48 protein-coding genes and 2 pseudogenes (2 of these 50 cut by a window edge) are annotated in these 57671 nt (G+C 71.9%); 30 read left to right on the forward strand and 20 right to left on the reverse strand.

Annotated elements, in window-relative coordinates; all coding sequences use genetic code 11:
- Positions 1–535, reverse strand: partial view of a glucarate dehydratase family protein gene (locus ACWCXB_RS13320; protein WP_450722187.1) — the 5' portion only. The gene continues 755 nt to the left of window position 1, outside the view; only the first 535 of its 1290 coding nucleotides appear in the window; it begins with the start codon at positions 533–535; its stop codon lies beyond the left edge, outside the window.
- Between the two features lie 135 nt (positions 536–670).
- On the opposite strand from ACWCXB_RS13320, the gene ACWCXB_RS13325 reads away from it, so the two are divergent.
- Complete coding sequence (locus ACWCXB_RS13325; RefSeq protein WP_450722189.1) at positions 671–1693, forward strand: phosphotransferase family protein; 1023 nt, start codon at positions 671–673, stop codon at positions 1691–1693.
- Between the two features lie 8 nt (positions 1694–1701).
- Positions 1702–2916 (forward strand): acyl-CoA dehydrogenase family protein, encoded by a 1215-nt coding sequence (locus ACWCXB_RS13330; protein ID WP_450722191.1) that lies wholly within the window; start codon positions 1702–1704, stop codon positions 2914–2916.
- Between the two features lie 72 nt (positions 2917–2988).
- Here the strand turns inward: ACWCXB_RS13330 and ACWCXB_RS13335 are convergent, their stop codons facing one another.
- From ACWCXB_RS13335 to ACWCXB_RS13345, 3 genes and pseudogenes are all read right to left on the reverse strand, one after another.
- Positions 2989–3582, reverse strand: coding sequence for a TetR/AcrR family transcriptional regulator (locus tag ACWCXB_RS13335; RefSeq protein WP_450722193.1), 594 nt, complete (start codon positions 3580–3582; stop codon positions 2989–2991).
- 44 nt (positions 3583–3626) lie between these two features.
- Positions 3627–3794, reverse strand: a pseudogene (locus ACWCXB_RS13340) (AMP-binding enzyme); the annotation flags it as partial.
- A gap of 65 nt (positions 3795–3859) precedes the next feature.
- The gene (locus ACWCXB_RS13345) at positions 3860–4624 is read right to left on the reverse strand and encodes an SDR family oxidoreductase (RefSeq protein ID WP_450722195.1); all 765 of its coding nucleotides are present in this window, start codon (positions 4622–4624) and stop codon (positions 3860–3862) included.
- Between the two features lie 183 nt (positions 4625–4807).
- Here ACWCXB_RS13345 and ACWCXB_RS13350 point away from each other — a divergent pair, with 183 nt between their 5' ends.
- The 4 genes from ACWCXB_RS13350 to ACWCXB_RS13365 all read left to right on the forward strand — a co-directional run bounded on the left by ACWCXB_RS13350 (position 4808) and on the right by ACWCXB_RS13365 (position 11885).
- The gene (locus tag ACWCXB_RS13350) at positions 4808–6049 is read left to right on the forward strand and encodes an exo-beta-N-acetylmuramidase NamZ family protein (protein ID WP_450722197.1); all 1242 of its coding nucleotides are present in this window, start codon (positions 4808–4810) and stop codon (positions 6047–6049) included.
- A gap of 175 nt (positions 6050–6224) precedes the next feature.
- Positions 6225–8951 carry a SpoIIE family protein phosphatase gene (locus ACWCXB_RS13355; RefSeq protein WP_450722199.1) on the forward strand — a complete coding sequence of 909 codons (2727 nt, stop codon included), beginning with the start codon at positions 6225–6227 and terminating at the stop codon, positions 8949–8951.
- Positions 8952–9298: 347 nt separating this feature from the next.
- Positions 9299–10438, forward strand: coding sequence for an ABC transporter substrate-binding protein (locus ACWCXB_RS13360; RefSeq protein ID WP_450722201.1), 1140 nt, complete (start codon positions 9299–9301; stop codon positions 10436–10438).
- Between the two features lie 253 nt (positions 10439–10691).
- The gene (locus tag ACWCXB_RS13365) at positions 10692–11885 is read left to right on the forward strand and encodes a serine-threonine protein kinase (protein ID WP_450722404.1); all 1194 of its coding nucleotides are present in this window, start codon (positions 10692–10694) and stop codon (positions 11883–11885) included.
- A 115-nt stretch (positions 11886–12000) separates the two neighbouring features.
- Here the strand turns inward: ACWCXB_RS13365 and ACWCXB_RS13370 are convergent.
- Positions 12001–12751: pseudogene (locus ACWCXB_RS13370) on the reverse strand (penicillin acylase family protein); the annotation flags it as partial.
- Between the two features lie 196 nt (positions 12752–12947).
- Here ACWCXB_RS13370 and ACWCXB_RS13375 point away from each other — a divergent pair.
- The 4 genes from ACWCXB_RS13375 to ACWCXB_RS13390 all read left to right on the forward strand — a co-directional run bounded on the left by ACWCXB_RS13375 (position 12948) and on the right by ACWCXB_RS13390 (position 16406).
- The gene (locus ACWCXB_RS13375) at positions 12948–13559 is read left to right on the forward strand and encodes a hypothetical protein (RefSeq protein WP_450722203.1); all 612 of its coding nucleotides are present in this window, start codon (positions 12948–12950) and stop codon (positions 13557–13559) included.
- Between the two features lie 57 nt (positions 13560–13616).
- Positions 13617–14390: a 3-keto-5-aminohexanoate cleavage protein gene (locus ACWCXB_RS13380; protein ID WP_450722205.1), complete on the forward strand. Its 774-nt coding sequence runs from the start codon at positions 13617–13619 to the stop codon at positions 14388–14390.
- Between the two features lie 42 nt (positions 14391–14432).
- Entirely contained in the window at positions 14433–15500 is a 1068-nt protein-coding gene (locus ACWCXB_RS13385; RefSeq protein ID WP_450722207.1) for an RNA ligase (ATP), read from the forward strand.
- A gap of 192 nt (positions 15501–15692) precedes the next feature.
- A complete protein-coding gene (locus ACWCXB_RS13390) occupies positions 15693–16406 on the forward strand; it encodes a YoaK family protein (protein ID WP_450722209.1) in 714 nt (237 codons plus the stop codon).
- A 17-nt stretch (positions 16407–16423) separates the two neighbouring features.
- Here the strand turns inward: ACWCXB_RS13390 and soxR are convergent, their stop codons facing one another.
- Entirely contained in the window at positions 16424–16903 is a 480-nt protein-coding gene (gene soxR / locus ACWCXB_RS13395; RefSeq protein ID WP_450722211.1) for a redox-sensitive transcriptional activator SoxR, read from the reverse strand.
- A gap of 116 nt (positions 16904–17019) precedes the next feature.
- On the opposite strand from soxR, the gene ACWCXB_RS13400 reads away from it, so the two are divergent.
- Positions 17020–17481, forward strand: coding sequence for a MaoC family dehydratase (locus tag ACWCXB_RS13400; RefSeq protein ID WP_450722213.1), 462 nt, complete (start codon positions 17020–17022; stop codon positions 17479–17481).
- Here ACWCXB_RS13400 and ACWCXB_RS13405 read toward each other — a convergent pair.
- From ACWCXB_RS13405 to ACWCXB_RS13415, 3 genes are all read right to left on the reverse strand, one after another.
- Positions 17469–18101 carry a TetR/AcrR family transcriptional regulator gene (locus tag ACWCXB_RS13405; RefSeq protein WP_450722215.1) on the reverse strand — a complete coding sequence of 211 codons (633 nt, stop codon included), beginning with the start codon at positions 18099–18101 and terminating at the stop codon, positions 17469–17471. The two genes, ACWCXB_RS13400 and ACWCXB_RS13405, sit on opposite strands and share 13 nt — an antisense overlap.
- A gap of 65 nt (positions 18102–18166) precedes the next feature.
- Positions 18167–18454: a YiaA/YiaB family inner membrane protein gene (locus ACWCXB_RS13410; protein ID WP_385413410.1), complete on the reverse strand. Its 288-nt coding sequence runs from the start codon at positions 18452–18454 to the stop codon at positions 18167–18169.
- Positions 18455–18558: 104 nt separating this feature from the next.
- Complete coding sequence (locus tag ACWCXB_RS13415) at positions 18559–19710, reverse strand: acyl-CoA dehydrogenase family protein (RefSeq protein WP_450722406.1); 1152 nt, start codon at positions 19708–19710, stop codon at positions 18559–18561.
- A 66-nt stretch (positions 19711–19776) separates the two neighbouring features.
- Here ACWCXB_RS13415 and ACWCXB_RS13420 point away from each other — a divergent pair, with 66 nt between their 5' ends.
- The 4 genes from ACWCXB_RS13420 to ACWCXB_RS13435 are packed head-to-tail and all read left to right on the forward strand — an operon-like array spanning position 19777 to position 23539.
- A complete protein-coding gene (locus tag ACWCXB_RS13420) occupies positions 19777–20454 on the forward strand; it encodes a TetR/AcrR family transcriptional regulator (RefSeq protein ID WP_450722217.1) in 678 nt (225 codons plus the stop codon).
- Entirely contained in the window at positions 20421–21788 is a 1368-nt protein-coding gene (locus ACWCXB_RS13425) for a HEAT repeat domain-containing protein (protein WP_450722219.1), read from the forward strand. Before ACWCXB_RS13420 ends, ACWCXB_RS13425 begins: the two co-directional genes overlap by 34 nt.
- Positions 21789–21806: 18 nt before the next feature.
- Positions 21807–22499: an ArsR/SmtB family transcription factor gene (locus tag ACWCXB_RS13430; protein WP_450722220.1), complete on the forward strand. Its 693-nt coding sequence runs from the start codon at positions 21807–21809 to the stop codon at positions 22497–22499.
- A 56-nt stretch (positions 22500–22555) separates the two neighbouring features.
- Positions 22556–23539 (forward strand): DMT family transporter, encoded by a 984-nt coding sequence (locus ACWCXB_RS13435; protein ID WP_450722222.1) that lies wholly within the window; start codon positions 22556–22558, stop codon positions 23537–23539.
- On the opposite strand, the gene ACWCXB_RS13440 is transcribed toward ACWCXB_RS13435, so the two are convergent.
- The 8 genes from ACWCXB_RS13440 to ACWCXB_RS13475 form a co-directional block, all read right to left on the reverse strand.
- Positions 23502–24836: an MFS transporter gene (locus ACWCXB_RS13440; RefSeq protein ID WP_450722224.1), complete on the reverse strand. Its 1335-nt coding sequence runs from the start codon at positions 24834–24836 to the stop codon at positions 23502–23504. The two genes, ACWCXB_RS13435 and ACWCXB_RS13440, sit on opposite strands and share 38 nt — an antisense overlap.
- Positions 24837–25030: 194 nt before the next feature.
- Entirely contained in the window at positions 25031–26110 is a 1080-nt protein-coding gene (locus tag ACWCXB_RS13445) for a Zn-dependent alcohol dehydrogenase (protein ID WP_450722408.1), read from the reverse strand.
- A 21-nt stretch (positions 26111–26131) separates the two neighbouring features.
- Entirely contained in the window at positions 26132–27523 is a 1392-nt protein-coding gene (locus ACWCXB_RS13450; RefSeq protein WP_450722226.1) for an aldehyde dehydrogenase family protein, read from the reverse strand.
- Between the two features lie 391 nt (positions 27524–27914).
- Positions 27915–28256, reverse strand: coding sequence for a hypothetical protein (locus ACWCXB_RS13455; RefSeq protein ID WP_450722228.1), 342 nt, complete (start codon positions 28254–28256; stop codon positions 27915–27917).
- Positions 28253–29491, reverse strand: coding sequence for an MFS transporter (locus ACWCXB_RS13460; RefSeq protein ID WP_450722230.1), 1239 nt, complete (start codon positions 29489–29491; stop codon positions 28253–28255). The genes ACWCXB_RS13455 and ACWCXB_RS13460 overlap by 4 nt, the downstream gene beginning before the upstream one ends.
- A 17-nt stretch (positions 29492–29508) precedes the next feature.
- Positions 29509–30954 carry a CitMHS family transporter gene (locus tag ACWCXB_RS13465; protein ID WP_450722232.1) on the reverse strand — a complete coding sequence of 482 codons (1446 nt, stop codon included), beginning with the start codon at positions 30952–30954 and terminating at the stop codon, positions 29509–29511.
- A gap of 121 nt (positions 30955–31075) precedes the next feature.
- A complete protein-coding gene (locus ACWCXB_RS13470) occupies positions 31076–33295 on the reverse strand; it encodes a molybdopterin oxidoreductase family protein (RefSeq protein ID WP_450722234.1) in 2220 nt (739 codons plus the stop codon).
- 138 nt (positions 33296–33433) lie between these two features.
- Positions 33434–34042, reverse strand: a complete 609-nt coding sequence (locus tag ACWCXB_RS13475; protein ID WP_450722236.1) for a TetR/AcrR family transcriptional regulator — start codon at positions 34040–34042, stop codon at positions 33434–33436.
- A gap of 117 nt (positions 34043–34159) precedes the next feature.
- Between ACWCXB_RS13475 and hmgA the strand changes: the two genes are divergently transcribed.
- From hmgA to ACWCXB_RS13505, 6 genes are all read left to right on the forward strand, one after another.
- Positions 34160–35479 carry a homogentisate 1,2-dioxygenase gene (gene hmgA / locus ACWCXB_RS13480; RefSeq protein ID WP_450722238.1) on the forward strand — a complete coding sequence of 440 codons (1320 nt, stop codon included), beginning with the start codon at positions 34160–34162 and terminating at the stop codon, positions 35477–35479.
- 24 nt (positions 35480–35503) lie between these two features.
- Positions 35504–36253 carry a GntR family transcriptional regulator gene (locus ACWCXB_RS13485; protein WP_450722240.1) on the forward strand — a complete coding sequence of 250 codons (750 nt, stop codon included), beginning with the start codon at positions 35504–35506 and terminating at the stop codon, positions 36251–36253.
- 26 nt (positions 36254–36279) lie between these two features.
- Positions 36280–37428 carry a type ISP restriction/modification enzyme gene (locus tag ACWCXB_RS13490; RefSeq protein WP_450722410.1) on the forward strand — a complete coding sequence of 383 codons (1149 nt, stop codon included), beginning with the start codon at positions 36280–36282 and terminating at the stop codon, positions 37426–37428.
- A gap of 84 nt (positions 37429–37512) precedes the next feature.
- Positions 37513–38706, forward strand: a complete 1194-nt coding sequence (locus ACWCXB_RS13495) for a CaiB/BaiF CoA transferase family protein (protein WP_450722242.1) — start codon at positions 37513–37515, stop codon at positions 38704–38706.
- Positions 38707–39113: 407 nt separating this feature from the next.
- Complete coding sequence (locus tag ACWCXB_RS13500) at positions 39114–43481, forward strand: Pls/PosA family non-ribosomal peptide synthetase (protein ID WP_450722244.1); 4368 nt, start codon at positions 39114–39116, stop codon at positions 43479–43481.
- 49 nt (positions 43482–43530) lie between these two features.
- Positions 43531–44838 carry a M1 family metallopeptidase gene (locus ACWCXB_RS13505; RefSeq protein WP_450722246.1) on the forward strand — a complete coding sequence of 436 codons (1308 nt, stop codon included), beginning with the start codon at positions 43531–43533 and terminating at the stop codon, positions 44836–44838.
- Between the two features lie 218 nt (positions 44839–45056).
- On the opposite strand, the gene ACWCXB_RS13510 is transcribed toward ACWCXB_RS13505, so the two are convergent.
- Positions 45057–45323, reverse strand: a complete 267-nt coding sequence (locus tag ACWCXB_RS13510; RefSeq protein WP_450722247.1) for a hypothetical protein — start codon at positions 45321–45323, stop codon at positions 45057–45059.
- Between the two features lie 248 nt (positions 45324–45571).
- Here ACWCXB_RS13510 and ACWCXB_RS13515 point away from each other — a divergent pair, with 248 nt between their 5' ends.
- From ACWCXB_RS13515 to ACWCXB_RS13530, 4 genes are all read left to right on the forward strand, one after another.
- Entirely contained in the window at positions 45572–47107 is a 1536-nt protein-coding gene (locus ACWCXB_RS13515; protein ID WP_450722249.1) for a DUF4331 domain-containing protein, read from the forward strand.
- The gene (locus tag ACWCXB_RS13520; protein WP_450722251.1) at positions 47107–48447 is read left to right on the forward strand and encodes a tetratricopeptide repeat protein; all 1341 of its coding nucleotides are present in this window, start codon (positions 47107–47109) and stop codon (positions 48445–48447) included. Before ACWCXB_RS13515 ends, ACWCXB_RS13520 begins: the two co-directional genes overlap by 1 nt.
- A gap of 242 nt (positions 48448–48689) precedes the next feature.
- Positions 48690–50237 (forward strand): urease accessory protein UreH domain-containing protein, encoded by a 1548-nt coding sequence (locus tag ACWCXB_RS13525; protein WP_450722253.1) that lies wholly within the window; start codon positions 48690–48692, stop codon positions 50235–50237.
- Positions 50238–50295: 58 nt separating this feature from the next.
- Entirely contained in the window at positions 50296–51975 is a 1680-nt protein-coding gene (locus tag ACWCXB_RS13530) for a serine/threonine-protein kinase (protein WP_450722254.1), read from the forward strand.
- Here ACWCXB_RS13530 and ACWCXB_RS13535 read toward each other — a convergent pair.
- Positions 51959–52768 carry an SGNH/GDSL hydrolase family protein gene (locus ACWCXB_RS13535; protein WP_450722256.1) on the reverse strand — a complete coding sequence of 270 codons (810 nt, stop codon included), beginning with the start codon at positions 52766–52768 and terminating at the stop codon, positions 51959–51961. The genes ACWCXB_RS13530 and ACWCXB_RS13535 overlap by 17 nt on opposite strands.
- A 171-nt stretch (positions 52769–52939) precedes the next feature.
- Here ACWCXB_RS13535 and ACWCXB_RS13540 point away from each other — a divergent pair, with 171 nt between their 5' ends.
- The 5 genes from ACWCXB_RS13540 to ACWCXB_RS13560 all read left to right on the forward strand — a co-directional run bounded on the left by ACWCXB_RS13540 (position 52940) and on the right by ACWCXB_RS13560 (position 57615).
- Entirely contained in the window at positions 52940–53332 is a 393-nt protein-coding gene (locus ACWCXB_RS13540) for a hypothetical protein (RefSeq protein WP_450722258.1), read from the forward strand.
- 333 nt (positions 53333–53665) lie between these two features.
- The gene (locus ACWCXB_RS13545; RefSeq protein WP_450722259.1) at positions 53666–54550 is read left to right on the forward strand and encodes a glycosyltransferase family 2 protein; all 885 of its coding nucleotides are present in this window, start codon (positions 53666–53668) and stop codon (positions 54548–54550) included.
- Entirely contained in the window at positions 54547–55650 is a 1104-nt protein-coding gene (locus tag ACWCXB_RS13550) for a glycosyltransferase family 2 protein (RefSeq protein WP_450722261.1), read from the forward strand. The genes ACWCXB_RS13545 and ACWCXB_RS13550 overlap by 4 nt, the downstream gene beginning before the upstream one ends.
- 20 nt (positions 55651–55670) lie before the next feature.
- Complete coding sequence (locus ACWCXB_RS13555; protein WP_450722412.1) at positions 55671–56435, forward strand: polysaccharide deacetylase family protein; 765 nt, start codon at positions 55671–55673, stop codon at positions 56433–56435.
- A gap of 85 nt (positions 56436–56520) precedes the next feature.
- On the forward strand, positions 56521–57615 hold the full coding sequence (locus ACWCXB_RS13560; RefSeq protein WP_450722263.1) for a DUF5925 domain-containing protein: 1095 nt from the start codon (positions 56521–56523) through the stop codon (positions 57613–57615).
- A 17-nt stretch (positions 57616–57632) separates the two neighbouring features.
- Here ACWCXB_RS13560 and ACWCXB_RS13565 read toward each other — a convergent pair whose 3' ends face one another.
- Positions 57633–57671: the end of a sigma-70 family RNA polymerase sigma factor gene (locus ACWCXB_RS13565; protein WP_450722265.1), read on the reverse strand. 969 nt of this gene lie beyond the right edge of the window; 39 of the gene's 1008 nt are visible here — the last part of the coding sequence; its start codon lies off the right edge, out of view; it ends in the stop codon at positions 57633–57635.

Consider the following 57671-nt stretch of genomic DNA (forward strand, 5'->3'; position numbering starts at 1 on the left):
CACCCACCGGGTCGAGCGCGGCGCCCCAGTCGTCCGTCTCCCCGCCGTGCGGATGGGCGTCCCAGCGGTAGAAGAGATACGCGCTGTAGTCGACGGAGTCGCGCACCTTGCCGCCGAGGAGGGCGTGCACGGGCAGTCCGAGTGTCTTGCCGAGCGCGTCCAGGCAGGCGACCTCGAAGCCGGAGACGACCGAGAGCCGGAGCTTGTCGGCGGTCTGGACGCCCCGCAGTCCGCCCGCGTCGACGCGCTCGTCGGCGGCCCGTGAATCGCCGCACACGGTCTCCGCGAGGCCGAAGAGCCCGTTCAGATCGGTGACCGAGTGGCCGGGCAGCACATCGGCGAGCGGGCGGGCGAGGTCGAGGTACTTCCCGTCGCCGTAGGTCTCGCCCACGCCTGTCACTCCGCCTCGGGTGACGACCTCCACGATGAGACGCGGGGTGTACGGCTGGTGGACGCCCTGGGTGTTGAGGAGCGGTGGATCGGCCATGAGGATCGGGGTGAGCCGGACCGTGTCGATGAGCAAGGCTGTATCCATACGTGAACTGTATTCAGGAATGCGATCCAACGGCCAGAGAGTGGAGCCGGCTTTCCCGCAACACCCTGGACGACATACCGACTGGTCGGTCATCATGGGCGGGAACCGACAGCCGCCCCACCGGAGGTGCCCCCGATGAGCTCAGTCCACCCCCCAGGCCTCGACCCCGAGCAGCTGCGCGGCTTCCTCGACCGCGAGCGGCCGGGCCTGGTGAGCGGACCGCTCAGCGCCCGGCTCATCCAGGGCGGCCGGTCGAACCTCACCTACGTCGTCAGCGACGGCACGGGCCAGTGGGTGGTCCGCCGGCCCCCGCTCGGCCACGTTCTCGCCACCGCGCACGACATGAAGCGCGAGCACCGGGTCATCGACGCGCTCCACCCCACGGCGGTGCCGGTGCCGAAGCCCGTGCTGCTGTGCGAGGACGAGTCCGTGCTCGGCGCGCCCTTCTACGTCATGGAGTTCGTCGAGGGCACCCCGTACCGCACGGCCGAACAGCTCGCCCCGCTCGGCCCCGAGCGCACCCGGCACGCCGTCCTCGGTCTCGTCGACACGCTCGTCGAACTGCACGCCGTGGACCCGGAGTCCGTGGGCCTCGGCGACTTCGGCCGGCCCGAGGGCTTCCTCGACCGGCAGTTGCGCCGCTGGGGCAAGCAGCTCGACGCCTCCCGCAACCGCGAGCTCGCGGGCATCGACGAGCTGCACGCCGCCCTCGGCCGCGCACTCCCGGAGTCGCCGGCACCCACCGTCATCCACGGTGACTACCGGCTCGACAACGTCCTGATCGGTGACGACGACCGGATCAAGGCGGTCCTCGACTGGGAGATGTCCACGCTCGGCGACCCGCTCACCGACCTCGGGCTGCTGGTGATGTACAGCCGGAAGCTCGACGTGCCCGAGTCCCCCGTGAGCACGACGGCCGGCGCCCCCGGCCACCCGGATCCGCAGGAGCTGATCGAGCGTTATGCCGCCCGCTCCGGCCGCGACACCTCCGCCATCTCCTGGTACACGGCGTTCGCGTGGTTCAAGCTCGCCGTGATCCTCGAGGGCATCCACTACCGCTACACGCTCGGCCAGACCGTCGGCGCCGGCTTCGACCGCATCGGCGAGCTCGTCCCCGTCTTCATCGAGCACGGCCTCACCACCCTTCAGGAAGGCTGATCCCACCCATGGACTTCGCATTCGACGCGCGCACCGAGGAGCTGCGGGCAAGGCTCCTCGCCTTCATGGACGAGTACGTGTACCCGGCCGAGGCGGTCGCCCACGAGCAGCACGCTCGGCTCGCGTCCCCGTGGGACACCCCGGCGGTCATCGAGGACCTCAAGGCCGAGGCCCGCAAGCAGGGTCTGTGGAACCTCTTCCTCCCCGACGCGGAGTACGGGGCCGGGCTGACCAATCTCCAGTACGCGCCGCTCGCCGAGATCACCGGCCGCTCCCCGCATCTGGCACCCACCGCGCTGAACTGCGCGGCGCCGGACACGGGCAACATGGAGGTGCTCACCCTGTTCGGCTCCGACGAGCAGAAGAAGCAGTGGCTGGAGCCGCTGCTGGCGGGTGAGATCCGCTCGGCCTTCGCGATGACCGAGCCCGAGGTGGCCTCGTCGGACGCGACCAACATCGAGACGCGGATCCAGCGCGATGGCGACGATTACGTCATCAACGGCCGCAAGTGGTACATCTCCGGGGCGATGAACCCCAACTGCCGGATCTTCATCGTCATGGGCAAGACCGACCCGGACGGCTCCGACATCCGCCGCCAGCAGTCGATGATCCTCGTCCCGCGCGACACCCCCGGCCTCGAGGTCCGCCGCGCGATGCAGGTGTACGGATACGAGGACCATCTGCACGGCGGCCACGCCGAGGTCGTCTTCGACAACGTCCGCGTACCGGCGTCGAACCTGATCGGCGAGGAGGGCGGCGGCTTCGCGATCGCCCAGGCTCGCCTCGGCCCGGGCCGTATCCACCACTGCATGCGGCTGATCGGCATGGCCGAGCGGGCCATCGAGCTGATGTGCCGCAGGGCCGTGTCCCGTACCGCCTTCGGCAAGCCGATCGCCCAGCAGGGTGTGGTGCAGGCCTGGATCGCGGACGCCCGGGTCACGGTCGAGCAGTTGCGGCTGCTGGTGCTGAAGACCGCGTGGCTGATGGACACGGTCGGCAACCGCGGCGCCCACACCGAGATCCAGGCCATCAAGATCGCCACGCCGCGCGCGGTCGTGGACATCCTCGACAAGGCGGTCCAGGTGCACGGCGCCGGCGGCGTCAGCCAGGACTTCCCGCTGGCCGAACTGTGGGCGGCGGCGCGGACGCTGAAGCTGGCGGACGGCCCGGACGAGGTGCACCAGCGGTCGCTGGCCCGGCAGGAGCTGAAGCAGCACCTGTAGCCGGGCCAGGGGGGTGTCTTGTGGATCAGGCCGGATCAGGCACGCGAGCCCGGCAGGATCCCCGAGCACCCCCTACGGGCGCAGAGCACGCAGCAGCAGGTCGGCGAGGTGATCGGCGACCTGCTGCGGCGTGAGCGGCCCGTCCGGGCGGTACCAGGTGGACAGGTGGTGGACCGAGCCGAAGTGGTAGTCCACGACCAGGTCCGCGGGGGTCGCGTCGGAGAACACCCCGCTGCGCTGCCCCTCCTCGATGAGCGCCCGGAAGCGCTCGTGATAGCGCCTGCGCTCGGCGCGGACCTGCTTGTTCTTCTCCGGGCTGAGGTGGTGCATGGACCGGAAGAAGATCGAGGCGTCGTCGAGGTTCTCGATCGTGGTCACGACGACGTCGGCGGCCGCGTCCCGCAGCCGCTCCTCGACCGGGGCGTCCGCCTCCGCGAAGGCGTCGAGGCGCTCCTGCTGCAGCCGCAGCACACGGGAGTAGACCTCCTGGAGGAGGTCCTCCTTGGAGCCGAAGTAGTGGTACAAGGCGCCCTTGGTGACGCCCGCCGCCTCGACGATCTCCTGGACGGACGTGCGGTCGTACCCCTGCTCGGCGAAGAGCCGGGTGGCGGCGGCCAGCAGCCTCTGGGGGACGGGAGTGCCGTTCCCGTCCGTCGTCCTGGCCATTGCCGCCACCCGCCTTTCGCTCGGATCGTCTTCTCGGAGCCGTGTCATGCCCGGGAACGCAGTTCCCGCCTGAGGATCTTCCCACTTGTCGTCCTGGGGAGCTCCTCCAGGACCACGACCTGCCGTGGGTACTTGTACGCGGCCGGCCGCTCCTCGCAGTAATCGGCCGGCTCATCGGGGTCCACGGACGCGCCCGGGCGAAGGCTGACGTACTCCGTGAGTTGGCCGAGCCAGGGCTTTGCGGCGTAGACCGACCCGGTCTGTGACCTCGGTCCGGTCACGCGCCCGCTCCTTCCCACTTCTGCTGGATGTGGTTCATCCCGGACAGCCAGCGGTCGGTGTCGGTGGCGCGGGCCTGGTAGTAGCCGGCGACCTCGCGGTGCGGGAGGATCAGGAAGCGGTCGGCCTCCATGCCCTCGAAGAGGGCGTCGGCGACGTCCTCGGGCTCGATGGCGGTGGGGCCGAGGACGAGTTCGCCGGCCGATCCGGCGGCGGTGAGCATGTCCGTACGGACGCCCTGCGGGCAGATGGCGTGGACCTTGAGGCCGCGGTGACGGTACGTCAGCGAGAGCCACTCGGCGAAGGCGACGGCCCCGTGTTTGGTGACGCTGTACGGCGCGGCGCCGATCATCGTGAGCAGTCCGGCCGCCGAGACCGTGGAGACGAAGCGGCCGCTGCCGCGCTCCAGCCAGCCGGGGAGCAGGGTGCGCACGGCACGGACATGGGCCATGAGGTTGACGTCCCAGGCGGCCGCCCAGACGTCCTCGTCGGCGAACGCGTCCCCGGGCGAGGCGAGCCCGGCGTTGGCGCAGTAGACGTCGACGGTGCCGCCGAGCGCGTCGCGTGCCTCGTCCACGACGGCCGATGCGTCGCCGGGGAGCGGGGTGGCGCCGATCTCGTCGGCGATCGCCTTGGTCCTGCCGGGGTCGATGTCGTTGACGACAACCCGTGCGCCCTCCGCGACGAACCGGCGGGCGAGGGCGGCCCCGATGCCCCCGCCCGCGCCCGTGACCACCACGTTCGCGCCCTGCACCGTACTCATGGGACCTGCCTCTCCGTCGCGGCTCACTCCACACGGCAGACTAACCAGTCGGTATGTACTACGGAAGGGGAGGGCGCAAACCGCCGTGCGGCGCGAACGACCCTGTCCGGCTCGTTCCGCACGGCCCGGACGCACGCTAGCGTGCGTGCTCATGACAGATGCAGCGATCACGGAGGTGGTGCGGTGAGCCTGTCCAGACGGGGTCTGCTCGCGGCGGGAGGCGCGGTCGGCGCCCTGGCGGCCGCTGCCACGCCCGCCGTGGCGCGGGACGGCCGGAGTCGGGTCCGCACCGGCTTCGAGCGGCTCGCCGCCGACGGGTACGGGCTGCTGTCCGGCGAGCGGGTCGGCGTCGTCACCAACCCGACCGGCATCACGCACGACGCCCGGCACATCGTGGACGTCATGCACGCCGACGACCGCGTGAACCTGGTCGCCGTCTTCGGCCCCGAGCACGGCTTCCGCGGCACCGCCCAGGCGGGCGGCTCCGAGGGGCGCTACGACGACCCGGCCACCGGGCTGCCGGTCTACGACACGTATCTGAAGAGCGGGCAGCCGCTCGCGGACGTCTTCACCGCGTCCGGCGTCGACACGATCGTCTTCGACATCCAGGACGTGGGCGCCCGCTTCTACACGTACATCTGGACGCTGTACGACTGCATGGTGGCGGCCTCGCTCGCGGGGAAGCGTTTCGTCGTCCTCGACCGGCCGAATCCGGTCACGGGGCGGGCGGCGCTCGGTCCGGTCCTGGACAGGGCGTTCGCGACCTTCGTGGGCCGCGAGCCCATCGCACAGGCGCACGGCATGACCGTCGTCGAACTGGCCCGGCTCTTCAACGGCGAGTTCCTGACCCGGCCGGTGGAGCTGGAGACCGTGCCGATGTCGGGGTGGCGGCGCCGCGACTTCTACGACACGACCGGGCTGCCCTGGGTGCCGCCGAGCCCGAACATGCCGACGCCCGACACTGCTCTCGTCTACTCCGGGACCTGCCTGTTCGAGGGCACGAACCTGTCGGAGGGGCGGGGGACGACCCGCCCGTTCGAGCTGCTCGGCGCGGAGGGCGTCGACCGCGCGTGGGCGGAGGCGGCGAACGCCCTGGAGCTGCCCGGCGTGCGGTTCCGCGAGGCGTACTTCGCCCCGACCTTCTCCAAGTTCCAGGGGAAGACGGTCGGCGGCGTGCAGGTGCACGTCCACGACCGGGAGATGTACGACCCGGTGCGCACCGGGATCGGCCTGCTGGTCACGGCGAGGCGCAGCTGGAGCGGCTTCGCGTGGCGGCCCGACAACTGGATCGACAAGCTCACCGGGTCCACGCGGGTGCGCACGCTGATCGACGCGGGGGCGGGCACGGACGAGGTCGTGGGGGCCTGGGAGCAGGACCTCGCGGCTTTCCGGGCCGTGCGGAAGGGGTACTTGTCGTACCACTGACCGGGGTTCCCCTTGTACCGCTGACCGTGGGTTCTCCCCCGGCTGCATCGGGGTGACGGCCGCTGTGGGTATGCCGTGGCCGCCGGAGGGTGTGCGCCAGGCCGGAGGGTGTGCGCCAGCGGGACCAGCGCAGCCGGTCACCCCGATCAGCACCCGAAAGCGATAGAAATGGTTCATGTGCGGGGTTTTGGGTCTGCTGCGGCGCTTGCGGTCGCTGCTGAGCGTGCACAGCCTCGCCGGCCAGGTGTTTCTGCTGCAGCTGCCGGTCGTGGTGCTGCTCGTCGGCGCCGCGCTGGTGGCTCTCGTGGTGCAGGCTCGGCACGACAGCCTGGCGGATGCCCGGCAGCGGACGCTCGCCGCGGCCCAGACGTTCGCGAACTCCCCGGGGATCGTGACGGCATTGGACGGTCCCGACCCGACCGGGGTGCTGCAGCCGGGCGCCGAGGCGGCCCGGAAGGCGGCAGGCGTCGATGCCATCATCGTGTACAGGCTGGACGGCATCACCCTCACCCACAGCGACCCGGATCAGATCGGGAAACACGTTATCGGCCCCTACGCGGAGGCGGCGGCCGGCAAGCCCTTCACCAGAACCTTCCAAGGGTCCCTGGGGCCCTCCGTGGTCTCGGCGGTTCCCGTCACGGACGCCGACGGCTCGGTTGTCGCCGTCGTCTCCTCCCCCGTCACGGTCGGGAACGTGCAGCAGAGGGTGAACCAGATGCTGCCGTTCCTGTTCGGGGGCGCAGCCGGGGCTCTTGCCCTCGCCGCAGGTGGGGCCGGCCTGGTGAGCCGTCGGTTGCTGCGGCAGACCCATGGCCTCCGCCCGGCCGAGATGACCCGGATGTACGAGCACCACGACGCGGTCCTGCACGCGGTGCGGGAGGGGGTGCTGATCATCGGGGGTGACGGCCGACTGCTGCTGGCCAACGACGAGGCCCGACGGCTGCTGAGCCTGCCGGCGGACGCGGAGCAGCGCCACGTGACCGGTCTGGGGCTGGAGGCTGACCTTGCCGAGCTGCTGGCCTCCGATCGCCCGGCCACCGACGAGGTACACCTCGCGGCCGACCGGCTGTTGGCGGTCAACAAGCGGCTCACCGACCCCCACGGGCCGGCCGGCAGCGTGGTGACGCTGCGGGACACCACCGAGCTGCTGGCACTCTCCGGGAGGGCCGAGGTGGCCCACGAACGGCTGAAACTGCTCCACGACGCCGGGGTGCGGATCGGGACCACCCTGGATGTCACGCGCACCGCTGAGCAACTTGCGGAGGTGGCGGTCCCCCGGTTCGCCGACATCGTCACCGTCGAGCTCCTGGACCCGGTCCTGCGTGGCGAGGAGCCGTCCGGCAGGAGCACCGAGATGCGCCGCACCGCCGTCGTCGCCCGGGAGGGGGAGCATTCCCTCTACCCCATCGGCGAGCTGATCCGGTTCGTCGCCACCAATCCCATCGCCGCCGGGGTGGCCGGCGGGCGAGCGGCCCTTGTGGGGGACCTGAGCACCTCCGAGGGCTGGCGGGCCCAGGACCCCGAACGTACCCGGAGAGTTCTGGACCAGGGCATCCACTCCCTGCTCGTGGTCCCGCTGCGGGCCCGGGGGGCGGTGCTCGGGGCGGCGAACTTCTGGCGGGCGGATGCCTCCCCGTCGTTCGAAGAGGAGGACGTGTCCTTCGCCGAGGAGCTGGCCGCCCGGGCAGCGGTGTGCATCGACAACGCCCGCCGCTACACCCGCGAGCACACCATGGCCGTCACCCTGCAGCGCAGCCTGCTGCCCCGCGGGCTGCCCGATCAGAACGCCCTTGAGGTGGCCTACCGCTACCTGCCGGCCCGGGCCGGTGTGGGCGGGGACTGGTTCGACGTCATCCCGCTGTCCGGTGCACGGGTGGCCCTGGTGGTCGGCGATGTCGTCGGCCACGGCCTGCACGCCTCGGCCACCATGGGCCGGCTGCGTACCGCCGTCCACAACTTCTCCACCCTGGACATGCCTCCGGAAGAGCTGCTGAGTCGCATGGACGAGCTGGTGGCCCACATCGACGCCGACGAGGCCTCCGCCGGGGAGGACGGGCAGGGGATCACCGGGGCCACTTGTCAGTACGCCGTCTACGATCCCGCCTCCGGGCAGGTGGCCGTCGCCACCGCCGGCCATCCGGGGCTGGCTGTGGTCCACCCCGACGGAACCGTGGCCTTCCCCCCGGTGCCGATCTCCCCGCCGCTGGGCCTGGCTGCCGGCCTGCCCTTCGAGAGCGCCGAGCTGACCGTGCCCGAGGGTTCCCGGCTGGTGCTCTACACCAACGGGCTGATCGAGGACCGCGACCGCGGCCCGGACGCCGGACTGGAGGCCCTGGGTGATGCCCTGGCCGGGCCCGACTGCACCCCGGAGTCCACCTGCGCCGGGGTGATCGAGGCCATGCTGCCCGGCCGCCCGAGGGATGACATCGCGCTGCTGGTGGCACGCACCCGCCGGCTCGACGCCGCCCAGGTCGCCGAGTGGGACGTGCCCCGTGACCCGGCGGCGGTGGCCCCGGTTCGCACCGCCTGCGTCCGTCGGCTGGAGGACTGGGGCCTGGGGCAGATCGCCTTCACCGCCGAGCTCATCCTCAGCGAGCTGATCACCAACGCCATCCGCTACGGCACCGAGCCCATCGCCGTACGTCTGCTCCGCGACCGCACCCTGATCTGCGAGGTCTCCGACGGCAGCAGCACCTCACCCCGCCTGCGCCGGGCCAAGGCCACCGATGAGGGCGGCCGCGGACTCTTCCTCGTCGCACAGTTCGCCGAGCGCTGGGGCACGCGCTACACGCCCACCGGCAAAGTCATCTGGACCGAACAATCCCTCCGCAACGGCGCCACACCGGCGGCGGAAGGCCTCGACGAGATCCTGCTCGCCCAATGGGACGACACGGTGTTGTGAGGGTGATCGTGCAGTCGCCGCGCGGCGGGCCGTCCGGGGCGCCTCACCGGCCCGGGCACGGCTTCCGGCCCTCGATCGTTCCGCTGGTCCCAGCGGGTGGGGCGCGGTCCCAGGCCTCAGCGAGCGGCACTCCGCCGTCGACGTGGCCGAGTACCCTGGCCTCGATGAGTGCTTCACCAGCCCAGTAGACCAGGGAGGCACAGCGGAGGGCCCGGCACTCCGTACCGCGTGATGCGGCGGGCGGCCGGTCGGACCGAATGTGTGCAGGCTCGAGTACCGCGGCTCTCCACCAGATGTCCATCGGTGATGACCGCTCGTTCCTGTATCGCTCGTCTCCTGGAGCCGTCGTGACTGCACCTCGTGCCCGAGCAGCGGCCGTCTCCGGCTGTCTCGCCCTCGCGGCACTGGTCATGAGCGCCTGCGGCGAGACACCGACCGCAACTCCCCAGAAGCCGTCGGTGGCCACCTCCGCCGAGAACGCGGGCGGCATGGACGCACTGGTCGCCGCGGCGAAAAAGGAGGGCACGCTCCGGGCGATCGCGATTCCGAGTGGCTGGGCCAACTACGGCGGTCTGATCGACGGCTTCGAGAAGAAGTACGGGATCAAGGTCACGGTCGACCATCCGGAGGTCCACAGCCAGGACGAGATCGACGCCATCAAGAAGAACCGGGGCCGGCGCGACGCCCCCGACGTGCTCGACCTGGGGGACACCTTCGCGCGGTCGGCAGCCCGGCAGAACCTGCTCGCGCCGTACAGAGTCGCCGCGTACGACTCGATCCCGAGCAACCAGAAGGACCCGCAGGCCCGCTGGTACAACAACTACGGCGGCTACATCTCCATCGGCTGCGATGCCAAGCTCGTCAAGACCTGTCCCCAGACCTTCGCCGACCTGCTGAAACCCGACTACAAGGGCATGGTCGCGCTCTACGGCAACCCCACCCGGTCCGGCAGCGGCTTCGCCGGCGTGTACGCGGCCGCCCTGGCGAACAACGGTTCGTTCGACGACATCCAGCCCGGTCTCGACTTCTTCGCCAAGCTCAAGGAGGCGGGCAACTTCAACCCCCTCGAGTCGACCGCGACCGCTGTGGAGAACCGTCGGACACCCATCAGCATCGACTGGGACTTCTCCAACCTCGGCTACGCCGAGCGGTTCCGCAGCAAGGGCCTGGTCTGGCAGGTCTCGATCCCCTTCGACGGCAGCTTCGCCCAGTACTACGCGGTGGCGATCAACAAGGACGCCCCACACCCGGCGGCTGCCCGCCTGTGGCAGGAGTATCTCTTCAGCAACGAGGGCCAGAACCTCCGGCTCGACGGCTACGCCCGCCCGGTCCTGATGGACGTGATGGCCGAGAACGGCACCCTCGACAAGGCCGCCGCCGCGAAGCTCCCGACGGTCGAGGGGACGCCGCAGTTCCCCACAGATGAGCAGACGGAGGAGGCGAGGGAGACCGTCGCCCGGGAATGGGCGCAGACCGTCTCGGGCTGACCCGCCGGCACACGCCACGGGTCCGGTGTCCTCTCCCACATGGCCGGCCGAGAGGCTTGATCCATTCCCCGGGAGGGCGACGACGCGCCCGCGCGGCTCGCCACGACGTACGAGGTGCTCGTCCATCTCCGCCGGATCACCGCCGCCGAGTTGCTCTGACGGGTGTACGCCACGGGTCTGGCCGTCTCTCCGCCGCCGCGGGACCCTGTGCGAACAGGGTCTGTGGAGGGGAAGGGACGCGCCCGTGGACGAGATGAGTGTCGCGCCGTACCGGGAGATCACGTTCGACGCGGACGGCGACGCGGACGCCGCCCAGGGCGAAGCCCTCGGGAAACTCGCGGTCACCGATCTGGTGATGTTCGCCCACGGGTGGAACAACTCCCGGTCGGTGGCCACCCGTTTCTGCACGCGCTTCTTCGAGCCCTTCCCGGGGCTGCTCCCGCCCGGCGCACGCGTGGGGTATGCGGGAGTGGTGTGGCCCTCGATGATGTTCACGGACGAGCCGATTCCGGACTTCGGCGCGCTCGCCGGAGTCTTCCCGGGACGGGAGCCGGTGCTGGGGCGGCTGGCGACACTGCTCGGGGAGGAGCCGGACTCGCGGGAGGCGTTCGACGAATTCGGCTCGCTCGTACGGGAATTGGCGGTCGGGCCCAGTGAGGGGCTCGTCGGGGACGCGGCCGGGGACGGCGTTCCGGCGTTCCTCCACGAGGATCCCGTCGAGGTCTGCCGACTCTTCACCGAGGCGCTCGACGGGCAGGAGCCGTCACTCGCGATCGGCGGTGGGCTGAAGAAGCTCTGGAAAGGCGCCAAGGAGGTGCTGCGGCAGGCCACCTACTACACGATGAAGCGCCGTGCGGGAAGGGTCGGCGAGCGTGGGCTCGGGCCGGTGCTCGGGCAGCTGCCCCGCTCCTCCCCCGGCCTGCGGGTCCATCTCGTCGGGCACAGCATGGGTGCCCGGCTCGTCGCCTTCGCGCTGCGCGGGCTGCCGGGCGGTGCACGGCCGGTGAAGTCGGTGACCCTCCTTCAAGGGGCCTTCTCGCACTACGCTTTCGCGCCCTCGCTGCCGCACGACAAGGGGCGCAGCGGGGTCCTGCGGGACATGCAGGCGCGGGTCGACGGCCCCGTGGTCGCCTGCTACTCGCGGCATGACACCGCGCTCGGGGTGATTTATCCGCTCGCGTCGCGGATGGCCGGGGACTCGTCGACCGTCGTCGGGCTCGATCAGCGGTGGTGGGCGGTCGGGCACGACGGCATCCAGGCGGTCGCGGGCACGCGGCAGCTGGCGCTGGAGGCGGCGCTGCGGGACGGGCTGCCGTCGGGCGGCTGCGTCAACGTCGACGCGGCGTCGGTGGTGCGGCGGGGCGGACCGCCGTCCGGGGCGCACAGCGACATCCTGCACCCGGAGCTGGCCCAGGTGGTGCTGGCGGCGGGGCGGGTGGCCCGCTGACGCGGCGTCCATCGCCGGACGGCTCATCCGAGCCCGTCCGGAGATGAAGGACGGACACACGGGCCCACCCGGGGTACCGGGCGTGCCCCTAGCGGTGCGAGGGAAACTCGACCAGCTTCTGCTGGGCGGCGAGGAGCGAGAGGGCCGCCTGGACCTCGCCGCCTCCGCCGCCGCCGAACTGGCCGCCGACCAGGAGGCGATGGCGATCAGGTCGGTGAGCCCGAACGGCTGGATCTCGCCGACGTTGGTGATCGAGTCGACATGGCCGGTGAGCACGTACTCGCCGGGGAAGTACCGGCCGTCCTTGGACTGCTGCCGGTAGGCGTTGATGCCGTCGACGTACGCCTGCGCGTCGGCCATCGCCCGTTCGCCGCGGGCCCCCTCGGCGCTGCGGATCCGGGCGATCTGGCCTCGTAGTCGGACTCGGTGTACGGGGCCTGCGGCCAGAACTGCTGCTCCAGGCCCTGGTTGGCGAGAGCGCCGCCGGCGAACGAGGTCAGCTCGCCGCGCCCGATGTGCCGGAAGAGGTCCATCATCCAGAGCCGGTCCTGGCCGGCGGCGTATCCGGCGCCGAACTCCGTCCCGTACCGGGTGGTGCCCTTGATGTGCGGGACGCCGGTCCTCCTGTCCCGCGTGATCGTGACGTCCGGACACGGCGTGGCCACGGATTCGACCTGGTCGGACGGGACGCCGAAGGAGGCGTCGTTGAAGAAGTCGGTCAGCTTGGCGTCCGTGGGACCGCCGTAGCCGCCCACCAGCGCGTTGTAGCGGGCCAGTTGGTCGGAGCTGTGGGCGGGACGGGTGCCGAGTATCTGGTGGGCGAGGATGTCGGCGAGGGTCGCGTTGCCGTTCTGCCCGGGCGGCAGGGATGCTCCTCGGAGAGGCAGGTGCGGCGCAGGTTACTGGCAGTATGACTCCTCGGTAGGATGAACAGCCGTCACTTTTTCTGAATCGCCACACGCTTGCACGAGTGTTCGATGGAGCCGGATCGGGTGGTCGTACGTCCATTCCTCAACGCGGAAGTACGAGCGACGAAGTACGAGCGACGGAGGTGGCAGTGCGATGGCCGGTTTCCGGAGTCTTGCGAGACAGGTGCGCGACCCGCGAGGTGATCTGGCGTTGCGGCGTTACTCATTGCGCAAGTGCCTGGAGAGGTTCGCCCCCTACGGGCACCGGGCGACCTGGAACCATCTGTGCGCCAGGCACGGCATCGAACCCGATGACCGGGCGCCCGATCCGGCGCGGCTGGTGGCCGCGCTCGACGAGTTGGAGGAGGCGCGGGCCGTATGGCTCGCGTACGAGAGGAAGTTCGCGGAGCGCCGCAGGCGCGAGAAGCACGACGGGTTGCGGCAGCCGGGGGCGATCGACGACTGGCACCGGCGCACCTGGGGCGGCAACGGCATCGCACGCTGCGACGACCCGTCGGTGCATCCGACGGATCCGCTGGGAGCCGTGCTGCGGCGGCTGATCGCCGCGCTGGGGGCGGCACCCGGGGCGGTCTGCCCGGTGTGCACGGAGCGCCGGATCGTGTGGCGGCAGGACCTGGAGCACGAGCCGTGGTGCGGTCCGGTGTGCACGGGGTGCGGGGTCGTCGTGCCCCAGCCCGTGCTGACGAACGAGGCCCTGAGGGCCGCGAGGCGGACACGGGGCAGGGAACTGGCCTCGGTGGCGTAGCACCCGAGGCGGGCGGCCGGCCGGGCGTTGTCAGTGGTGCCTGGCAGCATCGGAGCCATGATTCAGGTCTGCCTCAACGGGCTCCGCGGCGCGGGGGATTCGGCCGCGGTGCCCATGTCACCGGCCGCGCTCGCCGAAGCCGCGGCGGCCGCGGTCGCCGCCGGTGCGGCGGACGTCCATGTGCACCCGAAGACGCCGTGCGGAAGCGACTCGCTGTCACCGCGCGTGGTCGCTCCCGTTCTCACGGCGATACGGGCCGTGGTGGACGTCCCCGTCGGCGTGACCACGGGCGCGTGGGCCGAGCCCGACCCGGTGCGGCGGGTGGAACGCATCCGCTCCTGGACGGTGCTGCCCGACCACGCCTCCGTCAACTGGCACGAGGAGGGCGCGGAGCTGGTCGCCGCGGCGCTGCTGGAGCGCGGTGTGGGCGTGGAGGCGGGCATATGGTCCGGGACGGACGGCCTTGAGCGCTTCCTGCGCTCGCCGCTCGCGCCCCGGGCGCTGCGGGTGCTGGCGGAGGTGACGGACCCGGACCCCGCGACCGCCGAGGACTCGGCACGCGCCCTGTTGGACCAACTGGGCGCGCCCCATGGCCTGCCCGTGCTGCTGCACGGTGAGGACGGCGGGGCGTGGCCGGTGCTGCGGCTGGCCCGGCGGCTGGGCCTGTACAGGCGCATCGGCCTGGAGGACGTGCTGGTCCTGCCCGACGGCCGGCCGGCCGCGTCCAACGCCGAGCTGGTCGAGGCGGCGCGGCGAACCGAGCGCAAAGGCGCGGACGGTACCAGAGCGGAAATCGGGTGGCCCACCGGAATTCCGTACGGCCACTGTTGACGCGATGCGAAAACGCGAGAGCACACCCCGAGGAGCCCTGACATGTCGACGCTGCGCGTCACCGCCGAACTGCTGACGATCCATGAGCATCCGAACGCCGACGCCCTGGAGCTGGCCCAGGTGGGCCTCTACCGCGCCGTCGTCGCCAAGGGCGCTTATCGCAGCGGTGACATCGCCGTCTACATACCGGAGCAGGCCGTCCTGCCGGCCGGGCTGATCGAGGAGCTCGGGCTGACCGGGCGGCTGGCCGGGAAGGCGTCCGACCGGGTCAAGGCGGTGCGACTGCGCGGTGAGCTGTCGCAGGGCATCGTGTGCCGGCCGAAGGCGCTCGCGCACACCGACCTGGAGCAGGCGGTGAGCGACGGCACGGACTTCGCCGAGTTGCTCGGGATCACCAAGTGGTCGCCGCCGATCCCGCCGACGATGAGCGGTGATGTGGAGTCGGCGCCTGACCTGCTGCCCTGGGTCGACATCGAGAACCTGCAGCGCTATCCGGACATCTTCGAGCCCGGCGAGCCCGTCGTGCTGACGGAGAAGCTGCACGGCACGGCCTGCCTGGTGACGTACGTGGCCGAGGGCGAGCAGGTGCTGGTGTCGTCGAAGGGGTTCGGCGCGAAGGGCCTCGCCCTCAAGGAGGACCCGCGCAACCTCTACTGGCGCGCGGTGCACGGCCACGGCGTGGCGGAGGCCGCGGCGCGCCTCGCCGGCAAGCTGGGTGCGAGCCGGGTCGGCATCTTCGGCGAGGTGTACGGCGCGGGGGTGCAGGACCTGTCGTACGGGGCGAACGCCCGCTCGACGGAGCTCGGGTTCGCGGTGTTCGACGTGTCGGCCGAGATCGACGGGCAGGTCCGCTGGCTGGACGCGGCTGAGCTGCTCGACGGTGAACTGCCGCTGGTGCCACGGCTGTACGAGGGTCCGTACGTGCTGGAGACGGTGCTGGAGTTCGCGAGCGGCCGCGAGACGGTCTCGGGCAGGGATCTGCATCTGCGCGAGGGCGTCGTGATCCGCCCGGCGACCGAGCGGTACAGCCCGATGGTCGGCGGCCGGGCGATAGCCAAGTCGGTCAGCCCGGCGTATCTGACCCGCAAGGGCGGCACCGAGTACGAGTGACCGCCCGGTGCGTGGTGGCCCGTCACGGGGGTGCGGGCCACCACGCACCGCAACCGCGGGGCACGGACCGGGTGCCGGGCGGCCCGTCACGGGGGTGCGGGCCGCCGGGCGCCCTTGCGCCGTCCTGGACCGCCCGGCCCACGCTCGGCGCAATCCGCCGTGCGGCCGGGCGGATGCGCCGAGACTCACCGCGTGAAGCCAACACGTGAACCCTCTCTGACGTGGGCCATGGTGGCGCTCACCATGACGACAGGGATGGTCGAGGCGGTCAGCTTTCTCGCGCTGGGCCCGGTCTTCACGGCTGTCCAGACCGGCAACATGCTGTTGATGTCCTTCGCGGTCGCCGGTGTCGGTGGCCTGTCCGTGGCTGCGTGTGCTGCCTCGCTGGCGGGGTTCACCGTGGGGGTTGCCCTGTCCGCGCGGTTCGAGTCGCACGCACAGGTGCGCGGCCACCGGTGGTTCACGATCGCCCTGTTCGCCGAGGCCGTGCTGCTTGCCGTCGCCGCGCTGGCGGCGTGGGGGATCGCGCGGGGCGGTGAGCCGCGCACCGGCCCGCACTACCTGGTGTCCGCACTGGTGGCGCTGGCCATGGGGGTCCGCAATGTCACCACCCTGCGGGCGAAGGTGCCGGGCATGCCCACGACCGTCACCACCCGGGCGTTCACCGCCCTCATCGGCGGTTCCCCCCTCGCGCTCGACGCCCGGATCGCACCTGGGGCGCGGAACGAGGTCCGGCGCGCGGCCTCGGTGACGGCCATGTTCGCGGGCGGTCTGCTGGGCGCGTGGATGATCCACGACGACCGGCTCGCCCCGCCCGTGGTCCTGCTGGTCATCGCCGCCGCTGTGCCGGCCGTCGCAGTCAGCTTCTCGTTCGTGCCGCGCGAGGGCTCCCCCGAGCCCCGCTGATCGAGCCCGCCGAGGCGTCAGGCCCCGCCCTCCGGAGCACACCGGCGCTCCGGCAGCAGCCGCGAGCCCGCCATGCGCTCGCCGAAGATGTCGTCCGGGTTGGACAGGACGCAGGTCTCCAGGGACAGACAACCGCAACCGATGCAGTCGGTGAGATGGTCGCGCAGCCGCCCGAGCTGCTGGATGCGGGCGTCGAGCTCCGCGCGCCACGTCTGTGAGAGCCGCGCCCAGTCCTCGCGGTTCGGCGTGCGCCCCTCGGGGAGTTCGGCCAGCGCGTCCCGGATCGTGGCGAGCGGGATGCCGACCCTCTGCGCCGCCCGGACGAAGGCGACCCGGCGTAGCGCGTCCCGGCCGTACCGGCGCTGGTTGCCCGCGGTCCTGCGGCTGCTGATCAATCCCTTGGACTCGTAGAAGTGCAGGGCGGACACGGCCGCTCCGCTGCGTGCGGAGAGCTGGCCGACGGTGAGTTCGTGGATCTTCCCGGGAATCTGCGGCACTCGCCGGAGCCTACGTGACGGGCGCCGCGTCATCCGTTGACAGAACCCCTCACCCCGACCATGCTAAGCAGTCGCTTAGACAATGGGCAGATACGGGCGAGAGGCAGGGAACAGGGATGGCCGAGCCGAGGATCTTCACATCCGCCGAGGAGCTGACCGCGGGGGTCGGCGAGCAGCTGGGTTACAGCGACTGGCTGGAGATCGAGCAGAAGCGGATCGACCTCTTCGCCGATGCCACCGGCGACCACCAGTGGATCCATGTGGACCCGGAGCGCGCCGCGGCCGGGCCTTTCGGGAAGACGATCGCGCACGGCTATCTCACGCTGTCGCTGCTGCCGACCCTCGTCCCGCAGATCATGCGGGTCGAGGGCATGAAGATGGGCATCAACTACGGGACCAACAAGGTCCGTTTCCCCGCCCCCGTGCCCGTCGGCTCCCGGCTGCGCGCGACCGCCGCCCTCAAGAGCGTCGAGGAGGCGGGCGGCGGTGTGCAGGTGACGGCCGTCGTCACCGTCGAGCGCGAGGGCGGCGACAAGCCGGTGTGCGTGGCCGAGTCGGTCTCCCGCTACTTCTTCTGAGCGCCCGCTCCCACCATCCGCAGCACGAGGTCGGCGTAGAGCGCGCCGACCTCGTCGGGCGTCCGTGGGCCCCGCACGTTGAACCACCGTGCCACGTCGATGCACAGCGACAGCACGGCCACCGCGGTTCCCGGCACGTCCGGGACATCGAACTCCCCCGCCTCCGCGCCGTCGCGCAGGATCTCGCGTACGACGGCGTCGCAGCGGCGGCGCAGCTCGAGGATCTCGGTGCGGTGCTCGTCGGAGAGCGCGTCGAGCTCGTACTGCACCACGCGCGCGGTGTCGTGCCGCCCGGCGTGCCAGCGGACGAAGGAGCTCACGGCCTCGGCGAGCCGTTCACCGGGGGTGCCCCCGCGCTCGGACGCCGCCGACAAGACCTCCAGCGCTCTGACGTGCCCGATCCGGCTGATCCGGTGGAGCAGCTCTTCCTTCGTCTTGTAGTGGATGTAGAGCGCGGCGGGGCTCATCCCCGCGCGGCCGGCGATATCCCGTGTCGTCGTCGCGTGATAGCCCCGCTCGGCGAAGGCCTCGACGGCGGCGACCAGGAGCTTCCTCGCCGCTTCGGGTGCGACCTCGCCCCACGTCAGGTCCTCGCCGGTCGTGTCCTCGGCCGGAGTCATCGCTCGTCCCTTCCCTCAGCAGGCGAACACCATACCCCGAACCTGAGCAAGCGCTTAGAACCTGCTCAGAGCTTCTGGAACGGGTCGTGCTCCGCGAGGAGCTTCTCCAGCCGTGCCTGGTCGACGCGGCTCACGATCTGTCCGGCCTCCTGCCTGTCCCGCACCACCTTGGCCAGCGTGAATGCCGAGGTCGTGAGGTAGAGGACCGCGATTCCGAGGAAGGCGCGCACCCAGACGTCGGCATCCAGATTGAAGATCCCGAGGGCGACGGCCGCGAGCGCGATGGCGAAGGAGGCGACGGCCTGGCCGTAGTACGCCGTCGTGTTCTGCTGCTTGACCGGTGTCTCACTCATGCCGGAATGATGCGCGGGACAGGGCCGGGCCGGCATCCGCTCCCGTACTCACCCGCGTACTCAGAACACGGAACAGGGCACGCGCAAGGGGCGGAACAGGGAACTCAGAACGCCGAGACCCCGGTCAGCGCGCGGCCGATGATGAGTTTCTGGATCTGGCTGGTGCCCTCGTACAGGGTCATCACCCGTGCGTCGCGCAGGAGTTTGCCGACCGGGTACTCGTCGATGTAGCCATAGCCGCCGAAGACCTGCAGCGCGTTGTTCGCGGCACGGACGGCCGCCTCGGATGCGAAGAGCTTCGCCTTGGACGCGGCGGTGGCGAAGTCCTCACCGCGGTCTATGAGATCGGCGACCCGCCAGGTCAGCAGGCGCGCGGCGTCCACGTCCACGGCGATGTCGCTGATCAGCTCCTGCACCAGCTGGTACGAGGCGATGGGCTTGCCGAACTGCTCGCGCTCACCCGCGTAGCCGACGGCGGCGTCCAGCGCGGCCTGGGCGATGCCGACACAGCCCGCGGCCACGGACATCCGGCCCTTGGCGAGCGCGGACATGGCGATCGAGAAGCCCTTGCCCTCCGGTCCCAGCATGGCGTCCGCAGGGACCCTGACGTCCTCCAGGACCAGTTCGGCAGTGGCCTGGCCGCGCAGGCCGAGCTTGCCGTGGATGGTGCGCCGGGTCAGCCCGGGCGTGTCGGTGGGGACCAGGAAGGCGGAGAGGCCCTTGTGGCCGGGCGCGTCGTTGGTGCGGGCGAAGAGCAGGACGACATCGGCCCAGGTGCCGTTGGTGATGAACATCTTGCTGCCGTTGATGACGTACGCGTCGCCGTCCCGCACCGCCCTGGTGGCGAGGCTGCCCGCGTCGGAGCCGGTCCCGGGCTCGGTCAGCCCGAAGCAGCCGAGGGCCTCGCCTGCGGTGAGCCGCGGCAGCCACTGCCGCTTCTGCTCCTCGCTCCCGCAGGCCGCGACGGTCTTGGTGACCAGGCCGAGTGATACGGAGACGATGCCGCGGACCGATGAGTCGCCGCGCCCGAGCTCCTCCGTGACCAGGCAGTACGCGAGATGGTCGCCGCCCGAGCCGCCGTACTCCTCGTCGACGGTGAGCCCGAGGAAGCCGACGGAGCCCAGCTTCTTCACGATCGACCTGTCGACATTCTCGGCCCGGTCCCAGTCGACGACATGCGGGGCGATCTCGCGGTCGACGAAGTCACGGGCGAGCTGCCGGACGGCCTTGTGCTCCTCGCCGAGCTCCAGGTTCACCACTGGACATCCCGCCTTTAACTATCACTGCTAGTTTTCGATTCGGCAGGGCCTACTATGTGCCGCATGGCCCGACCGCGCAAGCCCCTCCTCAGCCGAGACCGCATCGTCGGGACGGCGAGCACGCTCGTGGACGCGGAGGGCCTCGACGCGGTCTCCACCCGCCGCCTCGCCGCCGAACTGGGCGTCAGCGGCCCCTCCCTCTACAACCACTTCCGCAACAAGGACGAGATCCTGGACGCGGTCGCCGACGCGGTCAGCGCCAAGGTCGACCTGTCGATGTTCGACGAGACCGACGTCCGCGACTGGCGCACCGCTCTGCACGACTGGGCCGTCTCCTACCGCGCTGCCCTCGCGGACCACCCCAACATCGTCCCGGTCCTCGCCCGCGGTCCCGGCCGCCGCCCGGCCGGGCTGAAGGTCGCCGACGCCGTCTTCGGCGCCATGGTCCGGGCCGGCTGGCCGCCCGCCCAGGCCACGTACATCGGCGCGCTGATGCGGTACTTCATCACCGGCTCGGCGCTCGGATCCTTCGCCCGGGGCTTCGTAAACGACGAGACCGCGTACGACCCGGCCGACTACCCTCACCTCGGCCAGGCCCATCTGCTCGCCGACCGGCAGGAGCAGGTCGACGAGGGGGCGTTCGAGACAGGGCTCCGGGCGCTGCTGGACGGGCTGGCGGTGCAGTACGAGGCGGGGATACGGGGGACATGGGCGAAGAAGGAATCGACGGGCGGCTCGTAGTAGCGGTACGGGCGGGGGACGCCGAATCGGTACGGGCCCTGCTCGAAGAGGGCGCCGATCCGGACGCGCTCGACGCGGACGGCCTCCCGGTGCTGTGCACCGCTGTTGCTACGTACGACGACCCGGTCGCCGAAGCTCTGATGGAGGGCGGCGCGGACCCCGACAGGCCGCTGCCGGACGGGACCACGCCGTTGCTGCGGGCGGTCGATCTCGGTTCTCCGGCGATCTTCTCGACCGTGCTGGGGCATGAACCCCGGCTACGGCTGCCGGAGGCCGCCCGGGAACGGCTCCTCACCCTGGCCAGGACCTGGTACGAGACGGGTGCGGCCGACGAGCTGCGACGCCGGACCGGGGCGACAGGCCCCGCCGAGACGGTCCGGGTCCAGGACGACGAGTACAGCCACGTCGACCAGGTCACGCTCGGCGGACTCACCGTACGGGCCGGGCACGGCGCCGTCCTGACCTCGCTGGAGTGGGCCTTCCGCGTCCTGCCTCCCGTCGAGGAGCTCGTGGCCCGGGGTCTGAAGTATCCCGATGAGGACCATGTGGACTGGTGGTCGGCCAAGTGGATTCTCAGCCAGCGGCGCAGCAAGGAGACCTGGCTGGCCGTGACGGCTTTCCGGCACCATCCCGACCCCGCCCATCGCCGTTTCGTGCTCGATTTCCTGCGGATCAGATCGCTGGCGGGGGCCAGCGACAGGAACTCGTACGACAAGGAGGAGAGCGAGCTCTTCGCCGCGTGGGCGGCCGAGGAGACGGACGTCGACGTCCTCGCGAAGGTCCTCGACGTCTTCGGCGGTTACGAGCACCCCGATCAGGAAGCCGTCGGGCTCCGGTACGCCGGCCATCAGGATCCTCACGTACGCCGGGAAGTGCCGTACCTCCTGTGCGGCTATGACCGTCCGCTCACGCCGACGGGCAGAACCGTGCTGCTCGCGCTCGCCCGGGACCCCGACTCCGGTGTCCGCACCAGTAGTGCCATCGTGCTCGGCGGGTGCCACGACCTCAGCCCTGAGGTCGGCGAGGCGCTGCTCGACCTGGTGCGGGACCCGGATGCCGATGTGCGAAGGACCGCCGCATCCGCCCTTGCCGGGTCCGCGGACCGTACGCCCGCCGTGGCGGAGGGCCTGGCCCGGCTCCTCGACGACGAGGACCGCGAGCTCCGTCTGGAGGCCGTGTACGGACTGGCCCTGCGGGACGATCCTCGCTGTGTGGAAGGGCTGGAGCGGATCACCCCGCTCGACACCGACTCCCCTCACGACCACCGGCCTTCCGCTGTGTGGCACTACAAGTGGCGCCATCAGGACAACGCTTCGGCGGCCGCCGAACAGTGAGTGCGCCACCCTGGACGCATGGCTTCCAAGGACGTCGCCGCCCTCGCGGCGCTGCTCGCCGACGAGACCCGGGCCGCCTTCTGCCTCGCCCTGCTCGACGGGCGGGCGTGGACAGCCGGTGAGCTCGCCCGGCACGCGGGGGTGGCACCGTCGACCGCCAGCGAGCACCTCGGCAAGCTCGTCGCGGGCGGGCTGCTGGCCGAGGAACGGCAGGGCAGGCATCGGTACGTACGGCTCGCCGGGGAGCCCGCCGCGCGTCTCGTGGAGGTGCTCGCCGCGCACGCGGCCCGGTCCGAGGAGCCCCCGCGGACGCTGAAGGCGGCGAGCGCGCGCAGCGCCATGGCACGCGGCCGCACCTGCTACGACCATCTCGCCGGACGGCTCGGCATCGCGATCACGGAGGCGATGACGACCCGCGGACTGCTCCGCCAGGACACCGGATTCGCGCTGACCGACGCGGGGCTCGACTGGTTCCGGAAGCTGGGAATCGCCCTGGAGCCCGGCGGGCGGCGGCCACTCGCCCGGTCGTGCCTGGACTGGACCGAACGCAAACCGCATCTGGCGGGGGTCGCGGGCGCGCAGCTGTGCCGGCACACCCTGGACGCGGGCTGGTGTGTCCGCATCGGCTCGGAGCGGGCCGTCAAGGTCACCGCGGACGGGGAGCGGGCCCTCGGCGAGCTGCTGGGCATCGGAGCCGAGGCGCTGAGGTGACCGCGGTGAGAAATAATGCGGCGGGCACCGAAGGGTCCACGGCATATGGTCGCCGCATGACTCGCGGCATCACCCCCACACAGTGGCGCGCCTTCGCGGCGGCCGGGACCACCGTCGTCCTCTGGGCCTCGGCCTTCGTCTCGATCCGCAGCGCGGGTGCGGAGTACTCCCCCGGCGCTCTCGCCCTCGGCCGGCTGCTCGCCGGGGCGCTGGTGCTGGGCGCGATCTGTGCCGTACGCCGGGAGGGGCTGCCGCCCCGGGCCGCCTGGCCGGGGATCGCGATCTCGGGGCTGCTCTGGTTCGGGCTGTACATGGTGGTCCTGAACTGGGGCGAGCAGCTGGTCGACGCGGGTACGGCGGCGCTGGTGGTCAATGTCGGGCCCCTGGTCATGGCGCTGCTCGCGGGATGGCTGCTGAAGGAAGGGCTGCCGCCGCGGCTCCTCGCGGGGATGGGTGTGTCGTTCGCAGGCGCGGCGGTGGTCGGCCTGTCGATGTCGGGCGAGGGGTCGGCGTCCGTGCTCGGTGTGCTGCTCTGTCTGCTGGCCGCGGTGTCGTACGCAGCCGGGGTGGTCGGCCAGAAGCCCGCGCTGCGGCACGCGTCCGCGCTCCAGGTGACGACGTGGGGCTGTGTGATCGGGGCGGTGGCGTGTCTGCCGTTCGCGGGGGCGCTGATCCGTGAGGCCGCGGACGCCCCGGTGTCCGCGACGCTCAACATGGTGTACCTGGGCGTGTTCCCGACCGCGCTGGCGTTCACGACGTGGGCGTACGCCCTGGCCCGTACGACCGCCGGGAAGATGGGCGCGACCACGTATGCCGTGCCCGCGCTGGTGGTGCTGATGTCCTGGCTGTTCCTGGACGAGGTGCCGGGCTGGCTGACGCTGCTGGGCGGTGCGGTGTGCCTGGCGGGTGTTGCGGTGTCGCGCTCGAGGCCCCGTACGCCGGCCCGGGAGGACCGGACCGGCGTCACGGAAGCCGCGGCGGCTCAGCTGCAGCCGGAGGACGTCAGGCCCGCGCAGCCGCCCGCTTCGCGAGAATCCTGATCGACATGAGCGCGATGACGGCCAGGCCGATGATGTAACCGGAGACGGCCATCGATGTTCCGGTCGCCTCCAGCAGCAGCACCATGATGAACGGCGCGAGGCCGCCGCCGAAGACGGCGGCGATCTGGTAGCCGAGCGAGGCGCCGGTGTAACGCATCTCGGCCGTGAACAGCTCGGCGAAGAGCGCGGCCTGCGGCCCGTACATGATGCTCAGGAAGCAGCTGGTGACGAAGGTGCCGACCGCCAGCCACAGCAGCGACTTGGTGTCGATGAGCAGGAAGAGCGGCACCGCCCAGACGAGCAGGCCGACGGCCCCGAACGCGTAGATCCGCAGCCGCCCGATGCGATCCGAGAGTGCGGCGGACGCGGGGATGAGCGCGAGCTGGGTGAGGCTGACGCAGAGCGAGACGGTGAGCACCGCGCTGCGCTCCATGCCGAGTTCGCGGGTCGAGTAGTCCAGCACGCCGGTGATGATGATGTAGAAGGTCGCGGTGTTCACGGCGAAGGAGCCGCCGGCCAGGAACACCGTGCCGAGGTGCTTGCGCAGGATCGTTCCGAGCGGGGAGCGGGTCTCGCTCTTCTCCTGCTCGGCCAGGGCGCGTTCGGCCTCGCGGAACTCGGGGGTCTCCTCGACGCGGGTGTGGATGAACCAGGCGAGTGCGAGGACCAGGAAGCCGACGAAGAACGGCACCCGCCAGCCCCAGGACGCGAAGGTGGCGTCGTCGGTGAGGGCGCCGGCGGCGAGGAACACGGTGTTGGCGGTGACCACGCCGATGGGCACACCGAGCTGGACGAGGCTGCCGTACAGCCCTCGCTTGCCCTCGGGGGCGTACTCGGTGGCCATCAGCATCGCACCGCCCCACTGGGCGCCGACGGCGATGCCCTGCATGACGCGGAGCAGCACGAGCAGGACCGGCGCGGCGATGCCGATCGTCTCGTACGTGGGGAGGAGACCGATGCCGGCGGTGGCGACGCCCATCAGGGTGAGCGCGAGGACGAGCATCGGCTTGCGGCCGCGCTTGTCACCGAGCTGACCGGCGATGATGCCGCCGACGGGGCGGGCGAGGAAGCCGACCGCGAAGGTGGCGAAGGCAGCGAGCACACCGGCCGACGCGCTGCCCGCGGGGAAGTAGAGGTCCCCGAGGACCAGGGCGGCGGCGATGCCGAAGACGAAGTAGTCGTACCACTCGACGGCGGAGGCGAGCGCGGCCGCGGTGGCCACGCGTCGGCGGCGCCGGTCGGTGGGGGCGGTCACTGCTGACGTACCGGCGAGCGGGGAAGGGGGTGCCGTGTCCATGCGTGCACACTCCGATGGGTGCGGGGACGAGGGGTGCGGGGACCGTACCGACCGGTGGGTATGGCGTCAACGGGTCGCGCAACAGGAGTTTTTGCTCGATCATTACCCATTGGTAACCGTCGCGTGGGAGCGCAGCACGACCACCCCGGCCGCTAGCGGCTGCGGCCGGGGTGTCGGGGAGGTGCGGGCTGGTTCTAGAAGATGACCAGCGCCCTGCCGCCCTTGCCCGCGAGCATGTTGTCGAAGGCGGCCGGGATGCCGTCGAGGGCGATCCGCTCGGTCACCAGGGCGCCGAGGTCGAGCCGCCCCGCCCGGATGTGCTCCGCCAGCACCGGGAGGTCCCTGGCCGGGTCGGAGTTGCCGTACACGCAGCCCGAGAGCGTGCGGCCCCAGTGGAAGAGCTCCAGGGCGTTGAAGGTGACCTGCTGGTCCTTGCCGCCGATGCCGACGACCGTCGTACGGCCGCCGCGCCTGGTCGAGTCCCAGGCCGTACGGATCGTGGCGGCGCGGCCCACGCATTCGACCGCCACGTCCACGCCCTGACCGCCGGTCAGCTTGCGGATCTCCTTCGCGGTGGTGTCGGAGGCGACGACGTACTCCGTCGCCCCGGCCCGGCGGGCGAGGGACTCCTTCTCGGGTGACACATCGACGGCGATGATCGTCGAGGCGCCCGCGATCCGGGCGGACTGGAGGGTGGCGAGGCCGACCCCTCCGACGCCGAAGACCACCACCGACTCGCCCGCGCGGACGCGCGCGGAGTGGTGGACGGCACCGTAGCCGGTGAGGACCGCGCAGCCCAGCAGTGCGGCGTCGGTGAGCGGGACGCCGTCCGGGACCGGCAGGACGCAGTTCGCCGCGACGACGGTCTCCTCGGCGAACGCGGCCACGTTGAGGCCGGGGTGGAGCTCGGTGCCGTCCTCCGTGACGGCGTACACACTGCCCGCGCCCGTGAGGGCGTCGGCGCAGAGCCATACTTCGCCGATCGAGCAGTGGTGGCACTTTCCGCACGACGGCGCCCAGTTGAGCACGACGCCGTCGCCGGGCGCGACATGGGTGACGCCCTCACCGACGGAGACGACCGTGCCGGCGCCCTCGTGGCCGAGGACGGCGGGGACGGGGACGCGCATGGTGCCGTTGGACAGGGACAGGTCGGAGTGGCAGACCCCTGCGGCGGCGAGGCGGACCCTCACCTGGCCGGGGCCGGGTTCGGGGAGTTCGATGCCGGTGATCTCCAGCGGGGAACCGATGGCGGGCAGGACGGCGGCGCGGACCACGCTCACTACTCCTCAGAGCTCTCAGAACTGCAGGGACTTGGTCTGGAGGTACTCGGCGAGGCCGTGCGGGCCGAGCTCCCGCCCGACGCCCGACTGCTTGTAGCCGCCGAAGGGCGCCAGGGGGTTGAAGCGGCCGCCGTTGATGTCGACCTGGCCGGTGTCCATGCGGCGGGCGAAGGCGACGGCCTCCTCCTGCTCTCCCCATACCGCGCCCGCGAGGCCGTACACGGTGCCGTTGGCGATCCGCAGGGCGTCGTCCTCGTCCTCATAGCGCAGGATCGAGACGACCGGGCCGAAGATCTCCTCCTGCGCGATCGTCATCTCGGGCGTGACGTCGGCGAAGACGGTGGGCGCGACGTAGTAGCCGGTCTCGCGTGGCGCCTCGGGGCCGCCTGCCACGAGCCGCGCGCCCTCCGCGACGCCCTGCTCGATGTAGCCGCGGACGCGCTGCTGCTGCTTGGCGTTGACGAGCGGGCCGACCCGCTCCCCCGGCGTGTACTTGGCGACGGCCTCGGCGGCCAGGGCCACGGCCTCGTCGTACTGGTCCTTGTGCACGAGCATCCGCGTCCAGGCGCTGCAGGTCTGGCCGGAGTTGGACATGACGTTGGCGATGCCGACGTTGACGGCGCGGGCGAGGTCGGCGCCCGGCAGGATCACGTTGGCGGACTTGCCGCCGAGCTCCAGGGCCACGCGCTTGACGGCGGCGCCCGCGGTCGCGCCGATCTGCCTGCCGACGGCGGTGGAGCCGGTGAAGGAGACGAGATCCACGCCGGGGTGCTCGGCGAGTGCCTGTCCCGCGACCGGTCCGCGGCCGGTGACCAGGTTGAACACGCCTGCGGGCAGCCCTGCTTCGTGCACGGCCTCGGCGAAGAGCTGCGCAGTGAGCGGGGTGTCCTCGGCGGGCTTGAGGACGACCGTGCAGCCGGCGGCGAGGGCGGGGGCGACCTTGGCGACGATCTGGTGGAGCGGATAGTTCCAGGGGGTGATCGCACCGACGACGCCCAGCGGCTCCAGCAGCACGGTGGAGTTGCCGATCTTCTCCTCGAAGGAGTACGAGGCGGCCAGCTCGGCGTACGAGCCGGCGACCAGGACAGGCAGGCCCGCGTGGACGGCCTCGGCGAGCTGGGGCGGCGCGCCGAGCTCGGCGGTGACGGTCCCGGCGATCTCGTCCTTGCGGGCGACGAGGACGTCCCGGAGCGCGGCGAGCTTCGCGGCGCGCTCGGCGGGCGGGGTGGCGGCCCAGCCGGGGAAGGCGGCGCGGGCGGCGCGTACCGCCGCGTCCACGTCCTGCGCGGTGCCGGCCGGGACATGGGCGATGACCTGCTCGTCCGCGGGGTTCACCACCGCGATGGTGTCGGCGCCGGCGGCGGGCTGCCAGGTGCCGCCGATGTACATGCCGTCGTGGGCCTTCATCCGCGTGTCTCCTTCGGGGCGTGGCCGGGTCGTCCGTCCGCCCCTCAAACTAGCGGTGTTAGTTTTCCGGCGCCAGGGTGGTCCGGCCGAGGCCCTGTGATTTTCCCCCACCCCGCCCCTTCCCGTAACCGGGGGGCAAGCCCCGGACCCGTCGGGGGCTCCGCCCCCAGATCTCCCCGCCTCGAACGCCGTCGAGGCCGACTTCTCGGTGCACCCGCCGGTGCCGGGCACACTTGAAGCCCGTCCGGCGCTTGAGGTCGGACTCCTCGGCCACCCGGTCGGCGCCGGACGCATCGTGAGCCCAGCCGGGACACACGGCCGGAGCCCGTACGGGGTCCGGGGGCGAAGCCCCCCAGTTGCGGAAAGGGCGGGGCGGGGGAAGGAAAACCGCTCAGGCGGGCGTCTGGCCCAGCGCCGTCGGGGCCGGCTGCACCTGGCGGACGGTGGGCGGTGCGATGGAGGCCACCCGGGTCCGGTCCGCCGTCGGGGCCTGAGCGGTCGCCGGCGGCGCCAACTGGCCCTTGTCGTCGGGCGTCTTCGCCACCGACGACCACGTGCGGAGCCGATGGCTCGCGGCCTCGTCGAGGCTCACCGGCGCCCCGCGCTGTTCGGCCAGTCGGCTCGCCTCGCGGCCGAGCGCGGCCACGTCGTCCCAGCGCAGCCGCAGCACCACGGACAATTCGGCTCCGCCGTCCGGGAGCCCTTTCATGATCGGTCCGTCACCATCGGTCATTGCCGCTCCTGTCGTTGAAGCAGAGACGTGTCACCCCGCCTGCTCGGGCGTGGATGGTCAGTAGTACGCAGCGTCCGCGTGCCGTGTTCAGCACGCCCTGCCCGCAGCCCCAGCCCCGCCGCCGCCACCAGCAGCCCGCCGAGCATCACGAAGGGTGCCGCCGTGCCTGCGATCCCCGCGACGAGACCGGCCGAGGCGGGGGCCGCGACCTGGCCGAGGCGGTTGCCCGTGAGGCGCAGGGCGAGAGCGGTGGAGCGGGCCTCGGCGGGGGCGGCCCGGACGACCGTCGTCATCGACAGCGGCTGGCCGACACCGAGGCAGAAGCCGAGCACCGCGAGCATCACGGCGAGCGCCCACACCGGCACGGGCAGCGCGACACCGGCGCACAGCAGACCGGCGAGCAGACAGGTGACCGTGAGCAGCGCGGTGCGGCCGAGGACCCGGATCATCGGAGTCATCACCAGCCGGCAGGCGATCGTCGCGGCGGCACGCAGGCTCAGCAGCAGTCCGATGACGGCCGGGGCGATTCCCCGGTGTTCGCCGATCACCGGAAGGTACGCGGTGAGGATGTCGGTCGCCGACAGCACCGCGAGACTGATGAAGATCCCGGCGGGCACGCCGCGCGTGCGCAGGATGCGGTGGACGGGGACCTTCGTGCGCGCTGCGGCCGCCGCTCGCGGCACGTGGTGCTCGATGCGCCAGAGGGACGTGAGGGAGACCGCCCCGACGGCCGCCGAGACGAGAAGGGCGAGTGCGCTCGTACGGGCCATGTCCCCGCCGATCACCGCACCCGCCGCGACCGGTCCGACGAGCTGGCCGAGCGACGCCCCGATGGTGAAGTGGCCGAAATTGCGGTCCTGCTCGGCAGGGGCCGACCGGCGGGCGACGATCGACTGGGCGCCGATCACGAAGCACAGGTGACCGAGGCCCATGACCCCGCTCCAGACCGCCATGGCGAGCAGGGAGTCCGCGAGCCCGCTCAGCGCACAGCCGCCGGAGATCAGGACGACGCCGACGGGCAGGAGCGGTGCGCACCGGCCGTGGTCGGTGCGGCGGCCGAGCGGTACGGCGGCGAACAGCGGAAGCAGCGCGTACACGCCCGCGATGACACCGATCGCCCGTTCGTCGGCGCCGAGGGCGAGGGCGCGGTACGAGACGGCCGGACGCGCCATCGACACCGCCCCCTGCGCGAAGCTGAAGGCGATGACGAGGCGCAGCAGCCAACTCCGGCTCATTCTCGGATGATTCCGGCTCAGATGATTCCGAAGAGTATTCCGGCGCCGAGCACCACCAGCGAGGTGAGCGCGGCCCACTTGACGGTGAACTTGGTGTGGTCGCCGAACTCGACCTTGGCCATGCCGACGAGGACGTACACGGCGGGGACGAGCGGGCTCGACATGTGCAGGGCCTGTCCGACGAGCGAGGCGCGGGCGATCTCCAGCGGGGAGACGCCGTGCGCGGCACCGGCTTCGGCGAGGACGGGCAGTACGCCGAAGTAGAAGCCGTCGTTCGACATGAAGTAGGTGAGCGGAAGGCTCAGCAGGCCGGTGACGAGCGCCATGTGGGGGCCCATGCCCTCGGGGATGGCGCCGACGAGCCAGTCGGCCATGTGCTTGACCATGCCGGTGCCGGTGAGGACTCCGGTGAAGACGGCGGCCGCGAAGACCATGCCGGAGACGTTGAGGACGTTGTCCGCGTGGGCGGCGATACGGGCCTTCTGGTCGGCCATCTTCGGGAAGTTCACCGTGAGGGCGAGGGCGGCGCCGATCATGAAGAGCACGGGGATCGGCAGCAGCTCCATGATCATCGCGGTGAGCAGGGCGACGGTGAGCCCCGCGTTGAACCAGTAGAGCTTGGGGCGCAGGGTCGCACGGTACGGGTCGAGGCCCTGGAAGCTTTCGTCGTCGGCCGTCCCGCCGGAGCCGGCGTCGCTGCTGGAGTCGGCGGCCCCGCTCGAACCGGTGGCCCCGCCCGAGCCGGCGTCGCCGCCGGGGCGCGCTGTCGTGGCCGTACGGTCCGCACCGCCGCCCGCCTTCACGAGCACCGTCCCGGTCTGCGGCTCCAGCACCTCGTCCAGCGACAGATAGCCGATGCGCCGCCGCTCCCGCAGCCCGAGGACGTACGCGAGGACGAAGACGAAGAGCAGACCGACTCCGAGCGCGGGGACCATCGGCACGAAGATGTCGGCGGCGTCCAGCTTGAGCGCGGTCGCGGCGCGGGCGGTCGGGCCGCCCCACGGCAGGGTGTTCATGACGCCGTTCGCGGTGGCGGCGACACCGGTCATCACGACCAGGCTCATCTTGAGGCGCTTGTAGAGCGGGTACATCGCCGAGACGGTGATCATGAAGGTGGTGGAGCCGTCGCCGTCGAGCGAGACGATCGCGGCGAGCAGGGCCGTACCGACCACCACGCGCATCGGGTCGGCCTTGCAGAAGCGCAGGATGCCCCGGACGATCGGGTCGAAGAGGCCGACGTCGATCATCACGCCGAAGTAGACGATGGCGAACATCAGCATCGCCGCGGTCGGCGCGAGATTGCCGACGCCTTCGAGGACGTAATCCCCGAGCTTCGCACCCTGACCGACGAAGACGCAGAAAAGTGCGGGAATGAGGACCAGCGCCGCGATCGGCGACATCTTCTTCATCATGATCAGGACCAGGAAGGTCGCGATCATGGCGAAGCCGAGGACAGTCAGCATAGGGGGGACACCTCACGTTCATCCTTGAACTCCCCCGGAGCCGGGGTACGGATGACGCTAGGTGCCGTTCATCGGCGTTAACAAGACGTTGACACGTGAGCAATACGAGCAAAAGCCCAGGTCATCGCAGTGGTGAGACATCGACGGGGAAACCGTTGAGCACCGCGGTGCCGGACAGCGGATCGAGCCGTGAGCCGTCGAGCAGCTGGTTCACATTGACTCCGGGGCGGGCCGCCGCCACCGACATCCGCGTACCCGGGCGGTCGTGTCCCCAGCCGTGCGGGAGGCTCACCACCCCGGTGCGTACGGCGTCGGTGATCTCGACCGGGACCTCCAGCTCGCCGCCGTCCGCCGTGATCCGGGCCCGGTCTCCGTCGTCGAGCCCGAGGCGGGCGGCGTCGGCGGGATGGATCTGGAGGGTGCAGCGGTTGGAGCCGCCGTTGAGTGCGGGCACGTTGTGCATCCAGCTGTTGTTGGAGCGCAGGTGGCGGCGGCCGACGAGGACGAGCCGGTCGTCCCGCTCCCCCAGGGCACCACGGAGCCTGGGCAGGTCGTCCGCTATGGGCCCCGGCAGCAGTTCGATGCGTCCGCTGCGGGTCTTCAGGATCTGCGGGATCCGCGGCTGCAGCGGGCCGAGGTCGATGCCGTGCGGGTGCGCGAGCAGATCGTCGAGGGTGATGTCGTACGGGCCGAGGCGCAGCATCATGTCGAGGCGCCGCTCGGGTCCTGTGCGGCCGCTCAGTCCGGCAGCGAGCTCCTTGGCGTCATGGCCGTGCACGGGCGAGTGCGGGTCGGCGACCGCTTTGGCGAGCGCGCCCTCGATCACCATGTCGTCGACCGCGGACGGGTTCGCGCCGTGCATCCCGCTCACGGCGAGGATCAGCCGGGCGTGGATCTCGCACTCGTCCATGAGCCCGGCGTCGAGCGGCACGGCGGCGGGCGTGTAGCGGGCCTGGTTGCGGACGGCGAGGGCGTTGAAGGCGAAGTCGAAGTGCGCGCTGCGGGAGGGCGGCGGCGGGGGCAGGACGACGTCGGCGTGGCGCGAGGTCTCGTTCAGATACGGGTCGACGCTGACCATGAAGTCCAGACCTTCGCCCAGCGCCCGGTCGAGGCGGTCGCCGTCGGGCGCGGACAGCACCGGGTTCGCCGCCACGGCGATCACGGCACGGATCCGTCCCTCGCCGGGCGTCTCGATCTCCTCGGCGAGTGCGGCGATGGGCAGTTCGCCCTTGGCCTCGGGGTGGCCCCTGACCCTGCTCGCCCAACGGCCGAGGGCGAAGCCCTTGCCGGGTCCTGCCGGGCGGGGGGCGCGGTCCGTGGCCGCGAACGGGAAGAGGGCGCCCCCGGGCCTGTCGAGGTTGCCGGTGAGGATGTTGAGGACGTCGACGAGCCAGCTGGCGAGGGTGCCGTGCTCGACGGTGCAGCTGCCGATGCGTCCGTAGACGGCGGCGGTCGGGGCGGCGGCGAGCTCGCGGGCGATCGTACGGATGTCGTCGGCGTCCATGTCGCAGGCCGCGGCGACGGCTTCGGGGGTGAAGTCCCGTACTGCCTCCCGGACTTCGGCCACACCCTGCACATGCGGGGCCAGGTCCCCGAGGTCGGTCAGGCCCTCGTCGAAGAGGACGTGGGCCAGGGCGGCGAGCAGCAGCGCGTCGGTGCCGGGGCGGATGGCGACGTGCCGGTCGGCGAGCCGGGCGGTGCGGGTACGGCGCGGGTCGACGACGGTGAGGCTGCCGCCGCGGTGGCGCAGCGCCTTGAGCTTGCCGGGGAAGTCGGGCGCGGTGCAGAGGCTGCCGTTGGACTCCAGCGGGTTCGCGCCGAGGAGCAGCAGATGGTCGGTGCGGTCCAGATCCGGGACGGGAATGGCGGTCGCGCTGCCGTAGAGCAGTCCGCTGGAGACGTGCTTGGGCATCTGGTCGAGGGTGGAGGCGGTGAAGATGTTGCGGGTGCGCAGGGCGGAGAGCAGGACGGGCGGGTAGAGGCCGCCGGCCATGGTGTGCACGTTCGGGTTGCCGAGGACGACACCCACGGCGTTCGGTCCGTGCTCCTCGATGAGTGGGCGTATGCGGGCGGCGATGGTGTCGAAGGCCTCGTCCCAGCCGGCCTCGCGCAGCTCACCGCGCTCGTCGCGGACGAGGGGGGTGCGGAGGCGGTCCGGGTCGGCGTCCAGCTCGCCGAAGGAAGCGCCCTTGGGGCAGATGAAGCCCCGGCTGAAGACGTCGTCCTGGTCGCCGCGTACGCCCGTGACGCGACCGCCCTGGATGGTGAGGCTCAGTCCGCAGGTGGCCTCGCAGAGGGGGCAGACGCGGAGAGCGGTGCGGGTGGCGTCGGTTCCTGGCATGGGGGCCCTCCCGGGGCGGCGGCAGCGATGACGCGCGGGCGCCCCCGAGCATACCGACCGGTACGCATGATGGGGAGGGGGTATGCGAAGGCCCCGGGGGAACCCTCTGGAGCCCCCGCCGAGCGGACCGGCCCGGCCTCAGCCCAGCACCCGGGCGAGATACGCGTACAGCAGCTCCCGTGTCTCGGTGATGATCTCCGCGTCGCCCGAGGGGTCGACACGGAAGGCGAGTTGCAGGAGAGCGTCGGCGGCCTCGACGGCGACCAGCGTGGTGCGGCGCAGCGCCGCGTCGGCGGTGCGGCCCAGGTGCGCGGCGAGCAGTTCGGTCAGGCGGTCGGCGACCTCGTGGTTGGCCCCGGCCGCGGGAGCGACGACGGGGATCCGGTATCCGAAGTCGACGAGCGCGAAGCCGGGGACGGTCCGTTTCATCGCCAGGTACTCGTCGAGCACGGCGTCGACCGCCCCATGCCAGTCCGCGGCCGGCAGCTCGGCGATCCGCGCCGTGACCCGCTCGGCGTACGTGTCCAGATTGCGGTGCGCGAGGGCCTCGGCCATGGCCCGTTTGTTGCCGAAGAAGCGGTAGACCGAGCCGATGGGGACGCCCGCGCGGGCCGCGACCGCGCGCGTGGACAGGTCCTCGTAGCCGGCCTCGTCGAGGAGTTCGGCGCAGGCGTTCAGGATCCGGGTCAGCCGCTCGGCACTGCGCTGCTGCACGGGCGTACGGCGGAGGGAGTGGGCTGAGGGCATCGCTCCATCATGCCGGTGCGGGCGCGGGCAGGTGATGCCGTTGACGAGGGCCGCCGCGCAATCCTACTGTCGACCATAGGATTCCTTGGACAGGTACCGGACGCATCGGGAGCGCGCATGAGCGGCATCGAGCAGGCGAGGAAGACGGCCGACGGGCTGGAGTACGAGTCGGGCTTCGGCAACGAGCACAGCTCGGAAGCGCTGCCCGGCGCGCTGCCGCAGGGGCGGAACTCGCCGCAGCGGGCGCCGCTGGGGCTCTACGCGGAGCAGCTCAGCGGCTCCGCGTTCACCGAGCCGCGCGCCCACAACCGGCGCTCCTGGCTGTACCGGATCCGGCCGTCTGCCGCACATCCCCCGTTCGTACGCACCGACAACGGCGGCCTCCGCTCCGCGCCCTTCACCGAGACCGTGCCGGACCCGAACCGGCTGCGCTGGAACCCGCTGCCGGAGCCCGCGCCCGGGACCGACTGGCTGGCCGGTCTGTGGACGCTCGGCGGCAACGGCGACGCCACGCAGCGCGCGGGCATGGCCGTGCACCTCTACCACGCCAACGCCTCCATGGAGCGGAGGGTGTTCAGCGACGCGGACGGTGAGCTGCTGATCGTCCCCGAGCGGGGCGGGCTGCTGATCCGCACCGAGCTGGGGATGCTGGCCGCCAGGCCCGGCGAGGTGGCGCTGATCCCCCGCGGGGTGCGGTTCCGCGTGGAGCTCCTGGACGAGACCGCGCGCGGCTATGTGTGCGAGAACTACGGGCAGCCGTTCCAGCTGCCCGATCTGGGCCCGATCGGTGCGAACGGCCTCGCGAACGCGCGGGACTTCCGTGCGCCCGTCGCCGCCTACGAGGACGTCGAGGGAGAGGTGGAGGTGGTCAACAAGTTCTGCGGGAACCTGTGGAGCGCCACGTACACGCACTCGCCGCTCGACGTCGTGGCGTGGCACGGGAACCATGTGCCGTACATCTATGACCTGCGGCGGTTCAATGTGATCGGAACGATCTCGTACGACCACCCCGATCCGTCCATCTTCACGGTGCTGACGTCGCCGAGCGACACCCCCGGGCTCGCGGGTGTGGACTTCGTGGTCTTCGCGCCGCGCTGGCTGGTCGGCGAGGACACCTTCCGACCGCCCTACTTCCACCGCAATGTGATGAGCGAGTACATGGGGCTCATCGAGGGCGCATACGACGCCAAGGCGGAGGGCTTCGTCCCCGGTGGCGGGTCACTGCACAACATGATGTCCGCGCACGGTCCTGACCGGGAGACCTTCGACCGGGCGAGCGCCGCCGAGCTCAAGCCGCAGAAGATCGACGACGGCCTTGCCTTCATGTTCGAGACCCGCTGGCCGGTGACAGCCACTGCTCAGGCCGCAAACGCCGACCATCTGCAGAGGGGGTACGACGACGTGTGGCAGGGTCTTGAGCGCCACTTCCGGTCCTGAGGCCGGATCTGATACGGAGTTGCCGTGACCGCCTTCGCCCCTGACTCGCTCGTCCTGAACCGCAAGCTGCCGCTGTGGTACCAGGTCTCGCAGTCCCTCCGTGCCTCGATACTGGGGCGCCGGCCGCACGATCCGCTGCGGCTGCCGACGGAGGAGCAGCTCGCCGAGCACTACGGCGTGAGCGTGCTGACCATGCGGCAGGCGCTGAAGGAGCTCGAGACGGAGGGGCTGATCAGTCGGCACCGGCGGCGCGGCACCTTCATCGAACCGGGGGCGCGGCGGAGCGCACCGAGGCGGCTGCTGGGCTCGATCGACGCGATCGTGGCCCAGCAGTCGGGCGAGCGGACGACGGTCCTGGGGCACGGCCCCTCCCCCGTGCCGGGCGAACTCGCCGAGTACTTCGCGGACGTGGACGAGATCGTGACGTACCGCAGGCTGCGCTGCGACGGGGAGAGCGGCGAGCCGACGAACTGGGCGGAGAACGCGGTACGGCCGGACGTCGCCGCCGTGCTGGAGGTCGCGGACCTCGAGCGCTGGCCGATGACGAAGGTGCTGCGGGACGCCGTCGGGGTAAGGATCAGCCGGATCACCGACACGGTGGAGGCGCGGCTGGCCGACCCCGAGACGGCGGAGCTGCTCCAAGTGCCGCTGCTGTCGCCGATCCTGCACTACACGGGGGTGACGTACGACGACGAGGGGCGGGTGGTGGATGTGGCGCGGATCCGGTACCGGGGTGACCGGTTCTCGTTCTCGGTGACCGTCGAGGCGGAGTGATCGACGCCGTGCTGCTCGACGACCTGATGCCCTGGTCCACCGGACCCCTGCGGCTCGGCCGGAGCTGGCCGGTCGCTCCCGATGTGCGGACGCTCAGGTCCCGTTGGGACACGCTCGTCCGGGCCGAGGGGGACGAACGCCGGGCCCTGTTCCGCGAGACGCGGGTGCGGGGCGTGGGCACGGCCGTCGCCGCGCTGCCGGGGCAGTCCACCGGGACGGTGCGGTTCGCGCGTGAGGACGGCCCGTGCCCCGAGCCCGTACGGATCGCGCACGGCCCGTTCGACGAGCAGTGGATCGTCCCCGATCACCGCCTGATCGACGTCGCCCGGCCCGAGTTGTGGCGCGTCGCCGACGGGCGGCAGCTGTTCGCCGTGGAGCAGGGGTACGTGCCGGGGGCCGCGGGTCCCGCGCTACTGGTGTCGGGGGTGCTGCCCGAGGGGCGCTCCCCGGCCGGCCGGCCCGGGCGGATACGGCCCCTGTACCGGCGGCCCGGTGGCGTGGAGCCCAACCTGGCGCCGGGCCTGGTGGAGGCGCTGACACGTCGTTACGGGAGCGAGGTCGCACCGGAGGACGTGCTCGCCTGGGTCGTCGCCGTCGGGCAGGCGACGGCCAAGGGGTGCTCCGTGCCGTTCACCACGGATCCCGGCGTGTGGGCACACGGCGTGGAGCTGGGGCGGCGGATCGTCGGGATCCAGCTGAGGGGTGCGCGCGGCGGTGAGCGGCCGAGGCTGCCCGGGGGCCGGCGGCCGTATGTGCGCGCCGCGATTCCGCCGCGGCCCCGGGGGCTCACCTATGACGCCGGCGAGGAGACGCTGCTGCTCGGTGAGGGGCGGATCGCGCCCGTGCCTGCGGAGGCCTGGGAGTTCCAGGTGGGCGGTGTACGGGTGCTGGAGCACTGGTTCGAGCGGCGGACGGCCGAGGCGGAGCCCGGCACGCTGGAGGCGATCCGGCCCGGTGTGTGGCCGCAGGAGTGGACCTCGGAGCTGCTGGAGCTGATCACCGTGCTCGCGCTGCTCGGGCAGTCGGAGGCCCGGAGGGTGGAGCTGGGCAAGGAAGTTGCGAGCACGGAGCCGGTTGATCCGGGGATGGCGCCGGTGCCGGGAGCGGCCCGGCGGCCGGCTTCGGTGCTCGATCATCACGAGGAGGGCCCGGAGGGGCAGTTCGTCCTGCTTTAGGAGGGCAGTTCGTCCCGCTCCAGGGGTGCCCGCCGCTGCACTCGAGGGTGACAAAGGTGGTACCTACACGGTAGTACGGCTCCCATGAGCCACCCGCTTCCCCTGGACGGCGTCACGGTCGTCGCCGTCGAACAGGCCGTCTCGGCCCCTTTCGCCACGCGCCAGCTCGCCGATCTCGGCGCGCGTGTCATCAAGATCGAGCGCCCGGACGGCGGTGACTTCGCCCGCGGCTACGACACCGCCGCCCAGGGGCTGGCCTCGCACTTCGTCTGGTGCAACCGCGGCAAGGAGTCACTGGCCGTCGATCTGAAGGATCCGCGGGGCATCGAGCTGGTGGGCCGGCTGGTCGCGGACGCGGACGTGTTCGTACAGAACCTGGCGCAGGGTGCCGCGGAGCGGCTCGGACTGGATGCGGCCACGCTGTGCGCCGCGCATCCGCGGCTGGTCGCCGTGGACATCTCCGGGTACGGACCGGACGGACCGTACGCCCACAAGCGGGCGTACGACATGCTCGTCCAGTGCGAGGCGGGGCTCGTGTCGGTGACGGGGACCTCCGAGCACCCGGTGAAGGCCGGGATTCCGGCGGCCGACATCGCGGCGGCGATGTACGCGTTCTCGGGCGTGCTCGCGGCGCTGCTGCGACGGGCGACGACCGGGCGGGGCGGGGTCGTGGAGATCTCGATGCTGGAGTCGCTCGCGGAGTGGATGGGGCATCCGCTGCACCACGGGATGCACGGGGGTACGGCCCCGGCGCGCACCGGTGTGGCGCACGCCGTCATCTCCCCGTACGACGCGTATCCGACGGCCGACGGCGCCCAGGTGCTGCTGTCGGTGCAGAACGACCGCGAGTGGCGGCGGCTCGCGGAGTCGGTGCTGGAGCGCCCGGAGCTCGCGGACGACCCCGCGTTCGCCACGAACCAGGCGCGCACGGCGAACCGGGAGAAGACCGACGCGGTCGTCGCCGATGCGCTCGCGCACCTGGACACGTCGGAGGCCGTCGCCAGGCTGGAGGCTGCGGGTATCGCCTGCGCCCGCCTCAACACGATCACGGACCTGGCCGACCACCCTCAACTGACGGCACGCTCCCGCTGGCGGGAGGTCCCGTCGCCCACCGGCCCGCTGCGGGCCCTGCTGCCCCCGATCACGCTGCCGGGCGGCCCGGACCCGCGGATGGGCGCGATCCCCGCGCTGGGCGAGCACACCGACGCCCTGCTGCGGGAAGCCGGCCTGACGCCGCAGGAGATCGCGGAGCTGCGCGAGGCCGGGGTGGTCGCGTGAGCGGCGGCCCGGCCGGGCAGGGCGTCTGACCGACCGCACGGGGCGCCTTCGACACCCTCGACGTCCTCAACACCCTCGACGCCCTCCACTCAACACCCTTTGTATCCCGTTTTGTTCGTGCCCTTGGACACAGTCGGACATTCACCCATTCGGATGACACGCGGTCCGGAGCGTCGCCCGCTCCGGGCCTCCGACCTGTGACGATGCCGCGCGAGGGCCCACGAGGGCGACGAAACCCGTACACCGTCCGAGAGCAGGCACAACAGGCGAGTCGAGTGAACGCTGGATAAACTCCCCGTTTGCCGTGCGCGCAACAAGAATGCGGAGCGCAATCACCGACCGACGGAGAGTGAGACGCGTATGAACGAGACGACGTGCATAGTGCCGGCCGACGATCGGTGCGCTGCATGACAGTCGCCCCGGATACCCCGGCCCTCCTCGACCCGCTCCTCGACGACGCACCCGCACCGGCGCTCTTCGCCGCGGGGGGCGCCCCGGCCGAGCGTACGCTCCTCGACATCCTCGACGGGACCGCGCGCCGGCACCCGGACGCGCAGGCCGTCGACGACGGCGTCGCGCCCCTCACGTACCGCGCCCTCCTCTACGAGGTCGAGGCGCTGCGGCTGCGGCTCGCCGACGCCGGGATCGGCATCGGCGACCGGGTCGGCGTACGCGTCCCGTCCGGGACCGCCGATCTGTACGTCTCGATCCTCGCCGTACTCGCGGCCGGCGCGGCGTACGTCCCCGTCGACGCCGAGGACCCCGACGAGCGCGCCGAGCTGGTCTTCGACGAGGCCGCGGTCGGCGTCGTGATCGGCGAGGACCGGACCATCGTGGCGCGCGGCGCGGCCGGGGGCGTCACGGGCCGGCGCCCCGGCCCGGACGACGACGCCTGGATCATCTTCACGTCCGGCTCCACGGGCAGGCCCAAGGGCGTCGCCGTCACCCACCGCAGCGCCGCGGCCTTCGTCGACGCCGAGGCGCGGCTCTTCCTGGCGAACGCCCCGCTCGGCCCGGGCGACCGCGTCCTCGCCGGGCTCTCCGTCGCCTTCGACGCCTCCTGCGAGGAAATGTGGCTGGCCTGGCGGCACGGCGCATGCCTGGTGCCCGCCCCCCGCTCCCTCGTACGCACCGGCCTCGACCTCGGCCCCTGGCTCGTCGAGCAGCGCATCACCGTCGTCTCGACGGTCCCCACACTTGCCGCGCTCTGGCCGGCCGACGCGCTCGACGACGTACGCCTGCTGATCTTCGGCGGCGAGGCGTGCCCGCCCGAGCTGGCCGAGCGCATGGCCGTCCCTGGGCGCGAGGTCTGGAACACCTACGGCCCCACCGAGGCCACCGTCGTCGCCTGCGCGGCCCCGCTGACCGACGAGGGGCCGGTACGCATCGGACTGCCCCTGGACGGCTGGGAGCTCGCGGTCGTGGACGCCGGCGGCGAGGTCGTCGCCATGGGCGAGACCGGCGAGCTCGTCATCGGCGGCGTCGGCCTCGCCCGCTACCTGGACGCGGCCAAGGACGCCGAGAAGTACGCCCCCCTGCCCGCCCTGGGCTGGGACCGCGCCTACCGCAGCGGCGACCTCGTCCGCGCCGAGCCGGAGGGCCTCCTCTTCGTCGGCCGCGCCGACGAACAGATCAAGCTCGGCGGCCGCCGCATCGAACTCGGCGAGATCGACGCCGCCCTCCAGGCCCTCCCCGGCGTGGCCGGCGCGGCTGCCGCGGTCCGCACGACGGCAGCGGGCCACCAGCTCCTGGTCGGCTACGTGGTCCCGATCAGCGGCACGGCAGACGCGCCCGGCGCTGACGGGGACGGCCTCGGGCCGGCTTCCGCCGTGGACGGTGCGGGCAACGCGCCCGCTGCCGGAGCCGGTGACGATGCCGTGCCCGGCGCCGACACGACTGCCGACGCCGTGGCCGCAGCCCTGGCCGCGCCGGATGCCACCGTCCCCGACGGTGCGGGCAACGACACCGATGGCGTCGAGGCCCCGGGTTCACGTGCGGCGGCCGGTGAGGCGTATGTGCCTGCCGACGCCGGCGCCGACGGTGTCGAGGGTTCGGGCAGTGCGCCCAACGGTGCGTGCAGAACAGCCTCTGCGGGCGTACCCGACGATGCAGGATCCGACGCCGACGGCGTTCTGGACGCGGGCCCGCGTCCGGCGGGCGCTCAGGAGCACGCACCTGCTCTCGGTGTCGCCGAGGCGGACGCGGACGGCGTCGAAGGTTCGGACGCCGCCCCCGGCGGGCGGCCCACCATGCACAGCGTCGGCGAGTTCGACGTCGCCGACGCACTCGCGCGGCTGCGGAAGGAGCTTCCCGCCGCCCTTGTACCGCTCCTTGCCGTCGTGGCCGATCTGCCGACCCGGACCTCCGGGAAGGTGGACCGCAGCGCCCTGCCGTGGCCGCTGCCGCACGCCGCCCCGGAGGCCTCCGACGAGGAGGCCTCGTTCAGTGAGGCCGAGGCGTGGCTCGCCGAGCAATGGCGTGAGCTGCTCGGCGCGCCCGTCACCGGGGTCGACGCCGACTTCTTCGCGAGCGGCGGCGGCAGTCTCGCCGCCGCTCAGCTCGTGTCGCGGATCCGGGAGCGCTACGGCACCGGGTCCGTCGGCGACATCTACCAGCACCCGACGCTCGGCGCCCTCGCGCGAACGCTGGAGGACGCGACCGCCGGGAAGGCCAAGGTCCGTGCCGTGCGGCCGGTGGCCCGGATGGCCGGGGTCGTGCAGGTGTTGCTCCTGCTGCCGCTGCTCGGCGTCGCCGGGCTGCGCTGGGGCGTGGTCGCCGCGGCCGTCAACAACGTCGTCGGGCTGCCCTGGGCACCCACAGTGTCCTGGTGGTGGGTGGCGCTCGGCTGGCTGCTGTTCGGCAGCCCTCCCGGGCGGATCGTGATCGCGGCGGGCGGAGCGCGGCTGCTGCTGCGCGGTGTCCGCCCCGGCACCTACCCCCGAGGCGGCCGCACCCATCTGCGGCTGTGGACCGCGGAGCGGCTCGCCGAGTTGAGCGGTGCGACCGGTCTCGCCGGCGTGTGGCTCACGTACTACGCGCGGGCGCTCGGCGTCCGTATCGCCGAGGACGTCGATCTGCACGCGCTGCCGCCCGTCACCGGCATGCTGCGCCTCGGCAGGGGCGCCGCGGTCGAGCCGGAGGTGGATCTGTCCGGGCACTGGCTGGACGGGGACCGGCTGCGCATCGGCGCCGTACGGATCGGGGCGGGTGCCACGGTCGGTGCCCGCAGCACACTCTTCCCGGGCGCGCGCATCGGCAAGCGGGCCGAGGTCGCGCCCGGCTCCGGCGTGACCGGCACCGTCCCGGCGGGCGAGCGCTGGGCGGGCGTTCCGGCGTCCCGCAAGGGCAAGGCCAACCGTCGCGCCCCCGAACGCCGACCGGTGCGCCGGCGCCGCTGGACGGCCGTCTACTCCCTCACCTCCCTCGGCCTCACGCTGCTGCCCGCCCTCGCGGCGCTGCCCGGTCTCCTGGTCATCGGCGTCTTCCTGCGCGGCCGTACCGCCGTCGGCGGGGCGTTGACCGCCGCCCTGGCCGCCGTCCCGCTCGCGACGGTCGCCGCCGTGATCACGTACGCGCTGCTGATCCTCGTCGGCGTACGCGCACTCGGCATCGGGCTGCGCGAGGGCTACCACCCGGTCCACGGCCGGGTCGCCTGGCAGGCGTGGGTCACCGAACGGCTGATGGACATGGCGCGCGTGCATCTCTTCCCGCTGTACGCGAGCCTGTTCACGCCCGTGTGGCTGCGGGCGCTCGGCATGAAGGTGGGCCGCGGCGTCGAGGCGTCGACGGTGCTGGCACTGCCGGCGATGACCACGGTCGGCGACGGCGCGTTCCTCGCCGACGACACGATGGTCGCGAGTTACGAGCTCGGCGGCGGCTGGCTGCACATCGCCGAGGCGCGCGTCGGCAAACGCGCCTTCCTCGGCAACTCCGGGATGACGGCCGCGGGCCGCCGGGTGCCGAAGCGGGGCCTGGTGGGTGTGCTGTCCGCGACCCCGAAGCGGGCGAAGCCGGGCTCCTCCTGGCTCGGCATGCCGCCCATGAAGCTGCCCCGGGCGGCGGAGGAGGGCGACCAGAGCCGCACCTTCGCCCCGCCGATGCGCCTGAAGTGGGCGCGTGCGTGCGTCGAGCTCTTCCGCGTCGTACCGGTCATGTGCGGCGTGGCGCTCGCCGTGCTCGCCTTCGTGGCCTTCGATCTGCTGGCCGGCCGATTCGGCTTCGCGGTCGCGGTGCTGAGCGGTGGCCTGGTGCTGTCGGCCGCGGGCCTGGTGGCCTGCCTGGTGGCGATCGCGATGAAGTGGCTGCTGGTCGGCCGGTTCCGGGCGGTCGAGCATCCGCTGTGGTCGTCGTTCGTGTGGCGCAACGAGCTCGCCGACACGTTCGTGGAGGTGCTCGCCGTGCCGTGGCTGGTCGGCGCGATCGCCGGTACGCCGCTGATGAATCTGTGGCTGCGCGGTCTCGGCGCCCGCGTCGGCCGCGGCGCCTGGTGCGAGACGTACTGGCTTCCGGAGGCCGACCTCGTCACCGTCGGCAGCGGGGCCAGTGTCAACCGGGGCTGTGTCGTGCAGACCCACCTCTTCCACGACCGGATCATGCGCATGGAAAATGTCGTCCTCGGAGCGGGCGCCACGCTCGGTCCGCACGGCATCGCGCTGCCCGGCGCGGTGATCGGCGACCGCGCGGCGGTCGGTCCGGCTTCGCTGGTGATGCGCGGGGAGAGCGTGCCCGCGGACACCCGCTGGCTGGGCAACCCGATCGCGGCATGGAAGCAGTGAGCACGGGCGCGACAGCGCAGCACAAGGCACGACCGGAGGACGCACGACGGTGACGGATTCGTACCTGCCGCAGCACGGCGACAGCGGCTACCGGACGACCGAGTACGACCTGGAGCTGGACTACCGTCCGCACACCGGCCGGCTCGCCGGCCGGGCCAGGATCAGTGGCGTCGCCGAGCGTGCACTGCCCGAGGTCGTCCTGGACCTCGGGCAGTTCCGCCTCACCAAGGTCCTGGTGGACGGCGTCCGCCCGGCCCGGTACACGCATCGCGCCGACAAGCTGCGGATCCGTCCGTCGCGGCCGCTGCGCGCCGGGGCTTCCTTCACCGTGGAGGTGCGCTACACCGGCGTCCCGCTCCCCGTCCGCACGCGCGACTGGGGCGACCTGGGCTGGGAGCAGTTGGAGGACGGGGCTCTGGTGGCTTCCCAGCCGAACGGTGCGCGGTCCTGGTTCCCGTGCAACGACCGCCCGGACGACAAGGCGCCCTACCGGATCGCGGTGACCGCACCGTCGCCGTACACGGTGGTCGCGAACGGCGTGCTCACCTCCCGCACGATCAGCGCCTCGACCACCACCTGGGTGTACGAGCAGCCCGCGCCGATGGCGAGCTATCTCGCGACCGTCCAGATCGGGCCGTACGAACTGGTCGAGGTGGAGCACGCGGGTGCGGTGCCCCAGCCGGCCGCTGTGCCGCGCGCGTTGCTCGGCCGTTTCGCGCACGACTTCGCCCGGCAGCCGCAGATGATGACGGTGTTCACGGACCTCTTCGGCCCGTATCCCTTCGACGACTACGCGGTGGTCGTGGTCGACGAGGAGCTGGACGTGCCCGTCGAGGCCCAGGGTCTCTCGATCTTCGGCGCCAACCATGTCGACGGCAGGCGCGGCAGCGAGCGGCTGGTCGCGCACGAGCTGGCGCACCAGTGGTTCGGCAACAGCCTGACCGTTGCCGACTGGCGGCACATCTGGCTCAACGAGGGCTTCGCGAAGTACGCCGAGTGGCTGTGGTCCGAGATGTCCGGCGGCCCTTCGGCGACGGCCATGGCGGCCAAGTCCCGGGCCCGGCTCGCGCTGATGCGGCAGGACGTCAGGATCGGCGATCCGGGCCTGCGACGGCTGTTCGACGACCGGGTCTACGAGCGGGGTGCGCTCACTCTGCACGCGCTGCGCACGGAGATGGGGCACGCGGCGTTCGTGGGGCTGCTGCGGGAGTGGACCGCGACCCACCGGCACGGTGTGGTGACGACGGAGGAGTTCATCGCCCTCGCCCGCCGTCACTCGGCACGACCGCTGGACAAGCTGTTCACGATGTGGCTGTACGAGACCAAGCTGCCGGCCCTGCCGGAGCAGCGCCGCTGACACGCTCGTACGGGCCTGCCGGGTGCCACGCACGTGGGGCCTTGGGCTGGGGTGGGAGGCCCCGTGCGACGGATGACAGGGACTTCAGGAACCGGGCGTGCGGGAAGAGCGGGGCGTGCCGGGGTGGTCGGGCCGTGCAGGCCGGGCGAATGCGCGGGGGACGGGTGCGCGTGAACGGTCACGCGAGCCCGGCGCCGCCGGCCGACCACCCCACCGGGCTACTGGCGGCGGCTGCCGAACAGTGAGCGCCGCAGCCTGCGCAGCGGTGCGAAGAGCGAGACGCGCGCGCTCTTGCTCCTGTGGGTGTGCGCCACATCACGCGTCGTCAGCTCACGCATCAGCGACGTCGCCTCGGCCGTCTCGCCCTGCGGGACGGCAGGGCCGCCCAGCACCGAGAGATGGCGGTCGAGACGCGAGCTGGTCGCGCTGCTCCCGCATGTGATCGCAGGCACTCGCGCCCTGCTGCGCACCGTTATCTGTTCCATGTCACTCCCCACCCGTACGAGGGCACCCGGCCCGGGCAGGTTAACCCTATCGCCCCGCGACGACACCCGTGTATCCCGGTGGCGGGATTCACCACACCCGTACGGGTGTTGACGACCACTCTACGAATCCATCTGATTCCAGGGCGAGTTGGACAGTGAGGCAACAGCGACCAATCCTCCGGCCCCCTGTCTCCGAATGCAGGTCACCAGGCAGTTCGGATACCTCGCTCAGGAACAGGACGGATGCGATGACCACTGTGAACAGGAGCGCACGGGGGCGCAAAAGTCTCGCCGCGCTCGTCTGCGGTGCGCTGGCCGCCGGGGGGCTCGCGGCCGCCGGCGTCACCACCTCCCTCGCGCCGGGGGCGGCGAACGCCTCCAGCCACCGTGAGGCGCCGCTGATCTCGGGCCAGCCGCAGTACGACAACACCGACGTGTACGCCTTCGTGAGCCCGGACAAGCCGGACACCACGACGATCGTCGCCAACTGGCTGCCGTTCCAGGAGCCCGCGGGCGGGCCGAACTTCTACCGGTTCGCCGACGACGCCCGCTACGACATCCACATCGACTCCGACGGGGACGCGCAGGGCGACCTGCTCTACCGCTGGACGTTCAAGGACCACGTACGGAACGGCAACACGTTCCTGTACAACACCGGCCCGGTGACCAACCTCGACGACCCGGACCTCAACATCACCCAGACGTACGACATCGAAGTGCTGCGGCTGCGGAACCAGCATGTGATCTCCACCACGAAGATCGCCGACGATGTGCCGGTCGCCCCCTCCAACGTGGGCAAAGCGTCCATGCCGGACTATGCGAAGCTGCGCGGGCAGGCGATCCGCCAACTGCCGGACGGCGGCACGGCGTTCGCCGGGCAGGCCGACGACCCGTTCTTCCTCGACCTGCGCGTCTTCGACCTCCTGTACGGAGGTGATCTGTCGGAGGTCGGCAGGGACACGCTCAAGGGGTACAACGTCAACACCATCGCCCTGCAGGTGCCGTCGGACCACATCCGGCAGTCGGTCGGGCAGCCGGTGATCGGCATCTGGTCGACCACGCACCGCAGGAACGCGAGCGGTCACTGGACCCAGGTCTCGCGGCTCGGAATGCCGCTCGTGAACGAGGTCGTCGTACCGCTGAAGGCGAAGGACCGCTTCAACGCGTCGGCGCCGTGGAACGACGCGGACTTCCTGCCGTTCGTCACCGAACCCGAGCTCCCGAAGCTCATCGAGGCCATCTACAAGATCGATGCTCCGCAGGAGCCGCGGAACGATCTCGTGTCCGTGTTCCTGACCGGTGTGAAGGACCTGAACCAGCCGCCGAACGTCCGGCCTGCCGAGGCGTTGCGCCTGAACACCGCGATCCCGCCCTCCTCCGAGCCGAAGCGCCTCGGCGTGCTGGACGGGGACAACGCGGGCTTCCCGAACGGGCGGCGGCTCACCGACGACGTCATCGACATCTCGCTGCAGGTCGTCGAGGGCGAACTGCTCGGCCAGAAGAACGACTTGGGCGATGCGGTGGACGCCAATGACCAGCCCTTCGGCAACAGCTTCCCGTACGTCGCGCTGCCGGCATCGGGTTCGAACGGCCCGCTCGCACAGGGGCAGACCGGCGGGGACCGTAGCCAGCTGGAGGGCGGCGCCGCCGAACTGACGGCGTCGGCCGGCGACAACGGCACGCTGGTCGCCGCCTCGCTGGCGGCCGCGGGCGCCGGGATCGTGCTCGTGGGCCTCGGCCTGGCGTGGTGGCGCATGCGCCGGCGTGGCAGGGCGGTGCTGTGATGCCCGTCGCGGGCGGACGGACGTGGCGGCTCGCGGCCGGAGTGGCGGGGCTGGCGCTCGCACTGACGGCCGCGGGAATGCTCGTGGGCGGCGTGGGCGAAGGCCCCGCCGCCCCGGCGGCCGCTGCCGGGTCGGTGGTCGGGTCGGGCGGTTCGGGGGGTTCGGGGGGTTCGGGCGGGCAGAGTGTCCGATCGCTCCAGGCCCACCTGAAGGCGCAGCCGAAGGACGCGGCCGCCTGGGCGGCGCTCGGGGCCGCGTACGTCGAGGAGGCCCGGGTCGGTGGCGACCCGTCGCGCTATCCGCAGGCGGACGAGGCGTTCGTACGGTCCCTGCGGCTGCGTCCGGACGACAACGCCGAGGCGCTCGCCGGACGGGGCGCCCTCGCCGCCGCCCGGCACGACTTCCCGGCGGCGCTGCGGGACGCCGACAGCGCGCTGGCCGTGAACGCCTACAGCGAGCGTGCTCTGGCCGTACGGATCGACGCGCTCGTCGAGCTCGGCCGTTACCAGGAGGCGTTGGGGGCGGCGAAGCAGGCGGACGCGCGCCGGCCCGGCATCCCCGTCTTCACGCGTTTCGCGTACGTGCACGAGCTGCGCGGCGATACCGCCGAGGCACGGCGGGTGCTGGAACTCGCCCTCGACTCGGCCGTCCGCCCCGCGGACATCGCGTACACGGCCACCGCGCTCGGCCAACTCTCCTGGCACGAAGGCCGGTACGAGGAGGCTTTGAGCCACTGCGATCACGCGCTGAAGGCCGACCCCGGGAACCTGGAGGCACGGGAGTGCCGGGCCCGTGCGCTTGCCGGCAAGGGTGATCTCGCGGGCGCCGTCAAGGAGTTCGAGGGGGTCGTCGAGCGCGCGCCGTTTCCGGCGCGGCTCGTCGCGCTCGGCGAGCTGTACGAGGCGACCGGGCAGCGCGAGCGGGCCGCGGAGCAGTACGCGGTCCTCGGCACCTGGACCGGCCTCGCCCGCGCGGGCGGGGTCAACCCCGACCTGGACACCGCGCTTGCCGCCGCCGACCACGGCGACCGCGCGGACGCCCTGCGGGCCGCCCGCGCCGAATGGCAGCGCCGCCGCACGGTCCACACGGAGGACGCGCTGGCCTGGGCGCTGCACCGGTCGGGCAGGTCGGAGGAGGCGCTCGAGCATGCCAGGAAGGCGACCGCGACCGGGTACCGGAACGCGGTGTTCCTGTACCACCGCGGAATGATCGAGCGGGCGGTGGGCGACGAGGCGGCCGCGCGGAAGTCCCTGTCCCGGGCGCTGGCGCTCAACCCCGCCTTCTCGCCGACGGGTTCACGAGAGGCGCGGCGCGCGCTGGACGGGCTGGAGGGGGCATGAGGCGGCAATTCGCGAAGTCCGTCCGGCGCTTGAGGACGGACACGCAGGCCCACCCGACGACACCGGGCACACACCAAGCCCGTCCGGCGCTTGAGGACGGACACCCCAGGTCACCGGGCCTTGCCGGGCGCGCCCCAGGGGGTCCGGGGGCGAAGCCCCCCACGCGGCACAGCCGCACTTCGACGCTGCGGGAAGGGGCGGGCAGGGGAAAGCTCCGCAGGACGCTCACCGGCCTCGCCGCCGTGCTCGCAACCGCCGTCGCCCTGCTGGCAGCCGGTGCGTCCCCCGCCGCAGCGCACCCTCTCGGCAACTTCACGGTCAACCACTACGACGGACTCGTCGCCACCGAGGGCGAGTTGAGGGTCGACCACGTCGAGGACCTCGCGGAGATCCCGACCGCCCGGATCCGGCCCGAGGGACGCCCGGAGGGTGAGCTCGCGGCGTGGGCACAGGCGCGGTGCGAGACGGCCGCGCAAGAGGCACGGGTGCGGGTGGACGGGCGGGCGGTGCCGCTCCGGACCGGCACCGCGCGGGCGGAGGTCCGGCCGGGTCAGGCGGGGTTGCCGACCCTGCGCGTGGAGTGCCGGATGACGGCACCGCTGCCGGACCGCAGGGCCACCGTGGACTTCCGGGCCGGCACCGGCGGGCAGGGCTGGCGGGAGATCACGGCGCGGGGCGACCGTACGACCCTGACGTCGTCCGACGTGCCCCAGGACTCCGTCTCACGCAGGCTGACCGCGTACCCGGAAGGCCTGCTCGACTCCCCGCCCGACCGCACGACCGCGACCCTGACGGTCGTCCCGGGCGGCCCCGCCCTGACGGACGACGCGACGGCTGCCGCACCCCCGTCGGTGCTGCCGCGCGGCGTCGACCGCTGGACGCAGGCCCTGACCGGACTCGTCGAGCGGCGCGAGCTGACCCTGTCCTTCGGCGCGCTCGCCCTCGCGATCGCCGTCGGCCTCGGCGCCCTGCACGCTCTCGCCCCGGGGCACGGAAAGACCCTGATGGCCGCGGCAGCGGCGGCGGGCGGGCGGAGCTCGCTGCGGGACGTCCTGGTCCTCGGCGCTTCCGTAACGGTGACCCACACCCTCGGCGTGTTCGCACTGGGTGCCGTCGTGGCGGCGGGCGCGGCGGTCAGCCCGTCCGTCGTGGGGTGGCTGGGCGTGGCGAGCGGCGCGCTGGTCACGGTGGCCGGTGCCCTGCTCGTACGCCGAGCCTGGCACCACCGCGCACATGAGCACGGGCATGGGCACACCCACGTCCACTGGCCGGGCGCCGGGCACGCCCACAGCCACGGTCACGTTCACAGCCACGACCACCCCCACAGCCACAGCCACAGCCACGAGCGTCCCGGCGACACGTCGAAGCCCGCAAGCGAGCACGAGTACGAGCACCCGCGCGAGCACCCCCACCGGCACGACATCGCCCCCACCCGCACCCGGCCGCTGCGCCGCACCGTCCTCCTCGGCTTCGCCGGAGGCCTCGTGCCCAGCCCCTCCGCCGTCGTCGTGCTCGTCGGCGCCGCGGCCCTCGGGCACGCCTGGTTCGGGTTGCTCCTCGTCGTCGCGTACGGCGCCGGGCTCGCCCTCACGCTGACCGCCGCGGGCTTCGCCGTCGTCCGGCTCGGGGCGCGCGCGGCCGGGTGGCTGGCGCGGCGGCGGGCCGGAGGGCGGTCCACGGGGCGGCTCGTCGGCTTCCTTCACCGCACCGCTCCGCTGAGCACAGCGGTCGCCGTGTTCGTACTCGGGTGTGGATTGCTGTTCAGGGGGGCCGCAGGGGCCATCAGTTGAGCTAGCTTGGAGGGGTTTACACCGTGATGGTCGCTCTGCTGCGGATGGGGGGCTCGTCATGAGCGAAGTGCCGGGCGACGGTCGGGACGGCCATCGGGACGACGAGGGGCTGATCGCGGGGCGCTACCGCCTGCTCGACCGGCTCGGCGAGGGCGGCATGGGCGTCGTGTGGCGCGCCCGTGACGAGGTCCTCGGCCGGGAGGTCGCGGTCAAGGAGGTCCGGGCGCCCGAAGCGCTCGGCACCACCGATGTGCGGCGGCTGTACGCGCGCCTGGAGCGCGAGGGCTGGGCAGCCGCCCGGATCTCGCAGCGCAATGTGGTCACGGTCTACGACGTGGCGTCCCACGACGGCCGGCCGTGGATCGTGATGGAGCTGATCCGGGGGCTCCCGCTCTCCGAGGTGCTCGACGCCGAGGGCCCGATGCCACCGCGGCGCGCCGCGCACATCGGGGCCGAGGTCCTCGCCGCGCTGCGGGGCGCACACGAGGCGGGGGTGCTGCACCGCGATGTGAAGCCCGGGAACGTGCTGCTCGCCAACGACGGCCGGGTGGTGCTCACGGACTTCGGGATCGCGATGGTCGAGGGCACATCGAATCTGACGATGACCGGTGAGCTCGTCGGATCGCCCGAGTTCCTCGCCCCGGAGCGGGCGCTCGGGCGCACTCCGGGCCCGGAGTCGGATCTGTGGTCGCTCGGGGTGCTGCTGTACGCCGCCGTGGAAGGCGTCTCTCCCTTCCGCCAGAACACGCCGCTGAGCACGCTGCGGGCGGTCGTCGACGAGGAGCTGCCGCCACCGCGCAGGGCGGGTCCGCTGGCGCCGGTGATCGCCGGGCTGCTGCGGAAGGATCCCGCGGAGCGGATGTCCGCGGAGGAGGCCGAGCGTGAGCTGCGGATCGTGGGCGCCGGCGGCACGCCGCGTACCGGCTCCACTCCCCTGCCGACCTCCGGCCCGTCCGCCCCGACGGTCACCTCACCGGCCACGCCGGCGACTCCGGCCGCACCCGTGGGCCGCTTCGGACCGCCCACGCCACCGACGGGAACGACCCCTGTCCGGCCGGACCGGCCGCGACGGGCCACGACCGCGCTGGTCGTGGGGATCGCGGTCCTGCTCCTGGCGATCGGTGGCCTCACGTACGCACTCGTGAACAGCGGGGGCAACGGCGGTGAGGGCAACGGCAGCGGTGGTGCGAACAACGGTGCGACGGACGGCGGCACGGCTAACGGCGGCGTCACCACCGGCCCGGCCACGACCGCGGAAAGCTCCCCCGAGGACACCCCAGGCACACCGGGCACCACGGAGAACCCCACCGCCGGCGGCCACAGCTCCCCGCCGCCACAGCCGCCGCAGACCGTGCAGGTGTACGCCCAGGCCGTGATCGGCAGCTACAGCGGCACCTGCCCGCCGCCCGAGGCCGAGGCACCCGCTTTCCGGGCGACGGTCACCGTGGGACGTACGCCCGTCTCCGTCTCGTACCGCTGGGTGACCGAGAGGGGCAGGACGCCCGGCGGGGAATGGAAGACACTCGACTTCCCCTCCGGGGAAGGGAAGTCGCAGCAGGTGAATCACATCGAGCTGACGTACGAGGAGAACGCGGAGCACCACGACCGGATCCGGCTGGAGGTCCGGAGCCCGGTCGAGGCGCGATCGAACTGGGTGGCGTTCTCGGTGACGTGCAAGGAGGACGCCCCGACGGGCGAGCCCTCCTATCCGGCGGGTTCGCTCACACCGCAGAACTGAACGGGGGCAGGTAGCCGCCGGACTGTCCCGATGCGGTGGGGTGGTACGACTCGCTGATGTTCAGCCAGTTGACACTGTGCAGCCATGCGGCGCCGGAGCAGATCTCGTGCCCGGTGAAGGCCGGCACGACATCGGCGAAGGTGAATCCGTGGTCGGCGGCGCGCTTGGCGATGGCGGCGTTGAGGTGGTCGGCGCCGCCGTTGATCGCGGCGCGCTCGTTCTCGCTGAGGCCGGCGATGCAGCTTCCGGCCAGCTTGTAGAAGCGGGGGTAGCCGAGGACGACGACGTGCGCCGCCGACGCTCTGCTCCTGATGGCCGAGTACACCGAGTCGAGACGCCCGGGCAGGGTCGTGTCGACGTAGCGCTTCGCCTCCTCGACGCGGGCGATGCAGGTGCTCTCGGACTGCAGGACACAGGTGGTCATGACGTCGGAGAAGCCTGCGTCGTTGCCGCCGATGGTGATGGAGACGAGGTCGGTCGCGGAGGTGACGGGGCCGAGCTGGTTCGCCGTCACATCACTCGTACGAGCGCCCGAGCAGGCGGTGAAGGCGAACGAGGAGGGTGAGTTGGCGGCTGCCCAGAGGGCGGGGTAGGCCCGGTTGGTGCGCTTGCAGTTGCCGCTGGAGCTGATGTAGGAGCCGGCCCCGAGGCCCGAGGAGTACGAGTCGCCGAGGGCCACGTAGTCCAGTGCTGCCGCGTTCTGGGCGGCCTGCGCCTGGCCCGCTCCGGTGAGAGCGAGGACGGCGCCGAGGAGGAGTGAGGATGAGAATGCCGCGATTCGGGACAGTTTCATGGAACCTCCCTTTAGCAGGATCTCTGCCTCAACTGTCGTAGCACGCCCCATAGTTCACCGGAAGTGTCCATGCCAAGACCAATCGGTTACCGGCGCCCACTTCTTGACGGACCATCGGCCGCACCCCAGCATGGATGCACACATCTGGCACCTTGGGGGGCAAAGTCGCCCATGCAGACGATCACCAGCAAACCGGACCTTCGGCCGGATGTGCCGCCGGTGCTCGCGGGGGGAGCCCTGGCCGTGTCGGGGGTCGGCGCGGCACTGGCGCTCGCCGGTGTCGACTCACCGCTGCGCGCGCCGCTCGCGCTCTTCTATCTCCTCGTGGCGCCGGCCGCCGGACTCGCCACTGCGCTGCGCCCGTTGGCCCGGTCGGCCCGATTCGTTCTGTCGGCGGCCGGCGCGGTCGTCATTGATCTTTTCCTCGCCCGATTGCTGCGGGTGCTGGACATCCGCTCCGTTGAAGTCGGCGTCACATCCGTAACAGCGATCACTCTCCTTCTCTTTCTCATCGGGATGCGGAACAGGCTTGTGCATTTCCGCCCGGGAAGGAAAAAGAAGTAGAAACGTGAGACCTCGGTCCAGGTCTTGCCATACAGTCCTAATTATCAATACCGTCGTACATCCACCCGCAACGGTCCATCATGCAAGGCGACTCCAGGGGAGGGGTCGAGCATCCCGATGGGTCCGGAGCGGAGCGCGGTAGGGGGGTGCCGTGTTCGGCCATGTCATCACGCATGCGCCGGTTCACGGGCCGCGCGACCTGCAATGCCGACTCACCCAATGTGCACGGAGATCCGTGCCGTCATGACCGGGGTGAGAACCCCCCTTTCGAACCGGACACTCATTCGGACCGCCCCGGGGCGGGCGGTCCACCGGACGAGAGGGAAACCGCTCATGAGCTCGTTCCTGCGCCCGGCGGCCTCGGGGAACACCGCCGCGGCTCCGGCCACGGCCACCGCTACGGCCACCGCCACCGCCACCGCCACTGCCACTGCCACATTGAGCCGAATACCGGCCCAGTACCGGCCGATCTCCTCCCATCTCGCAATCGCGCCGCCCGTCAGCGTCGTGATCCCCGCCATGAACGAGGCGGAAAATCTTCCGTACGTCTTCAAGACGCTGCCCGAATGGATCCATGAAGTCGTTCTCGTCGACGGAAATTCCACGGACGACACCGTGAATGTCGCCCGGGAACTGTGGCCCGACGTCAAAGTCGTCAGACAGGCCGGAAAGGGCAAGGGCGACGCCCTCATCAGCGGCTTCGCCGCCTGCACCGGCGACATCATCGTCATGGTCGACGCGGACGGCTCGGCCGACGGCCAGGAGATCGTCAGCTATGTCTCGGCCCTCGTCGGCGGCGCCGACTTCGCCAAGGGCTCCCGCTTCGCCAACGGCGGCGGTACGGACGACATGACGCCCATCCGCAAACTCGGCAACCGCGTCCTGTGCGCTGTCGTCAACGCCAAGTTCGGCGCGCGCTACACCGACCTCTGCTACGGCTACAACGCCTTCTGGCGCCACTGCCTCGACAGGATCACCCTGGACTGCACCGGCTTCGAGATCGAGACCCTCATGAACATCCGGGTGGTCAAGGCCGGCCTGCGGGTCCAGGAAGTGCCCAGCCACGAGTACCTGCGCATCCACGGCGTCAGCAACCTCAGCGCCGTACGGGACGGTCTGCGGGTCCTCAAGGTGATCCTCAAGGAGAAGGGCGTCCGCCGCCCGGCGCGCCGCACGCCCGCCATCACCCTCAAGGCTCCGCGGGGAGAGGTCTCTTGAGCCACCGGACGTACTCCGTGGTGATCTGCGTCTACACCGAGGACCGCTGGGAGGACATCCTCGCGGCGGTCGACTCGGTGCGGCAGCAGTCGCTCCCGGCCCTGGAGACGCTGCTCGTCGTCGACCACAACCCGGCGCTGCGGGAACGCCTGGGCAGGGAGTTCAAGACCGACGCGGAGACCGGCGGACGGACCGGAGCGGAGGTGCGGGTGCTCGCCAACGCGGGCCCCCGCGGCCTCTCCGCCGGCCGTAACACCGGAATCGCCGCGGCGCGCGGCGAGATCGTCGCCTTCCTCGACGACGACGCCGTGGCCGAGCGCGACTGGCTGCGGTACTTCGACGAGGGCTACGACGATCCGCGCGTGGTGGCCGTGGGCGGAAGGACCCTGCCGGCCTGGGCGTCGGGCCGTCGGCCTGCCTGGTTCCCGGACGAGTTCGACTGGGTCGTGGGCTGCACGTACCGGGGCCTGCCGCCGGGGCGTGTGCGCGTACGCAACGTCCTCGGCGGGAACGCCTCCTTCCGGCGCACGGCCTTCGACGCCGCGGGCGGCTTCGCCACCGGCATCGGACGGGACGGCGACAAACGGCCGCTGGGCTGCGAGGAGACCGAACTGTGCATCCGGCTCGGCCGGGCCCTCCCCCATGCGGTCCTGCTGATCGACGACCGCGCCGTCATCCACCACAAGGTCCCGCCGGCCCGCGAGCGCTTCGGATACTTCCGTACGCGTACGTACGCCGAAGGCCTCTCCAAGGCCCTCGTCGCCCGCAGCGTCGGCAGCGACAAGGGCCTGGAGTCCGAGCGCCGGTACACGACGCGGGTGCTTCCGGCGGGCGTCGCGCGCGGACTGCGCGACGCCCTGCTGGGCAGACCCGGCGGGGCGGGCCGCGCGGCCGCGATCGTGGCAGGCGTCGCGACGGCGGCGGCCGGGTACGCGCTGGCGAATGTGCGCACCCGCTCCGGAGTGGCGTTCTCCCACGGCCCCATCACCGCCTACGCGCCGAGCGCGGGAACCCCGGGAAGCTCAGGAGGCTCAGGAGGCACGGGAAGCTCAGGAGGCATGGGGATCCCGGGAAGCTCGGCAGGTGAGTCGTCGCCGTGAACCAGGCCGTGCCCATCCTCATGTACCACGCGGTCGGGCACCGGCCCGCGCCCGCGACCTACGGACTGTCCGTATCACCGGAGGCCTTCGCCGAGCAGATGGAGCTGATCGGCGAGCGCGGGTTCACGCCCGTCACCACGGCGGAGCTCGGGCGGGCGTGGCGGCGCGGGGAGCCACTGCCGACCCGCCCCGTGCTGATCACCTTCGACGACGGCTACGAGGGCGTGCACCGCCATGCCCTCCCCGTCCTCGCCAAGCGCGGCTTCGCCTCGACCCTGTTCGTGTCGACCGGCTGGCTGCGGGGCGAGCACGAGACGGGCGGCGCCATCGACACCATGCTCGACTGGGACCAGGTGAGGGCCCTGGCCGCCGCGGGCACGGAGATCGGCGGCCACACCCACACCCATCCGCAGCTGGACCAGCTCGACGACCGACGACTGCGGTACGAGACGCTGCGCTGCCGGGAGATCATCGCCGGGGAAACGGGAGCGGCCCCGGTCTCCTTCGCCTATCCGTACGGCTACTCCAGCCGGCGCGTACGGCACATGGTGCGCGCCGCGGGTTTCGCCCAGTCGCTCGCTGTGGGCAACGCTCTGGCCCGCCGCCGCCAGGGCCCGTACGCGCTGGAGCGCGTGACTGTCCGGCGGAGCACCGGCATCGAGGAGTTCGAGCGGCTCGTCGAGGGCCGCGCCATCGCCCGTAACTTCGCCGGGGACCGGGCGCTGACGAAGGGGTACGCCGTCGTCCGCCGGGCGCGCAGGGCGGTACGGCTGCTGCGCGAATGAGCCGCCCGCGCCTGCGCAACGCACAACGGGTGCCACACGCCAAAACATCGTGCGCGGAGCGCCCTCGTGCCGGATCATGGGCGCCATGCCTGCCAACCCTGAGGACGCGCTGCCGATCCGGCTCAACGTCGACGACAGCGATTCACCGTCGGACGTCGTCGACGCGCTGTTCCTCGGCCGCTTCGCGACGGGCGAGCAGCCGTACTCGCACAGTTCGACGATCGACCGGGTCAAGCCCGGCGCCACGCTGCTGCCGCCGGGCGCGTCCGTGCTGCGCGCGGCGCGCGACGACGACCGCAGCGCGACGCTCGCCGAGGGCGAGGGCTGGACCCTGCTGATCTCCCGGTGGAACCGGGGGGCCGATGTCACCGTCACCGCCGTCAGCTCCGAACTCGCCGAGAAGATCCACCAGCAGGCGACCGACGGCGTCCAGGACGAGCCGGAGCCCCAGCCCGAGAACGTGACGATGGGCTTCTGGTACGTGTCCCCGCGCCGCGGCCCGCACCGCACAACCCGCCAGATCAGCGCGGGTACGTGGGAGGAGATCCGGCCCAACTACACAGCGCCGGTGGCCGATGCGATGGACCGGCTGATGAAGGTGACCCCGGACGACATCGCGGGCCGGCTGCTCCTGCTGCACGGACCGCCGGGTACGGGCAAGACGTCGGCGCTGCGGACCCTGGCCCGCTCCTGGCGGGACTGGTGCCAGGTGGACTGCGTGCTGGACCCGGAGCGGCTCTTCAACGACGTCGGCTATCTGATGGACATCGCAATCGGCGAGGACGACGGCACGGCCAAGGGCCGCTGGCGGCTGCTCCTCCTGGAGGACTGCGACGAACTGATCCGCGGCGAGGCCCGGCACACGGCGGGCCAGGCACTGTCCCGGCTGCTCAACCTGACGGACGGACTGCTGGGCCAGGGGCGCAACGTCCTGGTGGGCGTCACCACGAACGAGGACCTGGAGCGCCTCCACCCTGCGGTCGTCCGCCCCGGCCGCTGCCTCGCCCGCATCGAGGTCGGCCCGCTCACCCGGGCCGAGGCGGTGACCTGGCTGGGCACGGACGAGGGCGTGGGCCGCGAGGGCGCGACGCTGGCGGAGCTGTACGCCCTGCGGCGCGGGACGACCCCGGCGTCGGTGCCCTCGCAGCACGACGGGGCGGACGCGGGCCTGTATCTGTGACCTCCGCGGTCGGGCTGCTATCGGCTTGGGAGCGATCGCGGCAGCCCGAACCATGG

The organism is Streptomyces sp. NPDC001514 (assembly GCF_053597075.1).

Bases quoted from the DNA above. Each gene is read 5' to 3' on its own strand.
- ACWCXB_RS13540 (WP_450722258.1), top strand. From the start codon at position 52,940: ATGCAGACGATCACCAGCAAACCGGACCTTCGGCCGGATGTGCCGCCG.
- ACWCXB_RS13330 (WP_450722191.1), top strand. From the start codon at position 1,702: ATGGACTTCGCATTCGACGCGCGCACCGAGGAGCTGCGGGCAAGGCTC.
- ACWCXB_RS13555 (WP_450722412.1), top strand. From the start codon at position 55,671: ATGTACCACGCGGTCGGGCACCGGCCCGCGCCCGCGACCTACGGACTG.
- ACWCXB_RS13455 (WP_450722228.1), bottom strand. From the start codon at position 28,256: ATGACCGATGGTGACGGACCGATCATGAAAGGGCTCCCGGACGGCGGA.
- ACWCXB_RS13515 (WP_450722249.1), top strand. From the start codon at position 45,572: ATGACCACTGTGAACAGGAGCGCACGGGGGCGCAAAAGTCTCGCCGCG.
- ACWCXB_RS13460 (WP_450722230.1), bottom strand. From the start codon at position 29,491: ATGAGCCGGAGTTGGCTGCTGCGCCTCGTCATCGCCTTCAGCTTCGCG.
- ACWCXB_RS13520 (WP_450722251.1), top strand. From the start codon at position 47,107: ATGCCCGTCGCGGGCGGACGGACGTGGCGGCTCGCGGCCGGAGTGGCG.
- ACWCXB_RS13435 (WP_450722222.1), top strand. From the start codon at position 22,556: ATGACTCGCGGCATCACCCCCACACAGTGGCGCGCCTTCGCGGCGGCC.
- hmgA (WP_450722238.1), top strand. From the start codon at position 34,160: ATGAGCGGCATCGAGCAGGCGAGGAAGACGGCCGACGGGCTGGAGTAC.
- ACWCXB_RS13430 (WP_450722220.1), top strand. From the start codon at position 21,807: ATGGCTTCCAAGGACGTCGCCGCCCTCGCGGCGCTGCTCGCCGACGAG.
- ACWCXB_RS13490 (WP_450722410.1), top strand. From the start codon at position 36,280: ATGCCCTGGTCCACCGGACCCCTGCGGCTCGGCCGGAGCTGGCCGGTC.
- ACWCXB_RS13405 (WP_450722215.1), bottom strand. From the start codon at position 18,101: ATGACTCCGGCCGAGGACACGACCGGCGAGGACCTGACGTGGGGCGAG.
- ACWCXB_RS13560 (WP_450722263.1), top strand. From the start codon at position 56,521: ATGCCTGCCAACCCTGAGGACGCGCTGCCGATCCGGCTCAACGTCGAC.
- ACWCXB_RS13470 (WP_450722234.1), bottom strand. From the start codon at position 33,295: ATGCCAGGAACCGACGCCACCCGCACCGCTCTCCGCGTCTGCCCCCTC.
- ACWCXB_RS13425 (WP_450722219.1), top strand. From the start codon at position 20,421: ATGGGCGAAGAAGGAATCGACGGGCGGCTCGTAGTAGCGGTACGGGCG.
- ACWCXB_RS13530 (WP_450722254.1), top strand. From the start codon at position 50,296: ATGAGCGAAGTGCCGGGCGACGGTCGGGACGGCCATCGGGACGACGAG.
- ACWCXB_RS13325 (WP_450722189.1), top strand. From the start codon at position 671: ATGAGCTCAGTCCACCCCCCAGGCCTCGACCCCGAGCAGCTGCGCGGC.
- ACWCXB_RS13510 (WP_450722247.1), bottom strand. From the start codon at position 45,323: ATGGAACAGATAACGGTGCGCAGCAGGGCGCGAGTGCCTGCGATCACA.
- ACWCXB_RS13365 (WP_450722404.1), top strand. From the start codon at position 10,692: ATGAGTGTCGCGCCGTACCGGGAGATCACGTTCGACGCGGACGGCGAC.
- ACWCXB_RS13450 (WP_450722226.1), bottom strand. From the start codon at position 27,523: ATGAAGGCCCACGACGGCATGTACATCGGCGGCACCTGGCAGCCCGCC.
- ACWCXB_RS13380 (WP_450722205.1), top strand. From the start codon at position 13,617: ATGATTCAGGTCTGCCTCAACGGGCTCCGCGGCGCGGGGGATTCGGCC.
- ACWCXB_RS13345 (WP_450722195.1), bottom strand. From the start codon at position 4,624: ATGAGTACGGTGCAGGGCGCGAACGTGGTGGTCACGGGCGCGGGCGGG.
- ACWCXB_RS13375 (WP_450722203.1), top strand. From the start codon at position 12,948: ATGGCCGGTTTCCGGAGTCTTGCGAGACAGGTGCGCGACCCGCGAGGT.
- ACWCXB_RS13400 (WP_450722213.1), top strand. From the start codon at position 17,020: ATGGCCGAGCCGAGGATCTTCACATCCGCCGAGGAGCTGACCGCGGGG.
- ACWCXB_RS13385 (WP_450722207.1), top strand. From the start codon at position 14,433: ATGTCGACGCTGCGCGTCACCGCCGAACTGCTGACGATCCATGAGCAT.
- ACWCXB_RS13545 (WP_450722259.1), top strand. From the start codon at position 53,666: ATGAGCTCGTTCCTGCGCCCGGCGGCCTCGGGGAACACCGCCGCGGCT.
- ACWCXB_RS13440 (WP_450722224.1), bottom strand. From the start codon at position 24,836: ATGGACACGGCACCCCCTTCCCCGCTCGCCGGTACGTCAGCAGTGACC.
- ACWCXB_RS13410 (WP_385413410.1), bottom strand. From the start codon at position 18,454: ATGAGTGAGACACCGGTCAAGCAGCAGAACACGACGGCGTACTACGGC.
- ACWCXB_RS13465 (WP_450722232.1), bottom strand. From the start codon at position 30,954: ATGCTGACTGTCCTCGGCTTCGCCATGATCGCGACCTTCCTGGTCCTG.
- ACWCXB_RS13500 (WP_450722244.1), top strand. From the start codon at position 39,114: ATGACAGTCGCCCCGGATACCCCGGCCCTCCTCGACCCGCTCCTCGAC.
- ACWCXB_RS13495 (WP_450722242.1), top strand. From the start codon at position 37,513: ATGAGCCACCCGCTTCCCCTGGACGGCGTCACGGTCGTCGCCGTCGAA.
- ACWCXB_RS13535 (WP_450722256.1), bottom strand. From the start codon at position 52,768: ATGAAACTGTCCCGAATCGCGGCATTCTCATCCTCACTCCTCCTCGGC.
- ACWCXB_RS13420 (WP_450722217.1), top strand. From the start codon at position 19,777: ATGGCCCGACCGCGCAAGCCCCTCCTCAGCCGAGACCGCATCGTCGGG.
- ACWCXB_RS13475 (WP_450722236.1), bottom strand. From the start codon at position 34,042: ATGCCCTCAGCCCACTCCCTCCGCCGTACGCCCGTGCAGCAGCGCAGT.
- ACWCXB_RS13335 (WP_450722193.1), bottom strand. From the start codon at position 3,582: ATGGCCAGGACGACGGACGGGAACGGCACTCCCGTCCCCCAGAGGCTG.
- ACWCXB_RS13355 (WP_450722199.1), top strand. From the start codon at position 6,225: ATGTGCGGGGTTTTGGGTCTGCTGCGGCGCTTGCGGTCGCTGCTGAGC.